General features: G+C 63.0%; 50 protein-coding genes. 33 read left to right on the top strand and 17 right to left on the bottom strand.

Features of this window, described 5'->3' with window-relative positions; translation table 11 throughout:
- Positions 1–117 precede the first annotated feature (117 nt).
- The 8 genes from NKJ11_RS29770 (at position 118) to NKJ11_RS29735 (ending at position 6,780) form a co-directional block, all read left to right on the top strand.
- Positions 118–1,203, top strand: coding sequence for an ABC transporter ATP-binding protein (locus tag NKJ11_RS29770; protein WP_352722611.1), 1,086 nt, complete (start codon positions 118–120; stop codon positions 1,201–1,203).
- Between the two features lie 37 nt (positions 1,204–1,240).
- Positions 1,241–2,566 (top strand): ABC transporter substrate-binding protein, encoded by a 1,326-nt coding sequence (locus NKJ11_RS29765; protein ID WP_352775058.1) that lies wholly within the window; start codon positions 1,241–1,243, stop codon positions 2,564–2,566.
- 193 nt (positions 2,567–2,759) lie between these two features.
- Positions 2,760–3,611, top strand: coding sequence for a carbohydrate ABC transporter permease (locus NKJ11_RS29760; RefSeq protein WP_372337954.1), 852 nt, complete (start codon positions 2,760–2,762; stop codon positions 3,609–3,611).
- 1 nt (position 3,612) lies between these two features.
- Entirely contained in the window at positions 3,613–4,506 is an 894-nt protein-coding gene (locus tag NKJ11_RS29755) for a carbohydrate ABC transporter permease (protein ID WP_023810030.1), read from the top strand.
- Positions 4,507–4,635: 129 nt separating this feature from the next.
- Positions 4,636–5,247, top strand: a complete 612-nt coding sequence (locus NKJ11_RS29750; RefSeq protein WP_352441887.1) for a rod-binding protein — start codon at positions 4,636–4,638, stop codon at positions 5,245–5,247.
- Positions 5,248–5,259: 12 nt separating this feature from the next.
- Positions 5,260–5,685, top strand: a complete 426-nt coding sequence (locus NKJ11_RS29745) for a hypothetical protein (RefSeq protein WP_127290460.1) — start codon at positions 5,260–5,262, stop codon at positions 5,683–5,685.
- Positions 5,686–5,782: 97 nt separating this feature from the next.
- Positions 5,783–6,298 (top strand): hypothetical protein, encoded by a 516-nt coding sequence (locus NKJ11_RS29740; RefSeq protein WP_023810033.1) that lies wholly within the window; start codon positions 5,783–5,785, stop codon positions 6,296–6,298.
- Between the two features lie 197 nt (positions 6,299–6,495).
- A complete protein-coding gene (locus NKJ11_RS29735; protein ID WP_013529756.1) occupies positions 6,496–6,780 on the top strand; it encodes an SCP2 sterol-binding domain-containing protein in 285 nt (94 codons plus the stop codon).
- Between the two features lie 96 nt (positions 6,781–6,876).
- On the opposite strand, the gene NKJ11_RS29730 is transcribed toward NKJ11_RS29735, so the two are convergent.
- Positions 6,877–7,446 carry a GNAT family N-acetyltransferase gene (locus tag NKJ11_RS29730; protein ID WP_352554065.1) on the bottom strand — a complete coding sequence of 190 codons (570 nt, stop codon included), beginning with the start codon at positions 7,444–7,446 and terminating at the stop codon, positions 6,877–6,879.
- 171 nt (positions 7,447–7,617) lie between these two features.
- Positions 7,618–8,751, bottom strand: coding sequence for an ornithine/lysine decarboxylase (gene odc2 / locus NKJ11_RS29725; protein ID WP_023810036.1), 1,134 nt, complete (start codon positions 8,749–8,751; stop codon positions 7,618–7,620).
- A 540-nt stretch (positions 8,752–9,291) separates the two neighbouring features.
- Here odc2 and NKJ11_RS29720 point away from each other — a divergent pair.
- From NKJ11_RS29720 to NKJ11_RS29705, 4 genes are all read left to right on the top strand, one after another.
- Positions 9,292–10,488: an amidase gene (locus tag NKJ11_RS29720; protein WP_023810037.1), complete on the top strand. Its 1,197-nt coding sequence runs from the start codon at positions 9,292–9,294 to the stop codon at positions 10,486–10,488.
- A 2-nt stretch (positions 10,489–10,490) separates the two neighbouring features.
- Complete coding sequence (locus tag NKJ11_RS29715; protein WP_023810038.1) at positions 10,491–11,390, top strand: LysR family transcriptional regulator; 900 nt, start codon at positions 10,491–10,493, stop codon at positions 11,388–11,390.
- A gap of 82 nt (positions 11,391–11,472) precedes the next feature.
- Complete coding sequence (locus tag NKJ11_RS29710; protein ID WP_127320170.1) at positions 11,473–12,141, top strand: DUF1007 family protein; 669 nt, start codon at positions 11,473–11,475, stop codon at positions 12,139–12,141.
- A complete protein-coding gene (locus NKJ11_RS29705) occupies positions 12,138–13,316 on the top strand; it encodes a nickel/cobalt transporter (protein ID WP_128303099.1) in 1,179 nt (392 codons plus the stop codon). The genes NKJ11_RS29710 and NKJ11_RS29705 overlap by 4 nt, the downstream gene beginning before the upstream one ends.
- A gap of 25 nt (positions 13,317–13,341) precedes the next feature.
- Here NKJ11_RS29705 and denD read toward each other — a convergent pair whose 3' ends face one another.
- The 4 genes from denD to NKJ11_RS29685 all read right to left on the bottom strand — a co-directional run bounded on the left by denD (position 13,342) and on the right by NKJ11_RS29685 (position 16,318).
- Positions 13,342–14,319: a D-erythronate dehydrogenase gene (denD, locus tag NKJ11_RS29700; RefSeq protein ID WP_352610360.1), complete on the bottom strand. Its 978-nt coding sequence runs from the start codon at positions 14,317–14,319 to the stop codon at positions 13,342–13,344.
- 16 nt (positions 14,320–14,335) lie between these two features.
- The gene (locus NKJ11_RS29695; RefSeq protein WP_126071175.1) at positions 14,336–14,548 is read right to left on the bottom strand and encodes a hypothetical protein; all 213 of its coding nucleotides are present in this window, start codon (positions 14,546–14,548) and stop codon (positions 14,336–14,338) included.
- Between the two features lie 89 nt (positions 14,549–14,637).
- Positions 14,638–15,621 carry a cation diffusion facilitator family transporter gene (locus NKJ11_RS29690; RefSeq protein WP_352610358.1) on the bottom strand — a complete coding sequence of 328 codons (984 nt, stop codon included), beginning with the start codon at positions 15,619–15,621 and terminating at the stop codon, positions 14,638–14,640.
- A 10-nt stretch (positions 15,622–15,631) separates the two neighbouring features.
- Positions 15,632–16,318 (bottom strand): GNAT family N-acetyltransferase, encoded by a 687-nt coding sequence (locus NKJ11_RS29685; RefSeq protein ID WP_352794854.1) that lies wholly within the window; start codon positions 16,316–16,318, stop codon positions 15,632–15,634.
- Between the two features lie 83 nt (positions 16,319–16,401).
- Here NKJ11_RS29685 and NKJ11_RS29680 point away from each other — a divergent pair, with 83 nt between their 5' ends.
- Positions 16,402–17,586, top strand: coding sequence for a pyridoxal phosphate-dependent aminotransferase (locus NKJ11_RS29680; protein ID WP_023810044.1), 1,185 nt, complete (start codon positions 16,402–16,404; stop codon positions 17,584–17,586).
- Positions 17,587–17,737: 151 nt separating this feature from the next.
- Positions 17,738–18,103: a YciI family protein gene (locus tag NKJ11_RS29675; protein ID WP_128303104.1), complete on the top strand. Its 366-nt coding sequence runs from the start codon at positions 17,738–17,740 to the stop codon at positions 18,101–18,103.
- Here NKJ11_RS29675 and NKJ11_RS29670 read toward each other — a convergent pair whose 3' ends face one another.
- From NKJ11_RS29670 to trhO, 3 genes are all read right to left on the bottom strand, one after another.
- On the bottom strand, positions 18,104–18,859 hold the full coding sequence (locus NKJ11_RS29670) for an SDR family oxidoreductase (protein ID WP_023810046.1): 756 nt from the start codon (positions 18,857–18,859) through the stop codon (positions 18,104–18,106). It lies immediately after the preceding gene.
- Positions 18,860–19,117: 258 nt separating this feature from the next.
- On the bottom strand, positions 19,118–19,855 hold the full coding sequence (locus tag NKJ11_RS29665; protein WP_127809400.1) for a tellurite resistance TerB family protein: 738 nt from the start codon (positions 19,853–19,855) through the stop codon (positions 19,118–19,120).
- Positions 19,856–19,971: 116 nt separating this feature from the next.
- Positions 19,972–20,892, bottom strand: coding sequence for an oxygen-dependent tRNA uridine(34) hydroxylase TrhO (gene trhO, locus NKJ11_RS29660; protein ID WP_352632076.1), 921 nt, complete (start codon positions 20,890–20,892; stop codon positions 19,972–19,974).
- A 259-nt stretch (positions 20,893–21,151) separates the two neighbouring features.
- Here trhO and NKJ11_RS29655 point away from each other — a divergent pair, with 259 nt between their 5' ends.
- A complete protein-coding gene (locus NKJ11_RS29655; RefSeq protein ID WP_352632073.1) occupies positions 21,152–21,790 on the top strand; it encodes a 2-dehydro-3-deoxy-phosphogluconate aldolase in 639 nt (212 codons plus the stop codon).
- Positions 21,791–21,999: 209 nt separating this feature from the next.
- A complete protein-coding gene (locus tag NKJ11_RS29650) occupies positions 22,000–22,215 on the top strand; it encodes a hypothetical protein (protein WP_352632072.1) in 216 nt (71 codons plus the stop codon).
- A gap of 8 nt (positions 22,216–22,223) precedes the next feature.
- On the opposite strand, the gene NKJ11_RS29645 is transcribed toward NKJ11_RS29650, so the two are convergent.
- Both NKJ11_RS29645 and NKJ11_RS29640 read right to left on the bottom strand, forming a co-directional pair.
- Positions 22,224–24,047, bottom strand: a complete 1,824-nt coding sequence (locus NKJ11_RS29645; protein ID WP_352794853.1) for a peptidoglycan L,D-endopeptidase MepK — start codon at positions 24,045–24,047, stop codon at positions 22,224–22,226.
- Positions 24,048–24,453: 406 nt separating this feature from the next.
- Positions 24,454–25,989: a sigma-54-dependent transcriptional regulator gene (locus NKJ11_RS29640; protein WP_352794852.1), complete on the bottom strand. Its 1,536-nt coding sequence runs from the start codon at positions 25,987–25,989 to the stop codon at positions 24,454–24,456.
- 175 nt (positions 25,990–26,164) lie between these two features.
- On the opposite strand from NKJ11_RS29640, the gene NKJ11_RS29635 reads away from it, so the two are divergent.
- The 5 genes from NKJ11_RS29635 (at position 26,165) to NKJ11_RS29615 (ending at position 31,994) form a co-directional block, all read left to right on the top strand.
- The gene (locus tag NKJ11_RS29635; protein WP_352794857.1) at positions 26,165–27,997 is read left to right on the top strand and encodes a M3 family oligoendopeptidase; all 1,833 of its coding nucleotides are present in this window, start codon (positions 26,165–26,167) and stop codon (positions 27,995–27,997) included.
- 363 nt (positions 27,998–28,360) lie between these two features.
- A complete protein-coding gene (locus NKJ11_RS29630; protein ID WP_352632066.1) occupies positions 28,361–29,101 on the top strand; it encodes a helix-hairpin-helix domain-containing protein in 741 nt (246 codons plus the stop codon).
- A 182-nt stretch (positions 29,102–29,283) separates the two neighbouring features.
- On the top strand, positions 29,284–30,429 hold the full coding sequence (locus tag NKJ11_RS29625) for an aminodeoxychorismate synthase component I (RefSeq protein WP_352632064.1): 1,146 nt from the start codon (positions 29,284–29,286) through the stop codon (positions 30,427–30,429).
- Entirely contained in the window at positions 30,378–31,040 is a 663-nt protein-coding gene (locus NKJ11_RS29620; RefSeq protein ID WP_352751639.1) for an aminotransferase class IV family protein, read from the top strand. The genes NKJ11_RS29625 and NKJ11_RS29620 overlap by 52 nt, the downstream gene beginning before the upstream one ends.
- A 3-nt stretch (positions 31,041–31,043) precedes the next feature.
- Positions 31,044–31,994, top strand: coding sequence for a heme-dependent oxidative N-demethylase family protein (locus NKJ11_RS29615; protein WP_352794851.1), 951 nt, complete (start codon positions 31,044–31,046; stop codon positions 31,992–31,994).
- On the opposite strand, the gene NKJ11_RS29610 is transcribed toward NKJ11_RS29615, so the two are convergent.
- Together NKJ11_RS29610 and NKJ11_RS29605 are read right to left on the bottom strand one after the other, a co-directional pair.
- Positions 31,991–32,434: a hypothetical protein gene (locus tag NKJ11_RS29610; RefSeq protein ID WP_128303114.1), complete on the bottom strand. Its 444-nt coding sequence runs from the start codon at positions 32,432–32,434 to the stop codon at positions 31,991–31,993. The genes NKJ11_RS29615 and NKJ11_RS29610 overlap by 4 nt on opposite strands.
- Positions 32,435–32,529: 95 nt before the next feature.
- Positions 32,530–32,859 (bottom strand): MoaF-related domain-containing protein, encoded by a 330-nt coding sequence (locus tag NKJ11_RS29605; RefSeq protein ID WP_023810059.1) that lies wholly within the window; start codon positions 32,857–32,859, stop codon positions 32,530–32,532.
- A gap of 214 nt (positions 32,860–33,073) precedes the next feature.
- Between NKJ11_RS29605 and NKJ11_RS29600 the strand changes: the two genes are divergently transcribed.
- The 8 genes from NKJ11_RS29600 (at position 33,074) to NKJ11_RS29565 (ending at position 42,656) form a co-directional block, all read left to right on the top strand.
- Positions 33,074–34,105, top strand: a complete 1,032-nt coding sequence (locus tag NKJ11_RS29600) for a LacI family DNA-binding transcriptional regulator (protein ID WP_164892874.1) — start codon at positions 33,074–33,076, stop codon at positions 34,103–34,105.
- A 219-nt stretch (positions 34,106–34,324) separates the two neighbouring features.
- Entirely contained in the window at positions 34,325–35,770 is a 1,446-nt protein-coding gene (locus NKJ11_RS29595) for a homospermidine synthase (RefSeq protein ID WP_128303116.1), read from the top strand.
- A gap of 183 nt (positions 35,771–35,953) precedes the next feature.
- Entirely contained in the window at positions 35,954–36,331 is a 378-nt protein-coding gene (gene omp10 / locus NKJ11_RS29590; protein WP_127259982.1) for an outer membrane lipoprotein Omp10, read from the top strand.
- 187 nt (positions 36,332–36,518) lie between these two features.
- A complete protein-coding gene (locus tag NKJ11_RS29585) occupies positions 36,519–38,543 on the top strand; it encodes a bifunctional metallophosphatase/5'-nucleotidase (protein ID WP_128303117.1) in 2,025 nt (674 codons plus the stop codon).
- A 237-nt stretch (positions 38,544–38,780) separates the two neighbouring features.
- Entirely contained in the window at positions 38,781–39,845 is a 1,065-nt protein-coding gene (hemH, locus tag NKJ11_RS29580) for a ferrochelatase (RefSeq protein WP_023810064.1), read from the top strand.
- A 51-nt stretch (positions 39,846–39,896) separates the two neighbouring features.
- Positions 39,897–41,108: an NAD(P)/FAD-dependent oxidoreductase gene (locus NKJ11_RS29575; RefSeq protein ID WP_128303118.1), complete on the top strand. Its 1,212-nt coding sequence runs from the start codon at positions 39,897–39,899 to the stop codon at positions 41,106–41,108.
- Positions 41,109–41,229: 121 nt separating this feature from the next.
- Positions 41,230–42,180, top strand: a complete 951-nt coding sequence (locus NKJ11_RS29570) for an SPFH domain-containing protein (RefSeq protein WP_128303119.1) — start codon at positions 41,230–41,232, stop codon at positions 42,178–42,180.
- An 11-nt stretch (positions 42,181–42,191) separates the two neighbouring features.
- Positions 42,192–42,656 carry an NfeD family protein gene (locus NKJ11_RS29565; RefSeq protein WP_023810067.1) on the top strand — a complete coding sequence of 155 codons (465 nt, stop codon included), beginning with the start codon at positions 42,192–42,194 and terminating at the stop codon, positions 42,654–42,656.
- 52 nt (positions 42,657–42,708) lie between these two features.
- On the opposite strand, the gene NKJ11_RS29560 is transcribed toward NKJ11_RS29565, so the two are convergent.
- Entirely contained in the window at positions 42,709–43,710 is a 1,002-nt protein-coding gene (locus NKJ11_RS29560) for a KpsF/GutQ family sugar-phosphate isomerase (protein WP_128303120.1), read from the bottom strand.
- A 250-nt stretch (positions 43,711–43,960) separates the two neighbouring features.
- Between NKJ11_RS29560 and NKJ11_RS29555 the strand changes: the two genes are divergently transcribed.
- Positions 43,961–45,751, top strand: a complete 1,791-nt coding sequence (locus NKJ11_RS29555) for an outer membrane beta-barrel protein (protein WP_164892875.1) — start codon at positions 43,961–43,963, stop codon at positions 45,749–45,751.
- Positions 45,752–45,791: 40 nt separating this feature from the next.
- On the opposite strand, the gene galU is transcribed toward NKJ11_RS29555, so the two are convergent.
- Positions 45,792–46,697, bottom strand: coding sequence for a UTP--glucose-1-phosphate uridylyltransferase GalU (gene galU, locus NKJ11_RS29550; protein WP_352610320.1), 906 nt, complete (start codon positions 46,695–46,697; stop codon positions 45,792–45,794).
- Positions 46,698–46,906: 209 nt separating this feature from the next.
- On the opposite strand from galU, the gene NKJ11_RS29545 reads away from it, so the two are divergent.
- Both NKJ11_RS29545 and NKJ11_RS29540 read left to right on the top strand, forming a co-directional pair.
- The gene (locus NKJ11_RS29545) at positions 46,907–48,127 is read left to right on the top strand and encodes a lytic murein transglycosylase (protein WP_352794850.1); all 1,221 of its coding nucleotides are present in this window, start codon (positions 46,907–46,909) and stop codon (positions 48,125–48,127) included.
- A 126-nt stretch (positions 48,128–48,253) separates the two neighbouring features.
- A complete protein-coding gene (locus NKJ11_RS29540) occupies positions 48,254–49,468 on the top strand; it encodes an SGNH/GDSL hydrolase family protein (RefSeq protein WP_352794849.1) in 1,215 nt (404 codons plus the stop codon).
- A 156-nt stretch (positions 49,469–49,624) separates the two neighbouring features.
- On the opposite strand, the gene NKJ11_RS29535 is transcribed toward NKJ11_RS29540, so the two are convergent.
- Entirely contained in the window at positions 49,625–51,079 is a 1,455-nt protein-coding gene (locus tag NKJ11_RS29535) for a glutamate synthase subunit beta (RefSeq protein ID WP_352632041.1), read from the bottom strand.
- 141 nt (positions 51,080–51,220) lie between these two features.
- Complete coding sequence (gene gltB / locus NKJ11_RS29530; RefSeq protein WP_352794848.1) at positions 51,221–55,957, bottom strand: glutamate synthase large subunit; 4,737 nt, start codon at positions 55,955–55,957, stop codon at positions 51,221–51,223.
- Positions 55,958–56,466: 509 nt separating this feature from the next.
- On the opposite strand from gltB, the gene NKJ11_RS29525 reads away from it, so the two are divergent.
- Positions 56,467–57,516 (top strand): threonine aldolase family protein, encoded by a 1,050-nt coding sequence (locus NKJ11_RS29525; protein ID WP_128303127.1) that lies wholly within the window; start codon positions 56,467–56,469, stop codon positions 57,514–57,516.
- The last annotated feature ends 155 nt before the right edge of the window (positions 57,517–57,671 follow it).

The raw sequence follows: 57,671 nt of genomic DNA, 5'->3' as shown, positions 1-57,671 counted from the left end.
CAGCCCGGTTTGGTAGCGCTACCGTTTGGCCTAGCGTGAGCCTGGGAGGAGCCAGGGCTGTCGCTGGCGGAAGCGTTTGTTCCTTCGACGACGTCGCAGGAATTGTTGGGAGGACCGATGGCGTCTGTCGCAATTGGCGAAGTCTATAAATCATTCGGCGCTGTCGAGATCCTGCACGGGGTCAGCGTGAACATCGAGGACGGCGAGTTCGTCACTCTGGTCGGACCGTCGGGCTGCGGAAAATCAACCCTTCTCAGAATGATCGCCGGCCTGGAAAAGATTTCACGCGGCCAGATCGCGATTGGCGAACGTGTCGTCAACAACGTTGCGCCCAAGGAGCGCGACGTCGCCATGGTCTTCCAGAACTATGCGCTCTATCCACACATGACCGTCGCCGAGAACATGGCGTTCTCGCTGATGCTCAAAGGAGTTTCCAAGCCGGAGAGCGATGCCGGCGTGCGCCGCGCAGCCGAAATCCTTGGGCTGGTGCCGTTGCTGGCGCGCTATCCTCGGCAGCTTTCCGGCGGCCAGCGCCAGCGCGTCGCAATGGGCCGCGCGATCGTGCGTGATCCGGCGGTGTTTCTCTTCGACGAACCGCTGTCCAATCTCGACGCCAAACTCAGGGTGCAGATGCGCGCCGAGATCAAGGAACTGCACCAGCGCCTCAAGACCACGACAGTCTACGTCACTCACGATCAGATCGAAGCCATGACTATGGCTGACAAGATCGTGGTCATGCATGACGGCATCGTCGAGCAGATAGGGCCGCCGCTGGAACTTTATGACCGGCCGAACAATCTTTTTGTCGCCAGCTTTATCGGCTCGCCGGCCATGAATTTGCTGAGGGGCGAGATCGCTTCCGACGGCTCACCCTCGTTCCGCGGCGCCGGGGGGATTTCAGTGCCGTTGGCCTCGGCACTTTCCATCCGCAACGGCGAGCCTGTGGTGCTGGGAATAAGGCCCGAGCATTTGCGGCTGTCCGACGAGCAGGGCATTCCGGTCACCGTCGCGGTGGTTGAACCAACCGGGTCCGAAGTGCAGCTCATCGGCAGGACAGCCGGCGGCGAAGAGATCGTCGCGAATTTCCGGGAACGACATTCCTTCACGCCGGGCGAAACCATCCGGCTTACGGCCGAGCCCAGCCTCATTCATCTCTTTCACGCAGAAACCGGACAGAGATTCCAAACACGTACCGATCAGTAGGACCATAGGCAAGGACAACAAACAGGAGGAAACGAGCATGAAGTTCACCAGACGCGACGTGATCCGCACCACCGCCGGCGCGGCGGCGGGTGCCTTGGGAAGTCGGTTCATCAGCTCTCCGGCCCTTGCCCAGGACGGACTGAAATACAAACCCGAGGATGGCGCCAAGCTTAGACTGCTGCGCTGGTCGCCTTTCGTCCACGGCGACGAGGACCAATGGCTGGCCAACACCAAGCGCTTCATCGAAGCGACCGGTGTCGAGGTTCGCGTCGACAAGGAAAGCTGGGAGGACATTCGTCCCAAGGCGGCGGTCGCCGCCAATGTCGGGTCCGGCCCCGACCTGATGTTCGTCTGGTTCGATGACCCGCACCAATATCCCGACAAGCTGCACGACGTGAGCGAACTGGGTGAGTATCTAGGCGCGAAATACGGTGGCTGGCACGAGGGACCTAAGCAATATGCGACACGCGCCGGGAAGTTCGTCGGCCTGCCCCTGGCCACGATCGGCAATGCCATCGTCTATCGGGAAAGCTGGGTGAAAGAGGCCGGCTTTTCGGAGTTTCCCAAGGATACGAAAGGCTTCCTGGAACTTTGCAAGGCCTTGCAAGCGAAGGGACATCCGGCCGGCTTCACGCATGGCCATGGCGTCGGCGACGGCAACAACTATGCTCATTGGCTGCTGTGGAGCCATGGCGGCCAGATGGTCGACGAGAGTGGCAAGGTAACGATCAACAGCCCCGAGACCCTCAAGGCGATCGAATACGCGCAGGAGCTCTACAAGACCTTCATTCCAGGCACCGAAAGCTGGCTCGACGTCAACAACAACCGCGCCTTCCTGGCCGGCGAACTGGGGGTGATCGCCAATGGAATTTCCGCCTACAACACGGCCAAGATCAACAAGGACAAAGATCCAAAGCTGGCTGAAATCGCCAAGGACATACGCACGACCAACCTGCCCATCGGTCCTGTCGGCAAATCCGTCGAATTGTTCCAGGTGACCACGGCTGTCATCTTCAATTACACGCCCTACCCCAACGCGGCTAAGGCGTATTTGCAGTTCATGTTCGAGGAACCGCAAATGAAGGACTGGATCACCTCCTCGGCCGGATATTGCTGCCAGACACTGAAGGCATTCGACAACAACCCCGTATGGACCGCCGATCCCAACAACGCCGCTTACGCCAAGGCTTCGGCTACTCTGCGGCCTAACGGCTATGCCGGGCCGCTCGGCTATGCCTCGGCGGCAACCATGGCCGACTACGTGCTGGTCGACATGTTCGCCAAAGCGGTGACCGGCCAGGCGACGCCGCAAGAGGCAATGGAAGAGGCCGAGAAGCGGGCAAATCGCTATTATCGCGTTTGAGCCGGCTCAGCCGGGCAGCGCGGCTGCCCGGCTGGCTTCGGATTGCGTCGCGGCCGATCCGGCCTATCAATGAGACCTCAGCAGGAGCCAACCCATGGCCGTGCCGTCAGCTGCCATCCAGCCGCGACCTTCGATCTTCTCACGGATTCTGTCGCGCTGGAGCGAAAGCCGGAACGCACTTGGCTTCGGCTTCATGCTTCCGGCGGCTGCACTGCTGCTTGTCTTCCTGACCTATCCGCTGGGGCTCGGCGTCTGGCTCGGCTTCACCGATGCCCGCATCGGCCGCCCCGGCATCTTCATCGGCATCGAAAACTATGAATATCTGTGGAGCGACGCCGTCTTCTGGCTCTCCGTCTTCAACACCTTGCTCTATACGATCAGCGCTTCGATCCTGAAATTCGCGCTCGGCCTCTGGCTAGCGCTCCTCCTCAACCAGAACCTTCCCTTCAAATCGTTCTTCCGCGCGATTGTCCTGCTGCCGTGGGTGGTGCCGACGGTGCTCTCGGCCATCGCCTTCTGGTGGATCTACGATTCGCAGTTCTCCATCCTGTCGTGGGCGCTTATGGAAATGGGACTGATCGATCACCGCATCAATTTCCTTGGCGATCCGGAGAACGCACGCGCCTCGGTGATCGCTGCCAATGTCTGGCGCGGCATTCCTTTCGTGGCCATCACGCTGCTGGCCGGCCTGCAGACGATTCCCCAATCGCTTTACGAGGCCGCGACGCTCGACGGCGCCAGCCGTTGGCAGTTGTTCCGCTATGTGACGCTGCCGCTGCTGACGCCGATCATCGCCATCACCATGACCTTTTCGGTCCTGTTCACCTTCACCGATTTCCAGCTGATCTATGTGCTGACTCGCGGCGGGCCGGTGAATGCCACCCATCTGATGGCGACGCTCTCGTTCCAGCGCGGCATTTCCGGCGGCCAGCTTGGCGAGGGAGCCGCAATCGCGGTGGCGATGATCCCATTCCTGCTAGCGGCGATCCTTTTCAGCTATTTCGGCTTGCAACGTCGTAAATGGCAGCAGGGCGGTGGAGACTGACATGGCCGCGATCGAAACGAACAATCGTCCGAACACGGATGAAGGCGGCATGGGCTATCTCCAGAGCCTGCCCCGGCGCGTGGTGACCGTTTATCTGCCGCTCCTGATCTTCGTCATCGTGCTGCTGTTCCCGTTCTACTGGATGACGATCACGGCGGTGAAACCCAATCTCGAGATGACGGATTATGCCAATTTCAATCCGTTCTGGGTCGTCCATCCGACACTCGAGCATATTCGGTATCTGCTCTTCGACACATCCTATCCGGGCTGGCTTCTCAACACGATCATCATCTCGACCGCCGCAACTTTCCTGTCGCTGCTGGCGGCGGTTTTCGCTGCCTATGCGATCGAACGCTTGAGGTTTTCCGGGGCGCGGCAGGTCGGCTTGGCGATCTTCCTGGCCTATCTCGTGCCGCCCTCGATTCTGTTCATTCCCCTGTCGGTGATGGTTTTCAACCTCGGCCTTTACGATACGCCGTTCGCGCTGATCCTCACCTATCCGACGTTCCTCATTCCATTCTGCACGTGGCTCTTGATGGGCTACTTCCGCTCGATCCCTTTCGAACTGGAAGAATGCGCGCTGATCGACGGCGCCAGCCGCTGGCAAATCCTGACCAAGATAGTTCTGCCGCTGTCGGTGCCTGGCCTGATTTCCGCCGGCATCTTCGCTTTCACCCTGTCATGGAACGAATTCATCTACGCTTTGACTTTTATCCAGTCGTCCGAAAACAAGACCGTGCCGGTCGGCGTGCTTACCGAGCTCGTACGTTCGGACGTCTATGAATGGGGAGCCCTGATGGCAGGCGCGCTGATCGGCTCCCTGCCGGTGGTGGTGCTCTATTCATTCTTTGTCGAGCACTACGTCTCCTCGATGACGGGCGCGGTCAAGGAGTGAAGCTGAGGCGGAAATCGACGATGGAAAAAACTGCCCGACAACGCATGGCGCCAAGCCGGCAGCTTCGATCCGATCCCCGCACTTCCGCTCCCTCTCCTTCCCGCAAGCCTGCCACAAGCTTGTTGAGGCATGGTCTGGCTAAGGAAAACCGGTAAAAGGCGGACTTTCTTGGCGATTTCTCCACCCAGCGACATCGTTATGGATGTGGCCCGAGCCGTCGACCCGGCGGATATCGAGACCGCCCGCGCCGCGCTGGCAAAGCGGGCCGGCGGCGCTGCGGGCACGTTTTCACTCGACACCGCCGCTTCGGTCGATGCCGGCTCGATCCTGTCGCGCGCCACCGCCGACAAGGCCGCCGCTGCAACCGACCCGGCCAACAAATTCAAGAAGTTCGAGGCGATGGTGCTGCAGACCTTCATCCAGAACATGCTGCCAAAGGATACCGAGGGCGTCTACGGCAAGGGCCTGGCCGGCGACATGTGGAAATCGCAGCTTGCCGAGCGGGTCGCGGACGTGATGGCCGAACGCGGTGGCATCGGCATCGCCAAGTCGATGCTTGCCGACCACTATCTCGAAGGCAAGCGCGTGGTTCCGGTCGGTCCGGTTTCGGGCGGGTTGGAAAAGACCGAGATCGACCAGCAAAACAGCCTGTCGACCTCGCTGGTCCACCAATTGCAGCGCAAGGCTGCGGGGTCGATGACCGGTGACGAGACGACCATAAAAACAAATATCAAGATCTAAACGGGAAACGCCATGGCCGACTTTTCGGAATCCACCTCCAACCTGCCAGCACGCACGACCGCGTCGGAAGCGCCGATCCCGTTCGCGCGGCCTGGCAACCTCGCCGCCATCATCGGTCGCATCGAGGAAGTGGTCGAGGAAGAGACCGCCGGCATCCGCAACGCGACCAACTATGATCTCAAGGCATCGAACGCCCGCAAGAGCCGCTACCTCTACGAGTTGACCCGCGCCATGAAGGGCGGCAGCGAAGCCGAATTCCTCGAACAGCACCGCGAGGGCCTGACCCGGCTGCGCCAGAAGCTGGCGAAGAACGAAGCGGCGATCCTCGCGCATCTCAGCGCGGTCAACGAAGTCGCCAGCCTGCTGCGGCATGCCATCCAGCGCGCCGAGACCGACGGCACCTACTCCGCCGGCGAGTTCGGCTGGATGAAGGCATGATGCCGAACACGAGCGACACTTCGGAGATCCTGCCGAAGCAACGGCGCAGTGCCGCGTCGCCTTCGCAAGGGACTGATCAAGGGACTGACAAGAGTCGATGATCAAGGTCATCGCCATCGCCGTCTGGATTTGCGCCGCAACCCTCGGCGCCGTGTTCTATTCGTTTCAGGCGGCCGGCGAGCGCGGTGTCGGCGAAACGCCGAAGCCGATGCTGGGCGGTCTCGACTACGTCAAGACCGACATCATTTCGGTGCCGCTGATCCGCGATTCTGAGATCGGCGGCTATTTCCTGACCAAGCTCGTCTACACCGTCGAACCCGAGCAGATAAAGAAGCTGTCCATTCCGGCCGAAGCGCTGATCACCGACCAGGTCTATTCCTACCTCTATTCCAATCCGCAGATCGACTTCACCAACAAGGCGACCATCGATCTCGATGCCTTCCGCGCCGCAATCCGCGATACCGTCAACGCGCGTGTCGGCGCGCCTTTGGTGCATGAAGTTCTGATCGACCAGGTCAATTTCCTGTCGAAGGACGAAATCCGCGACAACTGGCTGCGCCGCAAGAAAAGCGAAACGGCGACCGAAATGACCAAGGCGTTCAAGGAACACTGAGTTGCCCTGCTCACAGGCCCGGTCACATCGAGCCTCGCCTGCCGCAAGGGCAGGAACCAGCCACCCGAATCCGCGTTGACGTAAACGTCAACCCAAAGCTATATGCGGCAGCGACCGTGATCGCGAAACCGCGGCATGGGCTTCGGCTGGATCGAAGCGCCGTTGCGAGACAGATGCAACCAGACAAGGAGAACAGCGTGAGCGTTCAGGAGATTGCCGAGAAGATCAAGTCGCGGGTGGCCAGTAGCGGGTTCGATCGTTCCGTGAAATTCGACACCGGCAGCGACGGCGTCATCGTCATCGACGGCGCGACTGTTTCGAACACCGATGCACCCACCGACTGCACCATCAAGCTCTCGCTCGACGATCTGGATTCGCTGATCGCTGGCGACCTGAACCCGACAATGGCGTTCATGACCGGCAAGATAAAGGTCGAAGGCGACATGACCGTCGCTATGGCGCTCAGCCAGCTGATCGGCTGAAGGCATCCAGCCGCCCAGGCGGCGGCACCCACCAATTGCGAAAAAACGCCGCCTTTTTCGGGCGGCGTTTTTGCATGAAATGCTGGCGGCTTCGTGTCAGGCCGCCGATATCAATTCCTGCGCCTTCAGCTTGCGACCGGCCGCCTTCAGCGTGCCGTGCACGCCGTCAAGCGCGCCTTCCACCAGTTCCAGCGCCAGCAGGCGGTGCCGCTCATAGGGTCCTGGCATGGCAAGTGAACCGGTCTTCTCGGCCGAGAAGCCGAAGCGCGCGTAATAGGGCGCATCGCCGACCAAAAGGATAGCGGCATGGCCGAGACGCGCCGCTTCGGCGATGGCATGGCGCATCAGCGCCGAGCCGATGCCGGCATTCTTGAGCGACGGGTCGACGGCAAGCGGGCCAAGCAGCAGCGCGGCCGCACCGCCCTCGCCCAGCCTGACATCCCACAGCCGCACGGTGCCGGCCACGCCGCCCGAAGCATCGCGGGCGACGAAGGCCAGCCCTTCCGAGGGCCGCCGGCCACGCCGCAACTTCTCCGACGACTTTTTCCTGCGCTTCGGCCCCATGGCCCGATCGAGCAACGCCTCGCGCGCCGCAACATCGGCGGCGGTTTCGGCGACCATCCCAAAGGCCGGTGCGTGGCCCCCAATTTCAACTGGCATTTCCATTTCAAATGACATTTCCATTTCCGCAATCCCTGGCGAGCGGAGATCTGTTCCACAGGCGAGCCCGGGTGGACGACAGGCGCCCACCTGGGATGATCTGATCGGCTCTCTCAGCGCATTTTCAGGCGAAGTTGTGTCCGGTTCGCCGTCCGAAAATGCGCTGAGGAAGCGCCGTCAGATCACGTAGGATCGGAGAGGCTCGAAGCCGTTGAAGGCGACCGCCGAGTAGGTGGTCGTGTAGGCGCCGGTGCCTTCGATCAGCACCTCGTCGCCGATCGTCAGCGACAAAGGCAGCGGATAGGGCGTCTTCTCGTACATCACGTCGGCCGAATCGCAGGTCGGGCCGGCGAGCACGCAAGGTGCTGTCTCCGTGCCGTCATGCGCGGTGACGATCGGGTAGCGGATCGCCTCGTCCATCGTCTCGGCCAGGCCGCCGAACTTGCCGATGTCGAGGAACACCCAGCGCACATTGTCGTTGGCCGCTTTCTTCGAGATCAGCACGACTTCCGACTTGATGACGCCGGCATTGCCGACCATGCCACGGCCCGGCTCGATGATGGTCTCGGGAAGCGCGTTGCCGAAATGCTTGCGCAGCGCCGAGAAGATCGCCTGGCCATAGGCCTGGGCGGCCGGCACGTCACGCAGATAGCGCGTCGGGAAACCACCACCCATATTGACCATCTTCAAGACGATGCCTTCTTCGGCGAGCGTCGCGAACACCACCTTGGCGTCGGCCAGCGCACGGTCCCAGGCGGTCAGGTCGGTCTGCTGCGAGCCGACATGGAACGATACGCCATAGGCGTCGAGGCCGAGCCCCTTGGCATGGCGCAGCACGTCGACGGCCATCGCCGGCACGCAGCCGAACTTGCGCGACAGCGGCCATTCGGCGCCCTCGCCATCGGTCAGCACGCGGCAGAACACGCGCGCGCCTGGAGCGACGCGGGCGATCTTCTCGACCTCTTCGACGCAGTCGACCGCGAACAGGCGGATGCCGAGCTGGTAGGCGCGTGCGATGTCACGCTCCTTCTTGATGGTGTTGCCGAAGGAGATGCGGTCCGCCGGCGCACCAGCGTCCATCGCCATCTCGACTTCGGCAACGGAAGCGGTGTCGAAGGACGAGCCCATCGCAGCAAGCAGGCGCAGGATTTCCGGCGCCGGGTTTGCTTTCACAGCATAGTAGATCTTGGAATCAGGCAGCGCCTTCTCGAAGGCGCGGAAATTGTCGCGCACGACATCGAGGTCGACGACGAGGCAGGGGCCGGTCGGACGTCGGGTGGCGAGAAAGTCAAGAATGCGCTGGGTGGCCATCGGGGTCTCTCCATCAGCGCCTTTCGGCGCGCAATAAGGCTGCGGGACGCGGGCTGTCGGCCTCGCGAACTCGCGGTGGACAAAGGCGGGACGGAAATTCATGGAACCAGCCGGTGGAGACCCCGGAACCATGAAGCGCCGTCTCGCGGCGGTGAACCTTGGCCTTGCCCGGCCTCGGTTCGCTTTGTCTGCCTTGGCTTGGATGGGAGACCCGTCCGCACTGCCGGCAATGAAGGTGTGCCTCTTCAGTAACCCCGGTTTTTGGACAACCGGCAGAACACCAGAAAGGCCCGCACCGTCGTTGCTTCAAGGTGTCCTCGGGCTGGCGGTTGGCCGCTAGACCGACTGGAGGGGTTAGCTCCAGTTACCTTACCGATTTCCCTCACCATTCGAGGATCGGCGGACACCCACAGGCACGTGCGACTTTGGGCAAGCGCGATATAAGGGCGAAGACTTTCACAATCAATAAAAATCGTATCGCAGGTTGTAAAATTTCTGGCGTCGAACAATGTTGCGGCAACCGTATCCGGATATCGAACGATGACAGGCACGCACGGCCCTCTCAACGCCTTTCTCGATCTTCGCCAGATGCCAGTGGCACATGCCCAGCTAGGCCCGCTGGCCGGCCTGCGGCTGGCCGTCAAGGACATCTACGACGTCGCCGGCTACCGCACCGGTTGCGGCAATTTGCAAAAATTCGCCGAAAGCCACGCAGCCTCGCGCACCGCACCCGCCGTGCAGATGATCCTCGATGCCGGCGCACGCTTCGTCGGCAAGACGCAGACCGACGAGCTTGCCTTCGCGCTGTTCGGCCAGAATGCGCATTTCTCGTTTCCGGTGAACCCGGCGGCACCCGACCGCGTCACAGGCGGCTCCTCATCGGGATCGGCGGCGGCGGTGGCGGGCAGGCTGGCCGATATCGCCACCGGCTCCGACACCGGCGGCTCGATCCGCGCCCCGGCGAGCTTTTGCGGACTGATCGGGCTGCGCACCACGCATGGCCGCATTCCGCTCGACGGCACCATGAAGCTGGCGCCGAGCCTCGACACGTTCGGCTGGTTCGCCGACGACATCGAGACCTACGAAACCGTCGGCAAGCTGCTGCTCGGCCGCGATCCGCACCAGCATGTGTTGGACCGGCCGCTGGCACTGGATTGGCTGGATGGATTGGTCGCCCGCCCGGCGCTTGCCGAATATGGTGAAATGAAGGGGCTGGCGGGCAAGGTCTTCGGCGCGCCGATGACGCCGGGAGTGCGCTTCTCCTCATCTCCCGATGAACTCTACTGGTGCTTTCGCCGGCTGCAGGCCAGGGAGGCCTGGGCGGTGCATGGCGAATGGATCACCAGCGGCGAGCGCGGCCTTGGCCCCGGCGTCGAGGAGCGTTTCGGCTTTGGCCGCGCCGTCGACGACAAGACAGCCCAGGCCGAGAAGGTGCGACGTCTGACCTTTCGCGGCGAACTGAGCGCCCTGCTCGGCAAGAACGGCTTCCTTGTCCTGCCGACGGTGCCTGGTCCGGCACCTTACGTGGACAGCACGCCGGAGCAGTTCCAGGCCTATCGCGAACGGGCGCTCCAACTTCTGTGCCTGGCCGGCCTGTCCGGTTTTCCACAGATCACACTGCCCGTCGGCTCGGTCGCCGGCGCCCCGTTCGGCCTGTCGCTGCTTGGCCCTTCCGGCAGCGACATTGCCCTGATACGGCTCGGCCGGAAACTTCTCGACGCGGCACGAAAGGCCTGACCATGGACACACTGACGCGCATGCGTGCCTTCATCGACGTGGTCGAGGCCGAGGGCTTTTCGGCGGCGGCGCGCAAGATCGGCCGCTCCAAGGCCCTGCTGTCGAAATATGTGCGCGAGCTGGAGGACGAACTCGGCGCTTTGCTGCTCAACCGCACCACGCGCCAGTTCTCGATGACAGAGGCCGGCCACACCTATTACCGGCGCGCCTCGGAGATCGTGCGCGAGGTCGACAGCCTGGCCGACGCGGTGCGTGAATCCTCCGGTGACGTGCGCGGCCGGATCAAGCTGTCGGCGCCGCGCACCTTCGCCGATGCGCCGATCGGCCAGTCCCTGATCGACTTCGCCAAGCAGCATCCCGACATCGTCCTCGACATCCAGCTCGACGACCGCTTCGTCGATCTGGTCGAGGAGGGCTTCGATCTTGCGGTGCGCATCTCGCGGCTGGAGAACTCGTCGCTGATCGCCAGGCGGCTGGCGCCGTTTTCGATAAAGCTCTGCGCCTCCCCCGAACTGATCGCCAAGCATGGCATGCCGACAAGGCCGCAGGATCTCAGCCGCATGCCTTGCATCGTCGACACCAATGGCCGCGGACTGAACAACTGGCCGTTCAAGGGCGACAATGGCGATCCGGTGAGCGTTTCGGTGTCCGGTCCGGTCGAGGTCAACAGCCCGATGACGGCGAGAGCCGCGGCCGTGGCGGGTCTCGGATTTACCGTCCTGCCGGATTTCATCGCCGCGCCCGACCTCGCGAGCGGCCGGCTGGTGGCGGTGATGGATGACCGTATCCTGTCGGGCGGCGGCATCTTCGCCGTCTACCCGCACCGTCGCTATCTGCCGGCGAAAGTCCGCGTCTTCGTCGACTTTTTGGTGCAGTGGTTCAGGACGCGCGAGGCTGGCTGACCGGCGTCAATAGTCTCGTGGTCCCAATTTCGCCCCCTTTCTGGTAACTCTCGGCAACTCTTCCGAGGCCTATGGACCGAGAATGAATCTGAAACGGCACGCAATCATGCTGGCTTCGGCCTTGGCGGCTAACTTTGCCGCCACTGGACCGGCTTACGTGCATCCGCATGTCTTCGCCGAGGCCCGCCTCGATGTGATTCTCTCCCCGGATCACCAAAGCGTGAAGGCTCTGCGTCATCTCTGGCGCTTCGACGATCTGTTTTCCTCGACCGTGATGATGGAGTTCGACAAGAACTCCGACCTGAAGCTCGACGACAAGGAGCTGAAGGAAGTCGCCGACACCGTTCATGCCTCGCTGGCCGAGTTCAATTACTTCCAGCTCGTCACCGTCGACGGCAAGGACGTGGCGATGACGCCGCCGCCGCATCTGATGGCCAATTTCGACAACGATCAGCTGATCATCCTTTTCGAGTCCGAACCTAAGGTGCCGATCAAGCTCCACGGCAAGATCGATATCGGCGTCTACGATCCGACATTCTACACGGCGATCGACTTCACCGAGGACTCCAACATCACGGTTGAAGGCCTGCCCTCGAACTGCACCAGCAAGGTGGTCCGTCCGGACCCGGACGAGGCTATCAAGGAAAACCAGAAGACCCTCACCGATGCCTTTTTCAACGATCCGACCGGCACCGATATGAGCAAGATCTTCGCCACCAAGCTCGAACTGACCTGTCAGCCAGAAGGATGAAGCCGGTGACGAAACCGTCCCTGCGTTTGGCGTTCGGCCTGTTGGCCCTCACTGTCGCCATGATGCATTTCGCCGACGCCGCTCATGCCCAGAGTTCGCTCGGCATCGGCGTCAATGACGGCATGGCGCCCACCACCGGCCCGTTCGCCCACATCCTGATGTGGATCAATCTCAGGCAGCAGGAATTCTACCGCGCGCTGGCGACGGCGATGAAGGCGATGCGCCAGGACGGCAGCAAGATCTGGGTACTCGTCGGCCTGTCCTTCGCCTACGGTATTTTCCATGCGGCCGGCCCCGGCCACGGCAAGGCGGTGATCTCGTCCTACATGGTGGCCAATGAGGTGGCGTTGCGGCGCGGCATCCTCTTGTCCTTCGTCTCGGCGCTGCTGCAGGGCCTGACCGCGGTCGCGGTGATGGGAGTCGCCTACTTCGTCCTGCGCGGCACCTCCGTCTCGATGACGGACGCAGCCTGGTTCATGGAGATCATGAGCTTTGTCTTCGTCACCCTGTTCGGCGCCTGGCTCCTGTGGCGCAAGCTCGGCCCTTCCATCCTGCGCCTGTTTGGCAGAGGACCGGCCTACAGCCTGTCGGCGGCTCACGCCGGCCATTCTCACGCCGGTCATTCTCATGGGGGTCATTCGCATGCCGGTCACTCCCATGCAGCTCACAGCCATTCGGCGCATGCTCATGCGCACGCGCTACACGCGCATGACCATGTGCACGGCCCTTCGCACGATCATCACGATCATGCCGAACACGATCATGAACACCACGATCACGCGGCGGGCGAAGTCTGCGACACCTGCGGCCATTCGCACGCACCCGATCCGGCGCTGCTGTCGGGCGATCGCTTCGACTGGCGCACGGCGTGGACGGCGGTGGCGGCGGTCGGCATCCGCCCCTGCTCCGGCGCGCTGATCGTGCTCAGCTTCGCCCTGCTCAACGGGCTCTGGCTCGGCGGTTTGCTGTCGGTGCTGGCGATGTCGCTGGGAACGGCGATCACCGTATCGGCACTGGCGACACTGGCGGTGACCGCCAAGAACTGGGCGGTCTATTTCGCCGGCGACGGCCGCATGGGCAACCGCATCCACTCGATCGTCGAGATCGGCGGCGCAGCCTTCGTGTTCCTGTTCGGACTGCTGCTGCTGTCGGCGAGCCTGGCGGCAGGCGGATGATGCCCGACGCAGCGAGGCTCGGAGTTTAACCCGCGATCTTGCCGCCGAGCTCATCTTCGATATGAGCGCGGATGATCTCGTCAAAGCTCCTTTCGGCGCTGAAGCCCAGTTCCCTTGACCGCCGCGCCTCGAACCGTGTTGGCCAGCCCTTGACGATCGCCCAGATCGTGTCATCCGGCTCCTCGCGGATCAGGCTTACCGCCTTCGGCCCGGCGATGCGTTCCAGCGCCTCGATCTGCTCGCCGACGGTGACGGCGACGCCAGGCATCGTCAGGTTGCGGCGTGGCCCGACGGCGCTGCTGTCGATCCCTGCCGCATGGATCAGGAAGTTGACCGCCGAGCGCGGGCTGGCATGCGTGTGCACGACCGAGCGCGGCACCGGCAGGATCGCCTCCTGGCCGCTCAACGGCTCGCGGATGATGCCTGAGAAGAAGCCGGACGCCGCCTTGTTCGGCTTGCCCGGCCGCACGCAGATGGTCGGCAGCCTGATGCCGATGCCGTCGAAGAAACCGCGCCTGGAATAGTCGGCCAGCAGCGCTTCGCTCATCTGCTTCTGGGTGCCGTAGGAGGTCAGCGGCGTCGGATGGAAGTCATCGGGAATGACATCCGGGAACGGCGCGCCGAACACCGCGATCGACGAGGTGAAGACGACGCGCGGCGCAAAGCCCGCCAGCCGGATGGCATCGAACAGGGCCCGCGTGCCATCGAGATTGACGCGGTAGCCGAGATCGAAATTCGCTTCCGCCTCGCCCGACACGATGCCGGCAAGATGGAACACGACGTCGGGGCGCGATGCGACCAGGCGCTCAGTGGCCCCCGCTTCGGCGAGATCGCCGGTGTGCAGCGTGACGCTGACGCCATCCAGGCTCGGTGCCTGCGGCGGCACGATATCGTGTAAATCGAGCGCGGTGATCTTGCCGCCGCGCAGCGTGCCGTCCTTGGCCAGCCGGGCGATGAGCTTGCGGCCGACCATACCCGCGGCGCCAGTGATCAGAATGCGCATATCGAAAATCCCTTGCCTATTTACCCTGGTTTTTGCGCTGGTTGCGGGCCCGCAGCCAGAACACCGAGAAGAACGCCAGCACGAAGACGATGCCAAAGGCGCCGGCCAGCACGGTCGAAAGGCTGCCGAGTGCCAGCATCACGGTCGGCAGATAGTAGGCGCCGATACCGAACAGAAGCATGATCCACACTGCAGCGATAAGAGCATTCCTGGTGTCACGATCCATCACGCCGCACCAGGGCAGCGGGTGTTCATCAAGCTGGTTTTCAAGGTTTCGCAACTCCTGAGGCAGGACAATCGACATCGATCGATCCGGTCCTAGTGATGGTGGTCGTGATAGGCTGCCGCTTCATGCTCGTGCCCATGCTCGTGCTCGTCGCCGTCGTCGGCGCACTGGCCGAATTCCGGTTCCACGGTGGCATGGCTGATGCCGTGCTCGCTGGCAAGCCGCTTCTTGACGGCACTCACTGCCTGATGCGCATCGACGCCCTCGTCGAGACAGGCATGCAGTGTCGCCATGTTGCTGGTCCCGTCGAGCGACCAGACATGCATGTGGTGCACTTCGCGCACGCCCTGGATCGTCGCCTCGATATCCCTGGCGATCAGATCGCGGTCGAGGCTTGGCGGCACGCCCTCGAGCAGCACATGGGCGGCTTCACGCATCAGCGACCACGCCGTGTAGAGGATCAGCAGCGAGACCAGGACCGACAGGATCGGGTCGACCGGCGTCCAACCGGTCGCCAGGATGACCAGCGCCGCCGCTATGGCCGCCGCCGAGCCGAGCAGGTCGCCAAGCACATGCAGGATGGCGCCGCGCATGTTCAGGCTCTCGCGGTCGCCGCCATGCAGCACGACGAACGAGCCGATGTTCACCAGCAGGCCAAGGATCGCCACCACCAGCATTGGCCCGCCAAGCACCGGTGCCGGCGCCTGCAGGCGCTCCCAGGCTTCGTAGACGATCCACAGGGCGATGACGAAGATGGCGATGCCGTTGGTATAGGCCACCAGCGTTTTGACCCGCCCGAAGCCATAGGTGAGACGAACGGTCGCCGGGCGGCTAGCCAGATGGAAGGCATACCAGGCAAGGCCGAGCGCGATCGAGTCGGCGAGCATGTGGCCGGCATCGGCCAGCAGCGCCAGCGATCCGGTGAGGATGCCGCCAAGCGCTTCGGCGACCATGAAGCCGCCGGTCAGGCAGGCTGCGATCAGAACGCGTTTCTTGTCGGTCGAGCCATGCACATGACCGGGGCTGTGATCATGCCCAGTGTGATCATGCCGGCTGTGATCGTTTGTATGTGCCAATGGCGAACTCCTAAGCGCCGAATTCCGCGCGACAATCCTCGAGCCGTCGCTTCTGCTGGCCGTCGCCATCGAAATTGGCCGGATCGAGCCACGCCTCATAGGCACTGCGCAGAGCCGGCCACTCCTTGTCGATGATCGAATACCACGCGGTGTCGCGGTTTTCACCCTTGACGATCAGATGCTGGCGGAAAATGCCTTCGAACTTGAAGCCGAACCGTTCGGCCGCCCGCTTCGATGGCTCGTTGCGGTTGTTGCACTTCCATTCGTAGCGGCGGTAGCCGAGTTCGTCGAAGATGTATTTCATGAACAGGAACTGCGCTTCGGTTGCTCCCGGCTTGCGCGAGATGAGCGGTCCCCAATAGATGTTGCCGATCTCGATGACGCCGTACGCCGGATCGATGCGCATCAGTGTCTGGCGTCCGGCGACCTTGCCGCTGGCCTTGTCGATGACGGTGAAGAACAGCGGATCCTCGCTGGCCTCGACCTTGTCCAGCCATGGCTGGAAGGCGGCGCGGGTCTCCGGCGGATAGTCCGGCAGCCAGGCGAAGCGGCCGCCGATGTCGGACACGGAGGACGCTTCATAGAGGCCATCGCCGTGTTTTGCAGCACTCAGCGGCTCAAGCCGGACAGTGCTTCCGTCGATGGTCTTGCGTTCAGGCCGCGGGCGCGGTTGCCAATCCCTGAGATTTTCCGACACCGAAAGCTCCAATCCGTTTGACTTTTGCCAGCCGAAGCTCACAAAAACGCGACCCAACAGCAAGAACCACACGGACGGGAAAAATGCTCCACACGATTTCGGCCTTCGACCGTCTCGGCGAGGAAAATGCATTCGCGGTGCTGGCGCGGGCGACAGCCCTTGCAAGCCAAGGTCGGGACATCGTCAATCTCGGCATCGGCCAGCCGGACTTCAAGACGCCGCAGCACATCGTCGAGGCGGCGATCAAGGCGTTGCGCGACGGTCACCACGGCTACACGCCGGCCAACGGCTTGCTGGCGACGCGCGAGGCAGTGGTGCGGCGCACGCTGACCACCACCGGTGTCGAAGTATCGCCCGAAACGGTGATGATCCTGCCCGGCGGCAAGCCGACCATGTTCGCGGCGATCCTGATGTTCGGCGAACCTGGCGCCGAAATCCTCTATCCCGATCCGGGCTTCCCCATCTATCGCTCGATGATCGAGTTCACCGGTGCGGCGCCTATTCCGGTGCCGATGCGCGAGGAGAACGGCTTTGCCTTCTCCGCCGAGGAGACGCTGGCCTTGATCACCTCGAAGACCAGGCTGCTGATCCTCAACTCACCCGCAAATCCGACCGGCGGCGTCACGCCGCGTGCCGAGATCGAGAAACTGGTCAAGGGGCTGGAGGCGCATCCGCACGTCGCCATCCTCTCCGACGAGATCTACGACGTCATGACCTATGATGGCGAGACGCATTGCTCGCTGCTCGGCTTTCCCGAGATCCGCGACCGGCTGATCGTGCTCAATGGCTGGTCGAAAACCTGGGCGATGACCGGCTGGCGCATGGGCTGGTCGATCTGGCCGAATGGCGACAAGGGCGCCCATCTCTACGACAAGGTGCGCAAGCTGGCTGTCAACTGCTGGTCCTGCGTCAACGCGCCGAGCCAATTCGCCGGCATCGCGGCAATCGACGGCCCGCAGGACGATGTCGCCAATATGATGCGCGCCTTCGACCGCCGCCGGAAGATCGTCGTCGAGGGACTGAACGCCCTGCCTGACATTTCCTGCATCACGCCCAAGGGCGCGTTCTACGCTTTCCCCAACGTCTCGAAGACCGGCTGGAAGGCCAAGAAGCTGGCCTCGGCGCTGCTCGACGATGCCGGCGTGGCGCTGATCGGCGGTCCCGATTTCGGCATTCTCGGCGAAGGCTATATCAGGCTCTCCTACGCCAATTCCGAGGAGAACATCTTGCGGGCGCTGGAACGGATCGGGGCCTTCCTGGCGAAGTAAGCTTGAAAGCGGCCCGCTGTCCTCTTCCGGACAATTTGCGGCTGTGGCATGACGGTGTCATGAGCCGTCCGGAGGCGCGCGGCCAAGACTGGGCGTGCATGTCGAGAACGGCTACGGTCCTCGGATCAGGATCGAAGTGGGGTGACATCGGATGTTCTATGCAATCCTTGCCTATCATGTGGAAGACGCAATCAAAGCGCTGACGCCGCAGGAAGATACGGCGCTGATGGCTGACTTGCTCAAGATCCATGAAGGGCTCTATGCCGACGGCAGCCTTGGCCCGTCGGCGCGGCTTGACGCGACACAATCGGCCTGCACCTTGCGCGACGGCATGATCGTCGACGGCCCCTTCGCCGAAACCAAGGAACAGCTTCTCGGCCTCTATGTCGTCGACTGCCCGACGCGGGACGATGCCATCGCTATCGCGCGCGAGTTTCGTCGCGTCAATCCGACCGCCGTCTACGAGATCCGTCCTATCGCGCTCTATCTACCCGGCGCAGAGCTACCGGGAGAATAACTACCCACGCCCGACAAACGGCATCTTGGTCGCCATGACGGTCATGAACAGCACGTTGGCCTCGAGCGGCAGGCTGGCCATATGGACGACGGCGTCGGCGACGCGCTGAACATCCATCACCGCTTCGGCTGATATCGAGCCGTTGGCCTGCGGCACGCCGACCGTCATCGGCTGCGCCATATCGGTCAGCGCATTGCCGATGTCGATCTGGCCGCAGGCGATGTCATAAGGCCGGCCGTCGAGCGCCAGCGTCTTGGTCAGCCCGGTGATGGCATGCTTGGTCGCCGTGTAGGGCACCGAGCCCGGGCGCGGCGCATAGGCCGACACCGAACCGTTGTTGATGATGCGGCCACCCATCGGCTTCTGCTTGCGCATGGCGCCAAAGGCGGCACGGGCACACAGGAACGAACCGGTGAGATTGACGCCGACGATATCGTTCCACACTTCGACCGGTATCTCGTCGATCGGCGCCGATTTGTAGCCCATGCCGGCATTGTTGAAGAGCAGGTCGACACGGCCGAAGGCCGCCGCCACGGTCTCGAACAGATCGTCGACCTCGCCTGCCTTGCTGATATCGCAGGCTACCGCCAAGGCCTTGGCGTCGGTGCGGCCGGCCTCGGCGACCGCAGCGTCCAGCACCGACTTGCGGCGCCCGCAAAATACCGTGTTCCAGCCGTTCTTGAGCAGCGCCGTGGCGACGCTCTTGCCGATGCCCGTGCCGGCCCCGGTGACGATGGCGGTTCTTTGCTCGGTCATGGCTGTTGTCCTCCGGCAGAGCTGCGCTTGCTCGACTGATTTTCGGGTTTTGGCTCGAAAAAGGAAGGCATCGCAAATGACGGCGGCGATGGCAAGCGTGTCCATCCGATCGGGCCGACAAAAAGGGCGGCCATTGGCGACCGCCCCTGATCTGAACCGGGCTTGGGAGGAGGAAAAGCCGATCCGACTGTGTTGAATGATGCGCTTGCTGGGTTAACGAGAGGTTAACCCGGAAAGTGCCTCCTGTGCCGTTTTGGCCTACCAGCGCGGATTGGGTGATGTCCCTGCCTTGGCCGGCACCTTGGCCGCCGAAACCGTTGCCTCGACATGGTCGACCAGCGCGTCCGGCAGGCCGAGCCGGCCTGCAAGCAGGTCGAGATAGCCACGCTCGGCGCGGGTGTCGGGATCGATGGTCAGGCGCGATGCCGTGTAGAGTTCGAGCTTCTGCGCGTCGGTCTTGGCGCCGGCCACCAGCGTGTCGAGGTCGAGCGGGCTTGCCAGCTCCGCCATCAGGAACTTTTCGGCATCGGAGTCTATGCCGGCCAGGCTGAGCTTGCCGGCGATCTTCTGGCGCTCTTCATCGTCGATATGGCCATCGGCCTTCGCCGCCGAGATCATCGCCCGTATCAGGGTCAGCGTGAATTCGTCCTCGCCTTGCGGCGCCTGCGACGGGTGGAAGGCGGTGTCCTTGGGCGGCGGCAGCAATTCCGGTTCGCCGGCCGCCGGTGCTTCGGCGGGTGCGTTGCCGGCCTTGTAGTTCTGGTAGGCCTTGTAGGCGAGACCGCCGATGGCAGCCAGTCCGCCAAGCTTCACCGCGGCGCCCGTTACGTTACGACCGGCACCAGTTCCAAGTAGCACGGCGGCCAGTGCGCCGGCGGCCAGCGGATTGTCCTTGGCCATCTGCACGGCCTGCCCCGCCTTGTCGCGAACGGTGCCGCTGGTGCCGGGGATTTGCGAGCCGAGCAGATCGTCGAGAAGCTTCTTGGGATCGAACATTCAGTGCCTCCAGGATTTGCCCGGCCGAACGGGCAGGTTTCGAACGTCGAAGACGTAAGTCCCGAAACTTGACATTGCAATGACAGCGGCCGCTTTGCAGCAGCTCGATGCCTGGATCAGGAGCCGATATGCGGCTCTCTGCCCCGCGCCTGCGCAAGCTCGACCTGGCGCTGGCGCTCGGCATAACGCTGGCGGTCCTCGTCCGAACGCGCATCGAAGCAATGCGGGCAGGAAATACCGGCGGCGAATTTGGGCGACGTCAGGTCGCCCGGCGTCAGCGGGCGGCGGCAGGCCCGGCACAGTTCCGCTTCGCCCTCGGCGAGGCCGTGCGACACCGAAACGCGCTCGTCGAAGACGAAGCACTCGCCTTGCCAGAGGCTCTGTTCGGAGGGAACCTCTTCCAGATATTTTAGGATGCCGCCCTTGAGGTGGAACACGTCCTCGAAGCCGAGCGACTTGACGTAGGCGGTCGCCTTTTCGCAGCGTATGCCGCCGGTGCAGAACATCGCGACCTTGCGGCCCTCGAGCTCCGCCCGGTGCGCTTCCACCCAGGCCGGGAACTCGCGAAAGCTTGACGTGGCTGGATCGACCGCGCCCTTGAAGGTGCCGATCGACACCTCATAGGCGTTGCGCGTGTCGATGATAACAGTATCGGGCTCGGAAATCAGCGCGTTCCAGTCGGCCGCCGCGACATAGGTGCCGGCGCTTTTCGAAGGGTCGATATCATCGACACCCATGGTGACGATCTCGCGCTTCAGCCGCACCTTCATGCGATGGAACGGCATGTCCGCGGCCACGCTGTACTTGACCTCGAGGCCGGCGAGCCCTTCGATGGCTTCGAGATACTCGATCAGTTCGGCAATCGCCGTTTCGCTGCCGGCGACAGTACCGTTGATGCCTTCATGCGCCAGAAGCAGCGTGCCCTTGATGCCGCGCCCGCAACAGAAGGCAGCGAGCGGCGCGCGCAGCTCCTCGAAGGCGTCGAGCCGGGCAAACCGGTAGAGCGCGGCCACGCGAAGGGGCAGAAGTGATGTCATTGCCAAAGCCACTAAACGCTCACGCAAGCCGATTCAAGGCAGAGCCGGAATCCCGGCAAGCATCGACGGCGCGTGACATCGCGACACGCTTCGTTTCATGGACAGAAAAACACCCGTCTGCTAATCGGTTGAATTGTCCTAAAGCGCGTCGCGCCGAAACGAATTCATGTGACGCGCTTTAGGTCTTTGTTTTATGCATGTCGTCTTCCCAAAACCAGGGGCACTTTTGGGCGACATGCACTAGGATATGGAGAGACAGATGCCCAGCAAGACCGAAAACCTCCTGTCGCTCCTCAACGGCCAGCCGGTCATCCCGGTGCTGAAGATCGCCAATGTCGCTGACGCCGTGCCGCTGGCCCGCGCCCTGGCGCGTGGCGGCCTGCCGGCGATCGAGATCACGCTGAGGACCGCCGACGCGCTGGAGGCGATCCGGCGTGTGGCTGGTGAGGTCGAGGAAGCCATCGTCGGCGCCGGCACCATTCTCGATATCAGGCAGTTCGAAAAGGCAGCGAGCGCAGGCTCGCGATTCATCGTCAGCCCGGGCATCACCCGCGAGCTTCTGGCGGCAGCCGCCGACAGCGATGTTCCGCTGCTGCCCGGCGCCATCACGCCCGGCGAGATCATGGCCGCGCGCGAAGCCGGCTTGCGCTTCCTGAAATTCTTCCCGGCCGAGCAGTCGGGCGGCATCGCTTCGCTGAAGGCCTTCGCCTCACCGCTCGCCGATGTGAAATTCTGCCCGACCGGCGGGATCTCGGCCAAGAACGCGGCCGACTATCTAAGCCTGCCCAACGTGGTCTGCGTCGGCGGTTCCTGGGTGGCGCCCGACGACCTCGTCAAGGCCGGCAAGTGGGACGAGATCGAAGCCCTGGCGCGCGCGGCGAGCAAGCTTGCGAAATAAGGCTTCGGCCACGGCATGAAAAAACCCGGCCGACTCGCGTCGACCGGGTTTGCCAAATCGGCTCCGAACCGGATCAGCTGCAGACCCGAACCTTTTCAACCACCCTGTGGTGATGCTTCCAGCTTGTGACCACCTTGGTCCGGCAGTGCTTCTTCATGTGCATATGGTCATGAGTCTTGACGACAATGGTCTCGGCCTGCGTAGGGGCGATGGCCGCCGAAGCGGTTGCCAATGCGATGACCGATGCCAATAGGATGTTCTTCATGGATCTCCCCGGGTTTGAACGAACACCGGAGAAACCTTTGAAAAGCCGGGCAGTTCCACGATCACGGCAATGTCAGGCCGGCGTGATTGGACCAGCGGCGAGCAATGCGGCCGCGCAACAAAAAGCCGCGCGGGTTACCCGGCGCGGCTTTGTCGATTGATTGTCGCTTTACTTGGTCTGGAAGCGGGCGACCGACATGAACTTGACGGCGTTGCCGGTGAAGCGATTGGCATCGGCCACCTGGCTGCTCGGCTGGAAGCCGGCCGTGTAGACCTCGCTCGGCGGCGTGTGCACGATGCTGTAGGCGTAGCCAGGCGCCGTCGTCGCGCTTGAAACGGCGGCGACATGCTCGCCGCTGGTCAATGCCCAGCGGGCCGCCTGCGGTGCGGCTGCAACCACCATGGCCTTGGGGCCTGGCTTCAGGTCGCGGGCGGTGGCTCTCGATTCCTTGCGGGTTGTCTTGACGCCGGCGCCGATCGCGGCGGCCGGATCGGAACCGGCCGGACGGGCAACGACAGCATCGCGCGGCGATGCGGCGTTGGTGCCCGGATCGTTGAACGCCGAACGCGGCTCGGATCCGGACAAGGAAGCAAGCTGGTAATCGGCCGCACCGACCTGTGCATTGGCCTCGTCGAGCACGGCCTTGACCGCATCCGGCCTGGCCATCTCGGGCCGCGCCGTCGGCAGCACCGAGAACGCATCGGTCGCGGTCTTGCCTTGATCAGCCGTCTCGGCCAGCGCCATCAGCACATCCTTGCTGGGCGGCGCAGCCAGAGCGGCCGGCAGCGAATTGTCGGGACGCCATGTCGGCAACGGTATGTTGTTGACCGCGACCTGGGCCGGATTAGCCGAAGCCGTTGCATCGGCCAAGCCGAAAGGAACGCTCGCCGGCGCATGCGCGGTCGCCACAGCCTGCTCGGTGGTGGCTGTCGCCTCCGCCATCGCAAAAGGAACGTTCTCAGGCTGCTGAGCGCCGACATCGGCTTTCGGCCGCGGTGCGAAATCCGGCAGCGGAATGCTTCGGGCCGGCAATGCCGCGATGATCGTCTCCGGCGTGTCCTCTTCCGGCTCCGGAGCCTGCTGCTCGGTCACCTGCGGAATCTCGGCGCGCCGCGCATTCTCCGGCGCCACGATGGCAATGCCCGGGAGGTTGCTGGTCTTGGCTGCTGCTGCCGGCTTCAGGTTTCTCGCCTTGGGCGGGGGGGCGGCCGAAGCGGTCTGGACATCGGCGCTGTCTTCGGCCTCGTCGTCGCCGCCGCCGAAGAATGCCGACAGGAACCCGCCTGACTTCTTGCCGCTGCCACCGGCACTGGCCATTTCGATCGCCGGCGAGCCTGAACCCTTGCGCGCCTTGTAGGAGGCGAGCGCCTGCTCAAAGCCGGGCAGCGGCCTGCCGTCGCTCGGCACATGCAGCGTCTTGCCATTGGGGAACAGGCTGACCAGTTCCTGCCGGCTGATACCCGGCCAATGGCGCACATTGCCGACATCCATGTGGACGAACGGCGAACCGGATGACGGATAGTAGCCGACGCCGCCGCCCTGCATCTTGAGACCGATGTTACGCAGCTTCTTCAGCGGCACGCCGGGGATGTAAAAATCCATCGCCTTGCCGAGCATGTGCTGGCTCTTCTCGGCGACGCCCCTGCTGCGGCCGCGCAGCATCGAGTTCGTCGACGGCGAGCGATAGCCGCAGATGACCTGGATGTAGTCCGTGGCACCTGCTTCCCGATACGCTTCCCAGACCAGATCCAGCAGACGCGGATCCATCTTGGTCGGCTCGTTGCGACGCCAGTCGCGCAAAATGATGTTGATCTTCCTGAGACCCTCGGGAACGTAGCGGCCGTTGCGCTTGTAGACGATCTCGGCCTTCTCATGGGTGTGGAGATGATAAAGCTTCAGCGACCGTGTTTCGGCGCTGGCTCCGCTCGCAGCCGCGGCAACAAAACCAAAAGCGACAACCAACACTGCCAGCCACTTCGGCCAGACGCTCAAATGATGGTGCCGCCTGTTTGTGTGTCGTTCGATTCTGTTCAAATCAAAAGGCCTTGCAGGCTGCCGTTTGTCCCCGGATTTGTCCAAACGGATGTGGCATTAGCACACCCGAATATCGATCCTAATGGTTAATCATCGCTTATTGAAGCCGAAATGCGGTAACACCGTGGCGATATCCCGTCAAAAATTGTTCACAAGGTTTCTTGGTAAACCGCTGGTTTAGATCAGATTTTCGCCTTCGGCCCGAACACGATCTGTTACCGTTAGCCTTAATGCGTGAACAGGGCTGTCCATGACACAGCCACAATGCCGCTGAAACGGCGACACAAGGGCTGTTATGGCATTGCAGCTGGCGCCGGTCTTGTGGCAAAGCCGGATTCGGGCCGAAGCTCAGCCCGGCATCGCCCTAGGAGGCGAGTCGGTCCACGCGGCCTGTCTCCGGATCGATGCCGTGTTCCTTGAGCTTGCGATAGAGCGTCGAGCGACCGATGCCGAGTCGGCGGGCGACTTCGCTCATCTGTCCGTTGTAGTGATCGATGGCAAGCTTGATCATCTCGAGTTCGACATCGGCAAGTGCCCGCACATTGCCGCGCTCGTCGAGCGCCCGCAACGTGCCGAAGCGAGGCTGCAGCCTTGCCGGCGGATCGAACGCGATTGCCGGGCCGCCCTCGCCGGGAAAGGCTTCGTCATCGCGCCCCTCCAAAGACAGGGACGGCGACGACGCGTCGCCATCCAAATCGAGGTTGACGGTGCCTTCCACTTGCGCCCGTATCTGCGGGAAGTCCTCGGCGGAAAGCACATCGCCTTCGCAAAGCACGGAGGCCCGGAAGACGGCATTTTCGAGCTGCCGGATGTTTCCGGGCCAGTCATAGGCCTGCAGCACGGCGAGCGCTGCCGCCGAAATACCTTGCAGGCGACGGTGCGGGTCGGCCGGCGCCACCTTCTCCATGAAATGGGTGACCAGATACGGGATGTCGTCGCGGCGGTCGCGCAGCGGCGGCACGAAGATCGGATAGACGTTCAGCCGATAGAACAGATCCTCGCGGAACTTGCCGTCCTTGACCTGCTGCAGGAGGTTGCGGTGCGTCGCCGAAATCAGCCTGATGTCGACCCTGACGGTCGAGCGGCCGCCGACCGGGTCGACCTCGCCGTCCTGGACCGCGCGCAACAGCTTGACCTGCACGTCGAGCGGCAGGTCGCCGATCTCGTCGAGGAACAGTGTGCCCGAATGCGCTTCGACGAACTTGCCCGTGTGCTTGTCGGTGGCGCCGGTGAACGAGCCCTTCTCATGGCCGAACAGGATCGATTCGACCAGATTGTCGGGGATGGCGCCGCAATTGACCGTGACGAAGGGTTTCGAACGGCGGTCGCCACTGCCCTGGATGGCGCGCGCCACCAGTTCCTTGCCGACGCCGGACTCGCCCTCGATCAGGATCGGGATGTTGGATGCCGCCGCTTTCTGGCCAAGGCGGATCACCCTGTCCATGGCCGGGCTGTGCGTGATCATGTCCTTGAAGGTCAGGAGGCCGCCGCGCCGGCGCGACGTGCGCTTGACCTCGCCCTCGACGGCCTCGACCTTGAGCGCATTGCCGATCGACGCCTGCAGCCTGTCGGGAGACGCCGGCTTGACGACGAAATCGAAGGCGCCATGACGCATCGCCGAAACCACGGTCTCGATGCCGCCCTGCGCGGTCTGCACGATGGTCGGCACGTTGATGTCGCGTTCGCGCATCGCCTTCAGCACGCCGATACCGTCGAGACCGGGCATGACCAGATCGAGGATGACCACCGACACCTCGCGGGCGCCGGGTCCATCGAGGATATCGAGAGCGGCCGCGCCGCCGTCGACGACGATTGCGCTGTAGCCGAACCGCGTCACCGCCGCTTCGAGCAGCCGGCGTTGCACCGGATCGTCATCGACTATGAGTATGGAACCTGTCATGACTGGTATGACTGCCCGCCCGAGGAATTCTGCCCTGTGGACCATCTTGGCACAGGGTTCTAAATAAGGTTTCAAAAAACCAGGTGAATGAATTCCTTAGGATTTGACCGGCTTCTCGTTTCCCCTCGAGCCTTGGCCACGGAAGGTGTCGGCAATGCATAAGGATTCTGGCAACATGGTCTCTGCTCGGCGGCTTGCGGCGCCGGCGTCCGGTCAGGGCGCGGCCGAGCTGGGCGACCTGCCGGAATGGAACCTTGCCGATCTCTATGCCGGCATGGATGCGCCGGAGCTGAAGCGCGACATCGCCAAGGCCGCCACTGATGCGGTCAGCTTCGAGAACCGCTGGAAGGGCACGCTGGCCGCCGAGGCCGAGCGCGGCAGCGCCGGCAGGCTGGGCGAGGCGCTTGTCGCCTACGAGGCGCTGGAGGAACTGATCGGCCGCATCGTCTCCTATGCGGGACTGGTTTATGCCGGAAACACCGCTGATCCCCAGCGCGCCAAGCTCTATGGTGACGTCCAGGAGAAGATGACCGACGCCAGCGCGCACCTTCTGTTCTTCGCGCTCGAACTCAACCTGATCGACGATGCGTCGATCGAAGGCGCGCTCGTCGGCGATCCCGCCTTCGGTCACTACCGGCCGTGGGTGCTCGATCTGCGCAAGGACAAGCCCTACCAGCTCGAGGACCGCGTCGAGCAGCTCTTCCACGAAAAGTCGATCACCGGACGCGGCGCCTGGAACCGCCTGTTCGACGAGACGATGACCGACCTTCGCTTCGACATCGACGGCGAGGAACTGACGCTGGAGCCGGCGCTGAACCGTTTGCAGGACGCCGACGGCGGGGTGCGCCGCCGGGCGTCCGAGGCGCTGGCCACGACCTTCCGCAAAAATTTGCGCACCTTCACGCTGATCACCAACACGCTGGCCAAGGACAAGGAAATATCCGACCGCTGGCGCGGCTTCGAGGACATCGCCGATTCACGCCATCTCGCCAACCGCGTCGAGCGCAGCGTGGTGGACGCCCTGGCTTCCGCCGTTCGCGATGCCTATCCGCGCCTGTCGCACCGCTATTACGCGATGAAGGCACGCTGGCTGGGCATGGAGGTGATGAACCACTGGGACCGCAACGCGCCGTTGCCGGATACGCCCCAGGCGATCATCGGCTGGGACGAGGCCAGGAACACGGTGCTGTCCGCCTATCAGCGCTTTTCGCCCGACATGGCCGAGATCGCGCGAACCTTCTTCGACCGCAACTGGATCGACGCGCCGGTGCGGCCCGGCAAGTCGCCTGGCGCCTTCGCCCATCCGACCGTACCGTCGGCGCATCCCTATGTCCTGCTCAACTACATGGGCAAGCCGCGCGATGTGATGACGCTGGCGCACGAGCTTGGCCATGGGGTGCATCAGGTGCTGGCCGGCGGCCAGGGCGCACTGATGGCCTCGACGCCGCTGACGCTGGCCGAGACGGCATCGGTCTTCGGCGAGATGCTGACCTTCCGCTCGCTGCTCGACCAGACCACCGACCGGCGCGAGCGCAAGGCCATGCTCGCCCAGAAGGTCGAGGACATGATCAACACGGTCGTGCGCCAGATCGCCTTCTATGAATTCGAGCGCAAGGTGCATGCCGAACGCAAGAACGGCGAACTGACCTCCGACAGGCTCGGTCAGTTCTGGCTCGAAGTGCAGGCCGAAAGTCTGGGTCCCGCCATCAAGCTGCGCGAAGGCTACGAGGTGTTCTGGACCTACATCCCGCACTTCATCCATTCGCCCTTCTATGTCTATGCCTATGCTTTCGGTGACTGCCTGGTGAACTCGCTCTACGCGGTCTACCAGAACGCCGAGCGCGGCTTTCAGGACAAGTATTTCGAAATGCTGCGCGCCGGGGGCACCAAGCATCATTCCGAGCTTCTGGCGCCCTTCGGGCTCGACGCCACCGATCCCGCCTTCTGGCAGATCGGACTTGGCGTCATCAGTGGCCTGATCGACGAGCTGGAAGCGCTCGACACTTGAAACGCATCCCTCAGGCGTCGCTCTGACAGTTTAGCCGGAATGCATGTTGGGACAGCTCTACTATCGCCCTAAATATCTGTTCTTGAAGTACTCTCCACCGAAGTTTTCCGATAGCTTTCCACAAGCTCTATGATAGCCTTCGCTCCAAGCTCAGCCGGAGCGCATGCGGATCGGCGAGGAGAAATCTCAGCCGGCCGTGGCGCTCAGGCGAACGCGACAACGGCCGTTGACCATGGGCAAGCAAAAGCCGATCGCCGACAGCTCGAACGGAAGCCGGCTGTTCTGCTTACCGCGGAACCACCAAGAGTAGTCCTTCGCCGAAGGTCATGACCCACGGCAGACGGATCTGACTGGAGAGAGACAATGGGCACTTTTTTCTACGTGGTCCTGGCGTTCCTGATAGGCGTGTTGGTCGGTTGGTTCCTTTGGGGGCGCCTGCGCGGTGAACTCGACAGCTTGCGCGGCGACCTCGACCGTACACGCAGCGAACGCGACAGGCTTCGCACCGACAGCGACCGCCTGACCGGCGAACTCGATGCATGCGGCAAGACCCGCGCCGACCTCGAGCGCCGGCTGCGCGACGCGCCGGCCGCGCCTGCCGCCGGAAGCAGCGCGGCAAAGCCGGCAAGCCAGGCGCCGGCGGCCCTGATGTCGACCCCAGCGACGGCCAAATCCGCCGCCACAAAGCCCGCGCCGGCCAAGCCGGCCGCGGCAAAAGCAGTCTCTGCCAAGGCGGTCTCTGCCAAGGCGGCGGCGAAACCCGCCGCCACCAAAGCCTCGGCTCCAGCCAAATCCGCGACGAGCAAGCCTGCAACAACAGCCAAGCCAGCAGCCGGCCCAACATCCAGCAAGCCCGACAATCTGCGCCGGCTGATCGGTATCGGTCCGGTCAACGAGAAGTTGCTCAAGGCGCAAGGCGTCACCAGCTTCGCCCAGATCGCGTCCTGGACAGCGGCCGATGTCAAACGGATCGAGGACGTCATGAATTTCGACGGCCGCATCGCGCGCGAACGCTGGATCGAGCAGGCCAAGCTGCTCGCCGCCGGCAACGAGAAGGAATTCGCCAAGCAGTTTCCAACAGCCGGAACCTCCAGCAACAGCTGATCGCCAGGCGAGTACTGAAGATTGCAAACGGCGGCGCCATATCGGCGTCGCCGTTTACTCTTGGTTCCTGAGTTGGCCCAAAGGTCGGCTTTAAGAGGCAGCGTGCCGTTCCCTCGATTGCGCGCGGGCGGCACCCCATATAGAGCGGTTGATGGCTTCATTGACCCCAGCATTCGGTGCCCATGTCCCTGCCCGCCGCAATTTTTCGCAATGACAAAAGCGCGCGCCAGCTCGTTTTCGACCAGCCGGCCGATATCATCGTGGCGCACGAAGCAGGGGATTTCGGGCCGGCTCTGGAAGCAGCACAAGCCGCGCATGATGCAGGTAAATGGCTTGCCGGCTATTTCTCGTATGAGGCGGGCTACCTGCTCGAACCCAAGCTCGTTCCCCTGCTGCCTCACGGACGCCGCTCCCCGCTCGTGTGCCTTGGGGTTTTCGATGCCCCGGTCGAAGAGGCGGTGCCGCCGCGCAACACCACGGCGACCAACGGCCCGATATTCGACGCCCGTGCGACGTGGTCGCCCGAGGATTATGAAAAACGCTTCTCGCGACTGCACCAGCACATCCGGCAAGGTGATTGCTACCAGGGCAATTTGACCTTTCCCGTGCATGCGCAGTGGTCGGGCGAGCCGCTGGCCGCCTTCAATGCATTGACCGAACGTCAACCGGTGAAATATGGCGCGCTGATCGCGCTCGGTGAACCCATCGTGCTGTCGCGCTCGCCTGAACTGTTCTTCGAGATCGACGCCGAGGGCATGATCGAGACGCATCCGATGAAGGGAACGGCACCGCGCGGCGCCACCAAAGCCGAGGACGAACGGCAGAAGATCTTCCTGCGCAATGACGAGAAGAACCAGGCCGAAAACCGGATGATCGTCGATCTTCTGCGCAACGATATCTCGCTGATCAGCGAGGTGGGCACGCTGGACGTGCCGGCGCTGTTCCGCATCGAGACCTACCCGACCGTGCATCAGATGGTAAGCGACGTCAGGGCCAAACTGCTGCCGGGTCTCTCTATCCGCCAGATTTTCGCGGCGCTGTTTCCTTGCGGTTCGATTACCGGCGCGCCTAAGATCCGTGCCATGGAGATCCTGCGCGATCTGGAAGGCACGCCCCGCGATGCCTATTGCGGCGCCATAGGCTGGATCGCGCCCGGCGGCCCGATGCGCTTTTCCGTGGCGATCCGCACCATCTCGCTCTTTTCGGGCGGCGAGGCCGTCTACAATGTCGGAGGCGGCGTCGTCTTCGATTCGACGGCGCAGGAGGAGTATCAGGAGTGTCTGCTGAAAGCGCGCTTCGCGACGGGAACACCGCCGACTTTCAGTTGATCGAGACCATGCGCTGGGAACCCGGCTCGGGCTTCCTGCGCTTCGATCGTCATCTTGCGCGCCTCTATGGCTCGGCGGCGGAGCTCGGCTTCCACTGTGATCCAGGCACGGTCGGCGAGGCGCTGAGCAGCGCGGCCGGCGGTTCCGGCGTTGCCATGCGCACGCGGCTTGTCCTGTCGCACGATGGTGAGGTGACGGCCTCGGCGCAACCTTATGAACCGCTCGCCGCCGACAAGGTATGGATACTGCGGCTGGCGCGGACGAGTCTCGATTCGAACGACACGCTGCTGCGCCACAAGACCAGCCGACGACAGCTCTACACGCATGCCCGCGCCGAATATCTCGTCACCCAGGCCGACGAGGTGCTTATGGCCAACGAGCGCGGCGAGATCTGTGAAGGCACGATCACCAATGTCTTTGCCGATCTCGGCGACGGCGTGCTGGTCACACCCCGGCTAGACTGCGGCCTGCTGCCTGGTGTATTGCGCGCGCAGCTTCTGGATGAAGGCCGCGCCCGCGAAGCAATCTACAGCTTGGACGATCTGAAATCCGCCAAGTCCCTGTTCGTCGGCAATTCGCTGCGCGGACTAATCCCCGCAAGACTGACCTGAAACATGACGACTGTGCCCACTCACACACCCCCAGAGCATACGCCGCCCACCCACACGCCCTATGACGGCTCGTCGAAACTGTTCAGTATCGGGCTGAAGCCGCTCGACCCGGCGGACTGGATCGAGGTCGACGCCCATCTGCTGCCGTATCTCGCCGAAAAGCGCCGGCTCTATGCCGAAACCCCAGAGCGCGTTTTCGTCGAGGAAAACGGCACGCGGGACGCCCAGCAGGAAGTGCTCGACTTGCTCGCTGCGCATCTCTTGGAGAGGTTCCCCGAACCCCATCGGCTCGGCGGATCAGGCGTCGAGGTGGCGGGCGCGGCGAACCGTCTGCCTGCTTCCCTTGCCGATGCGCCGCTGGCCAAGGCCTCACAGCTCGTCCAGGAAGACCTCATCCTGATGCGCAGCAGTGACAGCGGCTGGCGGCTGGTTGCCGGCTCGCTTTGCTTTCCCTCGTCCTGGTCGCTCCTGGAAAAATTTGGCAAGCCGCTGCAGGACATCCACGCGCCGGTGCCGGGTTTCGGCCCGGGCACGCGTCCGGCGGAACTCATCAACCGGATGTTCGATGGCCTCCAGGGGCAGGCCGTCGAGCGCTACAACTGGTCGATCCAGTCCGATAACGCGCTCTACCATCCGCTTTCCGACCTGCAGCGCATCGACCGCGCTACAAATCGGCCGTCGCGCTTTCCCGATGGCGACATCGACGCCCATGCCTTCATCCGCGTCGAGCGGCAAACCCTGCGCAAACTGCCTGTTTCACGCGATATCCTGTTCACCATCCGCATCCATCTCGACCCGCTCGCCGTGCTGGCCAGGCACCCTGATCGGGCGAAGCTCGCGGCGTCTTTCGCCGCCCAGCTCAAGGCGCTCGATCTCGCGCAGCTCGACTACAAGGGCCTGACATCAGACCGCGATCGGCTAGTCGACCGGCTCGGGGCGCTGGCGCTGTCCTAAATCGCGGCTAGGCCCAGCAGCAGGATCGCGGACATCGCGCTAAAGACGGTGACGTTGACATCCCACCGCCAACCCGCCGGTCCGAACGGCGGTCGGAATGGCAGATAGCCGTTCTCGTCGTAGAGCACGCCGCCATAAATCGGTCGTGAGACCATTGCCACGAAGAACGCTCCGTACATAGCGACGCCCAATCCCCCTGCGAGATAGAGCCGCTCGGCTTCGAGTGGCCCCTCGATCCAGATAAGCCCCAGCGCAATCAGCGCAACTCCGGTGTAGCTCAGCACCTGCCAAACGACGTGAAACCGGGCGTGCGGGGTCCACAGCGGATTGGTGGCGTGGGTGGCGTTGAGGTCGGCTTTGATCGTCACCACACCGTAGCCCACGGTCGCGACGCTCAACAGAATTCGGGCAAGCAGATGACTGTCGTAAGCGAGTTCCATCGCACTTTCCTCCTCCATTAGGGAAATCGATGACAGGCACTTCAGCAGATCGGAGTCCGGCCGCACGCGGTCGGCCGGGCCAAGACGCGGCAGTGTCACGCCACCGCAACGGATTGAATGGCACCTTGGGCACAGAAGAGCTGCCCATCGGCCAGACGCGCATAATTATGGACGATCCCGTTTTCATGATCCTGCAACTGCACGATGAAGTTGCCGCTCTGCTCCGTCCAGCTCATGAGAACGAGGTTCGGGCGTACGCTGGTCATGTCGATCTTGACCATCTCGTCAATTTCGGTGGCACCGATCGACGCCTGCACATGCAATTCCTCCGGCGAGAAAAACGTCAGCCGGGGTACGAACGGGCCGAAAACGCAGTCGAAAGACTTACCGACAAGCGAGGCTGGAAAAACATTGGTTTCTGCCATGACTCTCTCCTTGGGCATGGCCGCCGCTGTGACCAAGCCTTTTGACAATCTCCGTTGTTTCAGACGCGAAATATACCAGATATGTTTACTTGGAGCGCTCCAAGTGATACGATCCGCCTTTTTCACTTTCGAGTCAACGAAATTCTTGGAGCGCTCCAAAAAAATGGTCTAACTGAAGGGAAATGGGTGAATCACAATGCCAACGCTAGCCGATGTGGGCAAGGCTGCCGGTGTCTCCCGGGGCACTGTTTCCAACGTCTTCAACCGGCCGGAACTGGTCAGGCCTGAATTGCGCCAACGTGTTGAAGCGGCCGCGAGAGCGCTCGGATTTGGCGGCCCCGACCCGAAAGGACGATTGCTGCGGGATGGCAAGTTCAATGCCATCGGGTTCATGCCACCTGGCGCCTACGCCATCGCCGAGGTGATGAGAAGCCCCTATGGCCGCGAGTTGGTGCTGGGCGTTTCGCTCGCCTGCGACGAGGCCGGAACGACGCTCAGCCTTGTAAACGGCACCGACAATACCCGCTTCGCCAGCATCCGCGAGGCCCTCGTTGACGGCTTCATCCTTGGTCACAGCGGGGACATCGGTCTCATAACATCGGCACAACGACGGCGCCTGCCCTTCGTCATTCTCGAAAATGACGCAGGTCCCGACATCAATTCGATAAAGATCGACGGCAGAAGTGGCGCGGTCGCCGCCGTCCGGCATCTGACCGGGTTAGGGCACCGGCATTTTGCCATCCTTTCCATACGGAGGACTCCAGGCCCTCCGATCGTGCACATGCCCGGACAGGCAGAGCGCCCGCTTCTAGCCGGCTTCTCACTCGACGACGAAAGGCTCGACGGTTTCAAACAGGGTTTGGCGGAGGCGAACTTGTCGATCGACGATGTTCCGATCATCGAGACGACGCCGGGCGATCCATCTGCTGGGGCGGTGGTATTCGACAATGTGCCCGAAGCAACCGCAATCCTGACCATGTCGGATTGGCAAGCGATCACAATACTCGACGAGGCGGTTCGTCGTGGCATAGAGGTGCCGCGCCATGTGTCGGTTATCGGCTTCGATGGCACTGCCGAATCCGCACGCACCACGCCTCCGTTGACGACTGTCGCGCAAGACGTGATCGGAAAAGGCAGGCTCGCCGCCCGCATGGTTCTTGACAATCAACCGCCCCGCCAAGTCGTTCTGCCCGTGGAACTGGTGGTTCGGGCGTCCACAGCCGCGCCGAGGGCAAAAATCCGTTAAACCGGTGCGCTTGGCGAATGGGCAAGCTCAGGCTCGGATAGAGCCACTCATCCACGGTTTCGGCCTTAACCACGTAGCCAACGCAGCGTAGCCGCTGGTTGGCGCTTTTCGCTGGTTTGTGACAATGATCTATGATGTAGCGCATGGCCGCCGGGCAGAAATTCCCGGTTTTGCGCGTGTTTTCCCAGTTTCCTGGGTTTTGAAGGAGTGCTCGATAAAATGGCGAATGAAAACTGGCCCGTTTACGGTGAGATCAGCGGCCCCGTCGTGATGATCGGCTTCGGCTCGATCGGCCGGGGAACGCTGCCGCTGATCGAACGCCATTTCAAGTTCGACAAGTCGCGCATGACGGTCATCGACCCGCGCGACACCGACCGCAAGCTGCTCGACGAGCGCGGCATCGCCTTCGTCCAGGAAGCGGTGACCGAGAAGAACTACAAAAAGCTCTTGACCCCGCTTCTGACCAATGGCGGCGGCCAGGGCTTTTGCATCAACCTGTCGGTCGATACCGGCTCGGTGGATCTGATGCGGCTCTGCCGCAAGCTCGGTGTGCTCTACATCGACACCGTCGTCGAGCCGTGGCTCGGCTTCTATTTCGACGCCAAGGCGGACAACGCCAGCCGCACCAATTACACGCTGCGCGAGTCGCTGCTCAAGGAAAAGCACGACAAGCCCGGCGGCGCCACGGCGGTCTCCACCTGCGGCGCCAATCCAGGCATGGTCTCGTGGTTCGTCAAGCAGGCGTTGGTCAATCTCGCCACCGATCTTGGCCTGGAATTCTCGGAGCCCGCGCAGGACGACCGCGAGGGCTGGGCCAAGCTGATGAAGAAGGCCGGCGTCAAGGGCATCCACATCGCCGAACGCGACACCCAGCGCACCAAGAAGCCGAAGCCGATGAATGTGTTCTGGAACACCTGGTCGGTCGAAGGCTTCATCTCCGAGGGCCTGCAGCCCGCGGAACTTGGCTGGGGCACACATGAGACATGGATGCCGAAGAACGCCAAGAAGCACAAGCACGGCTCGAAGGCAGCTATCTATCTGGAGCAGCCGGGCGCCAACACGCGCGTGCGCTCGTGGTGCCCGACGCCCGGCGCGCAATACGGCCTGCTGGTGACGCACAATGAGGCGATCTCGATCGCCGATTTCTTCACCGTGCGTTCGAAGAAGGGCAAGGTGCATTACCGCCCGACCTGCCACTATGCCTACCATCCCTGCAACGACGCGATGCTGTCGCTTGACGAGATGTTCGGCGCCGCCGGCAAGCCTCAGCCGGTGCATCATGTGCTCGACGAGAACGAGTTGATCGACGGCGTCGACGAACTCGGCGTGCTGCTCTACGGCCACGACAAGAATGCCTACTGGTACGGCTCGCAGCTGTCGCTCGCCGAGGCCCGCAAGCTGGCGCCCTATCAGAACGCCACCGGCATGCAGGTCACCTCGGCAGTGCTCTCGGGCATGGTCTGGGCGCTGGAAAACCCCGAGGCTGGCATCGTCGAAGCCGACGAGATGGACTACAGGCGGTGCCTGGAAGTGCAGTCCCAGTATCTCGGACCGGTCAAGGGCTACTACACCGACTGGACGCCGCTCGATAACCGTCCCGGCCTGTTCCCGGAAGACCTCGACCGCAACGACCCGTGGCAGTTCCGCAACATCCTTGTGCGATAGCAGCACCGCCTACCTGCCTCACTGCCTTGCAATCGCCCGGAAATCGGGCGATTGAAGGGATGCGGACCACAGCGATACGTGTTCATCTGGACGCACGTCGCTCTGGAAACTTGGATGCACGCCTCGTGCCTGTCGAAAATCGATTCCGATTTTCGGGCCGATGCGAGAGGAGAGGATTTTCACATGATCATTGCGCGCAAAATTCTTTCGATGAGCGTGGCGGGTGCCATTGCGACGATGCTCGCCGCCTGTGCGACCAGCGGCCCCGATGAACCGCCGATGGCAGCGGCGCCGAAAGGCGTCGAGGGCTCGTGGATCGACGCCAAGGGCACCGGCCTGTCGACCTTTGCCGGCGGTACCTTCACGACCGTGGCCACCGACACCGGCCAGAAGCTTGCCGACGGCAGCTACACGATGACCGGCGCCACGTCGGTGCAGATCAACGGCACCTCGCTGATCCGCCAGACCGCGGTCAGCTTCAACTGCCTGATGGTGTCGACAAGCCAGCTCAACTGCACCAGCTCCAGCGGTCAGAATTTCGTGCTGACAAGGCGCGTCTGAACCCACGACTATTGGTTTTCCAAGGACGGCGGCCGGTTGGCCGCCGTCCTTTTTTATTCCGGCAAAGGGTTCCGGATTCCGCTTGCGTCATCCGGAACGCGATGGGAACATGGCCGAAGCGCCGGCTGTTATGTTCCAGTCAAGCAACGGCGCTAATGGCCTCTGATCAGCTTTCCGGGAGACGAAGATGAAGAAGCTTGCCGCCATTGCAGCCCTGTCAGCCTCAGTACTCGGCCTGTCGGCCGGCGCGTCCTTTGCCGACTACACGCTGAACATCCTGCATATCAACGACTGGCACAGCCGCATCGAAGGCAACAACAAGTATGAATCGACCTGCTCGGCGGACGAGGAGACCAAGGGCGAGTGCATCGGTGGCGCGGGCCGGCTGATCACCGCGATCGCCCAGGAGCGCAAGAAGCTGGAAGGCCAGAACGTGCTGCTGCTCAGCGCCGGGGACAATTTCCAGGGATCGCTGTTCTACACGACCTACAAGGGCAAGGTCGAAGGCGAATTCCTCAACGACATGAAGTTCGATGCCATGGCCCTCGGCAACCATGAATTCGACGACGGCGAGGCGGCCCTGGCGCCGTTCCTCGACATGATCAAGTTCCCGGTGCTGGGCGCCAATGTGAAGGCCAACGCGCAATCCAAGCTCGGCGACCGCGTCAAGCCATCGATCGTCGTCGAGGTCGACGGCCAGAAGATCGGCATCATCGGCGCGATCACCAACGACACGCCGGACCTCGCCTCCCCCGGACCCAACGTCGCAATAGAGGACGACGTCAAGTCGATCACCGCCGAAGTCGAAAAGCTCAAGGGCGAAGGCGTCAACAAGATCATCGCCGTGACCCATATCGGCTACAGGCGCGAGCGCGACGTGATTGCCAAGATCCCGGGCGTCGATGTCGTCGTCGGCGGCCACAGCCATTCCCTGCTGTCGAACACCGATCCGAAGGCGGAAGGCCCTTACCCGACGATGGTCGACAATCCGGACGGCTACAAGGTGCCGGTGGTGCAGGCGGCGTCCTACTCGAAATATCTCGGCGAGTTCAAGGTGGTGTTCGACGACAATGGCGTCGTCAAATCGGCCAGCGGCGACCCGATCTATCTCGACAAGTCGATCACCCCCGACCCGGCCGTGCTCGCCCGTATCAAGGAGCTTGGAGCGCCGATCGAGGCGTTGAAGAACAAGGAAGTGGCGGAAACCACCGACGTCATCGACGGCAGTCGTGAGAGCTGCCGCACCCGTGAATGCGCGATGGGCAATCTCGTCTCCGACGCCATCCTCGACCGCGTCAAGGGACAGGGCGTCGAGATCGTCATCTCCAATGGCGGCGGCCTGCGCGCCTCGATCGACAAGGGCACCGTCACCATGGGCGAGGTGCTGACCGTGCTGCCGTTCCAGAACACGCTGGCGACCTTCCAGATTTCCGGCAAGGACCTGGTGGCTGGCCTCGAGGGCGGCCTCAGCCAGGTCGAGGACGGCGCCGGGCGCTTCCCGCAGGTCGCCGGCCTGAAATATTCCTTCGACAAATCCGTCGCGCCCAATGCCGGCCGCGTCAAGTCGGTGGAAGTCATGGAAGGCGGCGCCTGGACGCCGATCAAGCCGGACAAGGACTATCTGGTCGCAACCAACAACTATGTCCGCCAGGGCGGCGACGGCTACAAGGTCTTCGCCGACAAGGCCAAGAATGCCTACGATTACGGCCCCGGCCTCGAACAGGTGGTTGCCGACTATCTCGGTGCCCACCGACCCTACACGCCGGAGCTCGACGGCCGCATCACCGAAATAGCCGCGACCGTCGCTGCGGCGCCTGCGGCCCCGGCAACCGATCCGGCTGAAGCCGCCAAGCCTGCTGAAGCGGCACCTGCAATGCCTGAATTGCCGGCCAACTCGGGCGATATCGCCAACACACCACCGGCCGTATCGACCGAGGGAGCGCCTCCCCCACCAGCGCCACCGGCTTTGCCGGCAACGGCCGAGCCAGCAAAGCCCGCTGAAGCAGCTCCCGCACCTGCAGAACCGGCAAAGCCCGCGGAGGCCACGCCGGCCGAAGCCAGCCATGTCATCGTTGCCGGCGACACCTATTGGGATCTGGCCAAGAAGGCCTATGGCGACGGCGCCAAATGGAAGGTCATTTCGGGCGCCAACAAGGGCTATGAGCCGCGCCGGCTTCCGGTCGGCGCAACGCTGACCATCCCGCCGAAATAGCCTCGCTTAGATGCCTGAATGACGCCGCCCCCCCCGAAAACCGGACGGGCGTCCTGTTTTCGGGCTAATGCATGTCGCCCAAAAGTGAACTCGGTTTTGGGAGAACGACATGCATAAAAACAAAGACTTAAAGCGGGTCGTCTGAATCCATTCAGACAATCCGCTTTAAGGTGCGGCCAGACGCTGCATTGAATGCGCGCGCAAGATGGTTAGGTTCGCGTCTTCCGGAGAACCCTTATGACGCTTCCCACCCCTGCCGAACCCAAGGCCGCAAAGGCGCTCGGCCCGTTGCCCGCTGGGCATCCGCCGGTCAAGGCGGGCAGGATAGGCGTCATGCTGGTCAATCTGGGTACGCCCGACGGCACCGATTTCAAGCCGATGTGGCGGTATCTCCGTGAATTCCTGTCCGACCCGCGCGTCATCGAGCTCAACAGGGCAATCTGGTATCCGATCCTCTATGGCCTTGTGCTCACCACGCGGCCCAAGAAGTCGGGCGCCAACTACGCACGGATCTGGAACCGGGAAAAGAACGAGTCGCCGCTGCGCACCTATACCCGCGCCCAGGCCGAAAAGCTGGCCGAAGCGCTGAGCGACCTGCCTGATGTCGTCGTCGACTGGGCGATGCGCTACGGCAACCCTTCAACCGCCAGCATTGCCCAGCGTCTGGTCGACCAGGGCTGCGACCGCATTCTTTCCTTCCCGCTCTATCCGCAATATTCAGCGACGACCACGGCAACAGCCAACGACCAGCTGTTTCGCGCGCTGATGAAAATGCGCCGCGCACCGGCCGTCCGCAGCGTGCCGCCCTACTATGACGAACCGGTCTACATCGAAGCGCTGGCGCGCTCGATTGAACGGCATCTGGCGACGCTGGACTTCGAGCCGGAGGTGGTCATCACCTCCTATCACGGCATTCCAAAACCCTATTTCGAGAAGGGCGACCCCTATCATTGCCATTGCCAGAAGACGACGCGGCTGCTGCGCGAACGGCTTGGCTGGGATGACAAGAAACTGATCATCACCTTCCAGTCGCGCTTCGGGGCGCAGGAATGGCTGCAGCCCTATACCGACAAGACGGTCGAGAAACTCGCGCAGGACGGCGTCAAGTCGATCGCCATCGTCAATCCCGGCTTTTCCGTCGACTGCATCGAGACGCTGGACGAGATCGGCCGCGAGGCGGCCGAAACCTTCCACCATGCCGGCGGCAAGAATTTCGCCCATATCCCTTGCCTCAACGATAGCGCGGAAGGGATGGCGGTGATCGAGGCGATGGTGCGGCGCGAACTGTCCGGCTGGGTCTGAACCGGAACACGCCTGCTCCGAGGCGTTAAGGCGCGCCCTCCGGAGAATTCGATGTCCCGCAAACTCGACCTCAGTAGTGGCCGGCCCGTCTGGTCCGCCTATCGGGCGCCTGCGGTGCCGACGGACAGTCTGACCCGAGATGTCAAGACGGATGTGCTGATCGTCGGCATGGGCATCAGCGGCGCCATGATGGCCGAGGCGCTGACGGCCGATGGCCATCGGGTGATCTGCATCGACCGGCGCGGCCCGCTGAAGGGCTCGACGGCCGCAACCACCGCACTGGTGGCATTCGAAATAGACCAGCCTCTCTCCACGCTCGCGAAGATGGTTGGCAGAGCCTCGGCCCAGCAGGCCTGGCGACGCTCGCGGCTCGCCGTTTCCAATCTCGCCGGACGGATTGCCGAACTCGGCATCAACTGTGGCCTGAGCCGCATGCCATCACTCTATCTGGCCGGCACGATGCTTGGTCCGTCGGAACTGCGCGACGAGGCCGAGGCACGTCGGCTAGCCGGCATCGGCGCCATCTGCTTAACCCGACAACAGCTAGCCGAGAAATTCGGCATCGACCGCGAAGGCGCCATTCTCGGCCACGGCAACATCGCGCTCGACCCGCGCAAGCTGACGGCTGGGCTGCTGCTGAAATCCCTGGAGCGCAAGGCACGCTTCTATGCCCCCGTCGAAGCCACAATGATCGAGGACAGCGCCGAAGCTGTTGTCGTCGCGACCAGGGATGGCCCGACCATAACCGCACGACATGTTGTTCTGGCCACCGGCTACGAACTTGTAGACATCGTGCCGGCCGCGGCCCACCGGATCATCTCGACATGGGCGATTGCGACACGCCCGCAACCGCGAAAGCTCTGGCCGGACGCAGCGTTCATCTGGGAAGCGTCGGAGCCGTATCTGTATATGCGCACGACGGTCGACGGCCGGGTCATATGCGGCGGCGAGGACGAGGATTTTATCGACGAAGCGCGGCGCGACGAGCTGATCGCCGACAAGAGCACACGCATCGCCGAGAAGCTCGGCCTGATATTTCCGCATCTCGACACCAGACCCGATTTTGCCTGGACCGGCTCGTTCGGCACCACGACCACCGGCCTGCCTTATATCGGCGCCATTCCCCGCCACCCGCGCATCCATGCGGTGCTGGGCTACGGCGGCAACGGCATCACCTTCTCGCAGATCGCTTCCGAGATTGTCCCGGCTTCGATCAACGGGCTGGATGACACGGATGCCAGGTTGTTTGCCTTCAACCGCTGAGTGCAACCCTATAAACAATCCATCATCACCTGATTGTAACGCATCTGAAATACACTTAAGTCTTTGGTGAAGTCGGCTGCGCGAGAATGGCTTGAGCGGCCTTCGTCTGAGGGAGAGCCAAATGGATTTCAGTGGTTTCGATATTGCGGTTGGTGCACTTGCACTTCTGGTATTGGTGCTGCTGATCAAAGGCATCAGGACAATCCCGCAAGGTTACAATTATACGGTGGAGCGTTTTGGCCGTTACACCAAGACACTGAGCCCGGGTCTCAATTTCATTTACCCGTTCATCGACCGCATCGGCGCCAAGATGAACATGATGGAGCAGGTGCTCGACGTCCCGAGCCAGGAAATCATCACCCGGGACAACGCCATCGTCGGTGTCGACGGCATTGCCTTTTTCCAGATCCTCAACGCAGCGCAGGCCGCCTACCAGGTTGCCGGCCTGCAGAACGCTATCCTCAACCTGACGATGACCAACATCCGTACCGTCATGGGTTCGATGGACCTCGATGAACTCCTGTCGAACCGCGACGCCATCAACGAGCGCCTGCTGCGCGTCGTCGATGAAGCGGCCCATCCGTGGGGCATCAAGATCACCCGCGTCGAAATCAAGGACATCAACCCGCCGGCCAACCTTATCGAATCGATGGGCCGGCAAATGACGGCGGAACGCAACAAGCGCGCGCAGATCCTTGCCGCCGAAGGTCTCAAGCAGTCGCAGATCCTCGAGGCCGAGGGCCGCAAGGAAGCCGCCTTCCGCGATGCCGAGGCGCGCGAACGTTCGGCCGAGGCGGAAGCCCGCGCCACCCAGGTCGTGTCGGAAGCGATCTCCAAAGGCGATGTGCAGGCGCTGAACTATTTCGTAGCGCTGAAATACACTGAAGCGCTTGGCAGGATCGGCACGGCGACCAACAGCAAGATCGTGCTGATGCCCTTCGAGGCGTCGTCGCTGATCGGCTCGCTCGGCGGCATCGGCGAGATCGCCAAGGAAGTCTTCCGCAGCGAAGGCACGACCGGCTCGCAAAGGCAGGCCGCGCGCCCGCCGGTCGTTCGCCCAACCGACAACTGAGGTCGAAACCAATGATCGACCGCATCGTTTCCGAACTCGGCCCGTGGAACTGGATGGTACTCGGTTTCGTCCTGCTGGTGATGGAAATCATCGCACCGGGTATCTTCATGCTGTGGATCGGCATCGCCGCGCTGATCATCGGCGCCGTGTCGCTGCTGATCTGGGACGCCGGCTTCTGGACCTGGCAGGTTCAGGTCCTCGCCTTCCTGGCGCTGTCGCTGGTCTCGGCCTATGTCGGCAAAAAGCTGGTCGGCAGCCGCAACGACCCGACCGACCAGCCGCTGCTCAACCGGCGCGGCGCGCAAATGGTCGGCAGGATGGCGACACTTGCCGAGCCGATCCGGGACGGACGCGGCCGCATCAAGCTGGGCGATACGCTGTGGCGTGTCTCCGGGCCGGATTTGCCGGCCGGCACGCAAGTGCGCGTAACGGGTGCGGCCGATACGGATCTGGAACTGACCGTCGAGGCGGTCTGAACGAGCGCGCAGATTCAGGTCAGGCCGGCATCACCTGAATATCAGCACACCCTTAGGCGGCGCCGATGCGCAGCAGGTCGTGCAGGTGGATGAGGCCGACTGGTTTCCGGCCCTCCACCACCATCAGGCTGGTGATGGCTGAATTGTTGATCGTTTGCAGCGCCGTTGCCACCAGCGTGTCCGGCGTCGCGGTCTTCGGGCCTTTTGTCATCACCTGATCCACCGTCATCGCCAGCAGATTGCTGCCGATGTGACGGCGGATGTCGCCATCGGTGATGATGCCGACCAGCGCACCGTCTGCGTCGCTGATCGCGACGCAGCCAAATCCCTTGCGCGACAATTCCAGGATCGCGTCATGCATGCCGGTGCCCGCAACCACCAGCGGCAGCCTGTCGCCGACATGCATGATCTCGCGGATCTGCGTCAGGTTGGCGCCGAGCTGGCCGCCCGGGTGAAAGGTGCGGAAATGATCCGGCGTGAAGCCGCGTGCTTCGAGCAGCGCGATCGCCAGCGCGTCGCCCATCACCAGTTGCAGCAGCGTCGATGTCGTTGGCGCCAGGCCGTGCGGGCAGGCTTCCGGAGCGCGCGGCAAAAGCAGCACCACGTCCGCCGCCCGCGCCAGCGCCGATGTCTCTCCGGCTGTGATGGCGATCAGCGGAATGGAAAAGCGCCTGGAATAGGCGACGATGCCCATCAGTTCCTTGCTCTCGCCCGACCACGACATGGCGATGATGGCGTCGTCCCTGGCGATCATGCCGAGATCGCCGTGGTTGGCTTCTGCGGGATGGACAAAGAAAGCCGGCGTGCCGGTGGAGGCCAGCGTCGCCGCGATCTTCGAACCGATATGGCCGCTTTTGCCGACACCGGTGACGATGAGCCGGCCTTCAATCCCAGAGATCATCTCGACCGCCTGCGCGAAAGGCGCGGCCAATCCGTTCTCCAAGGCCTCGGCAAGGGCTGCAACCCCAGCCTGTTCTGTCGCCACCGTCCTCAGCGCCGAAGCGATCGAGGCTTGCCTGTCCGAAGGTTTCTTATCCATGGATCCCGCATGCATGGCTGATGCGATTAGCGCTTTGCCGGCGCGCTGTCCAACAGAAATGGCCCAAGGCATGTTGCCCGAACGTGTGCGGTGGTTTTTGACGACGGTAGAGGCGAAAACCAAAAGCTTGACGCACGCGGTATGATTCCCTTTGGAAATCAGCGCTTCAGGCGGCTGACGGGCCGCCGCCTCAACTCTCCGTTAACCATCCCCATTTACGGTTCGGTAAGTATGGCGCGCGTGCGCCGCGCAAGCAGTGGTGGCGATGTCCGGGGCCCAGCCAGAAAATTCGACAGGACGTGGGGGCAAGGCGGTCTGCGCCTTGCTGCTGGCAACCAGCATGTTTGCCTTGCTGCGCCCGGCGGCGCTCCATGCTCAGGAAACCGAACTGCGCGGCGAGGTTTCGGAATCGGCGATCCTGTCCGACCAGCAGCGCAAGGCGAGACAGCTGGCCCTGGCAGCGCAGGGTCAACAGCCGGCCAATGCAGCGCAGGCCAATGCGCCGGCCCGCACCTATCTGCCGGCCAGCGCCGGTGCCGTGCCTGACGACGCCGACACTGGCGACGCCAACGCGACCGGCAGCCTCTTCGACCCGGCGTCAGCCACCGACGACACGGCCGCCGACACTGCGGCGCCGCCCAAGCCTCGCCGCCGCTCATCGACCGTCAGGCAGAATGCGGCTGACCAGGCCAAGGACAAGGCTGCCGACAAATCGAAAAAGAAGAAGAAATCGACGGCCGGCGCCTCCGACATCACCGCTTCCACGACGGCCTCCACGACGGACGCTGCCGATGGTGAAGAGACCGATGCGGGCACGGCCAACCGCCGCGCCCTCACCATCGACAGTGCCGACAGGCAGAAGCTCGACCCAGGCGCGGAGCGCACGGACGCCATCGAAGGCCAGAAGAAAAAACCGGAGGATGATCCGTTTGCTGCCACCGGCGTCAAATGGGGTTCCTTCGTCATCCGGCCGACGATCGAACAGGGCCTGACCGCCACATCGAACGGCGATTCGAGCAGTGCCGGCAAGTCGGCGCTGCTGTCCGAGACGGCGCTGCGCTTTTCCGCCGCCTCCGACTGGCGCGAGAACTCAGCCACGATCGACGGCTATGGCCTTTTTCGCGAGACTGTCTCGGGTTACCCGGTTCACGACGAGCAAGGGCGCATCGAAGGCCAGCTCAATGTCGACCTCGACAATGAGTTGCGCGCCATCGCCAAGCTCGGCTACGAGGCCGTGCCGGAATCGGCATCATCGCCGGACGCCATCGCGGGCGTCAGCAAGCAGCCGCTGCGGCAGACCATCGATGGCAGCCTCGCCGTCGAAAAGCATCTCGGCAAGATGCAGTACACGTTGACCGGCGCGGTCTCGCATGACTTCTACGGCGACGCCAAGCTCTCGGACGGCACCTCGCTGTCGCAGAAGGATCAGGACTCCACGCTCTACACGGCGACGTTGCGCACCGGCTACGAGATCTCCCCTGCCCTGACCCCTTTCACCGAAATCGAGGTCGGCCGCCGGACTTATGATCAACGCATCGACAATGAAGGCTTCGAGCGCTCGTCGACGCGGCTCGGCGCCCGCGCTGGCCTTGCACTCGATATGGGTGAGAAGCTGTCGGGTGAATTCTCGGCCGGCTGGCTCAGGGAAGCGATCGACGACAAAAACCTTGATGCGATCTCTGGTGCCACCGTCAACGCCGACCTCAAATGGTCACCCGAGCGCGGCACAACGATCGGCCTGACCGGGCGGACCACCGTCGAGCCCACGACCACATCGGGCGAAAGCGGCGACATCCTCTATTCCGGTCGCCTGACCGGCGAGCGCCAGATTCGCGCCAACCTCACCGCCAATGCGGCTCTGGGCCTCGACTGGCGTGATTACATCGGCATCGACGGCCATGACAGGGTGTTGAGCGCCGAGGCCGGACTGACCTGGTGGTTGAACCGCTACGCCGGCCTGACCACAAGAGTGAGGACCGAGAAGCTGACCAGCAATCTGCCGGGCCGGGACTACACCGCCAACAGCATCTTCCTCGGCGTGAAGGTGCAGCGCTGAACGGCCGCACCAACGACATCCGGCCGCTCGCTATAATACCTTAAAACGCAGCGCCGCGGCGCTCAGACGGCTTCAGCTCGTCGAGAAGCGTGCGGATGACGCCAGCCATGTTCTCGTTCATGTCGCTGCGCCACAGCGCGAAGGCGACGTTGGCCTCGACGAAGCCTTCCGGCGATCCGCAGTCGAACGTGCGGCCCCGATAGTGGTAGCCGTAGAAAGGCTGCTGCTTTTCCAGCTTCAGCATGGCGTCGGTGAGCTGGATCTCGTTGCCGGCGCCTTTTTCCTGGCCTTCGAGGATCTTGAATATCTCCGGCTGCAAGATGTAGCGGCCGTTGATGTAAAGGTTGGACGGCGCGGTGCCGGCCTTCGGCTTTTCCACCATCTCGGTGATGCGGAAACCGTGATGCGTGTCCTCGCCACGGCCGACGATGCCGTATTTGTGGGTTTCGGCGGGAGCGCATTCCTGCACCGCGATGATGTTGTTGCCGGTCTCCTCGTAGAGCTCGACCATTGCCTTCGTGCAGCTCTTCTCCGACTGCATGATCATGTCGGGCAGCAAAAGCGCGAAGGGCTCGTCGCCGACGAGCTCGCGGGCGCACCAGACGGCGTGACCAAGTCCCATCGGTACCTGCTGGCGTGTGAAACTGGTCTGCCCCGGCGCCGGCTGCAGCCGTTGCAGGCGGGCGAGCTGGTCGTCTTTGCCGCGCTGGGCCAGCGTGTCATAGAGTTCGAACTGGATGTCGAAATGGTCCTCGATGACGGCCTTGTTGCGGCCGGTGACGAAGATGAAATGCTCGATGCCGGCCTCGCGCGCCTCATCCACCACATACTGGATCACCGGCCGGTCGACGACGGTCAGCATTTCCTTGGGGACAGCCTTGGTGGCCGGGAGAAACCGTGTGCCGAGACCGGCGACCGGGAAGACTGCCTTGCGAACTCTCTTCATGCTTTCAATTATCCGTTTGAGGGCCAGCTCCGCAATCCCCGTTCCAAGACATTTTCACGCCGGAATTGGGGACTACTGGGCAACTAAGAGGAATGTCCACCGGTAAAGCTTCGAAGCGTCTTTTCGTTCCCGGTGGCGCCTATGGTAAACTAATTCCTAACCTGGTTCGGCGATGAATGGTCTTTCCTGAGACAGAGAAGGAGGAAAAGATGTCCGTTCGCAATGCCGCAAAACGTTTTACCAGCGTCATAGCGGCAGCCAGCCTATCGCTCGCTCTGCTGATGCCTGGCCCCGCTTTCGCCGATGCCGGTTTCCGGCAGTGGGTCGCCGGCTTCCGCGCCACCGCCGTGCAGAGCGGCGTTTCCGGCGCCCTCTACGACCAGGCCTTCAGGAACATCAGGGATATAGATCCGGTGGTGCTGGAAAAGGCGCGTACGCAGCCTGAATTCACGGCCCCTGCCTGGGACTATTTCGACAACCGCGTCCATGACCAGTCGGTCGCCGTCGGCCAGCAGATGGCCAGGAAATGGAAGCCGTGGCTGGACCGGATCGAGGCCAGGTTCGGTGTCAACCGCTACATCCTGCTGGCCATCTGGTCGATGGAATCGAACTATGGCGAGATCCTCAAGCGCGACGACATCATGCGCAACGTCGTGCGCTCGCTGGCGACCTTAGCCTATGCCGATCCCAAGCGGGCGAAATTCGCCCGCACCCAGCTGATCGCCGCGCTGAAGATCCTGCAGACCGGCGATATCGACGAAAGCCATCTGAGCGGATCCTGGGCCGGCGCCATGGGCCATACCCAGTTCATCCCGACCAGCTATCTCCACTATGCCGTCGACATAGACGGCAACGGCAAACGCGACATCTGGAATTCGATTCCCGATGCGCTGGCGACATCAGCCAATCTGTTGAAGAAGAATGGCTGGCAGGCCGGCAAAACCTGGGGCTACGAGGTTGCCTTGCCGGCCGGCAAACTTCCCGGCGGTTCCAAGACGCTGTCGCAGTGGCAGGCGCTCGGCGTGGTCAGGGCCAATGGCAAGCCGTTCAAGAACGGCTCCGACAAGGCGACGCTGAAGGTGCCGGACGGCCGCAACGGGCCGGCCTTCCTGATGATCAAGAATTTCACGGTCATCAAAGCCTACAATAACGCCGACAAATATGCGCTGGCCGTCGGCCTTCTTGCCGACGAAATCGCCGGCTCCAGCGGTCTCGTGCAGGACTGGAAGCGGCCTTTCACCAAGCTCACTTTCGAGGAAAGGCAGGAGCTGCAGCAGCGGCTTTCCCAACATGGCCTTTATGACGGCAAGTTCGACGGCAAGATCGGCGACGGCTCGAAATCAGCCATCTTGGCCTTCCAGGCCAAGGCCGGCTTGACCCAGGACGGTTACCCGAGCATGGAAGTGCTGAAGTGGCTCCGGCAGAAATAGAGCCGCCTGCGGTGCCGCGCGGCCTTCCGGCCGCGCAAAGGACGCTGTAGCAATCTGGTTGGCGCAAAGTCCGTTTGAAACGTACGACTTTTCAAAAAGGGCTGCGCCAAGGGATGGAGGAAACGATTGGCTTCGGCTGCGCGCATCGCAGGGCTTGTTCGTCGCATGCCGGTGCTCATCCTGGCCGTGATCGTGCTCACCGTCGGTGTGGCTGGCGCCTTTCATGCGCCCGCCATGGCGCAGGAGCAGCAAAACCGCGGCTGGTCGTTGCGCGACCTTCTGTTTCCGCGCCGCAGCGAGCGCATCGAGCCGCCGCAGGACATCCAGAAGCCGAGGCCCAGGCCCAAGGCGAAAAAACCCCGCGCCCCTCGCCCGCCCGCGGAACCGGAAATCCCGGTGGTCGACAAGGCACCGGACGCCCGCACCGTCCTGGTGGTCGGCGACTTCATGGCGGCCGGCCTCGCCGAAGGCCTCGACACCGCCTTTGCCGAGAATACCGGCGTCAGGATCGTCGTTCGCAGCAATGGCTCGTCCGGCTTCGTACGCGACGACTTCTACAACTGGCCCGAACAGATCAAATCGCTGATCGAGACCGAAAAACCTGCCGCCGTGATCGTCATGCTGGGTTCCAACGACCGCCAGCAGATGAAGGTGGGTGACGTGCGCGAACAACCCCGCTCTGAAACCTGGACCAAGGAATATGAGCGCCGGACCGAGGCGTTCGGCAAAGCTATGGCGGAGGCAAAGGTACCTTTCCTATGGGTCGGCATGCCGGCGTTCCGGGTGCCGAAGATGACCTCCGACATGCTGGCCTTCAACGACATCTACCATCAGGCCGCTGAAAGCCATGGCGGTGAATTCGTCGACGTCTGGGACGGCTTCGTCGATGAGAACGGTGCTTTCGTCACCAGCGGCCCCGACATCAACGGCCAGCCGGTGCGGCTGCGCGCCGATGACGGCATCAACGTCTCGAGGGCGGGCAAGCGCAAGCTCGCCTTCTACACCGAAAAACCGCTGCTGAAGATCCTCGGCCTGACCGCGCCTGGAAGCGTGGTTACGCCGTCCGCTCCGGCGGGCGCCCCTGTCGAGGCGCCGGCGCCGGCCGCGGCCCCCATCGTCATCGACCGCACCGCGCCGATGCTGCTCAGCGATCCGGCACTCGACGGTGGCTCCGAACTGCTGGGCGCGGCACCGCCGGCGAAGGCAAATCCGGACCTGCCCGGTGAAAAGCTTGTGGTCGAGGGCAAGGCACCGATTGCATCGCCCGGCCGCGCCGACGATTTCTCATGGCCGCCGAAAGCCGCGGCCGCAACCGACACCACGACCGCGATCAATCGTTAGTATCGCAGAGCTACTCCAAGGCCGTTTCGAAACTCGCTCCTGCGAGTCATATGATGGTGTTTGCGAGAACCGGAGCGGAGCGTACATTTGAGTACGCAAGCACCGGAAGCGCAGAAAACGCCTTCAGATGGCCGCAGGAGTAGAGTTTCCAAAGGCTCAGCGCGGGAGGACGCTCGACCCCACCAACGCCTCGTCGATCGAGCGTGCCGCCTGGCGGCCCTCGCGGATTGCCCAGACGACCAGCGACTGGCCACGACGCACGTCGCCGGCCGCATAGAGCCTGTCCACGCTGGTCCTGTAGTCGCGGTCATTGGCCTCGACATTCCTGGAACGGCGGCTGTCGGTGGCGATCTTCATCTGCCCGTCCAATTCCCTCGCCACACCGGCCGCGGCCGGCCCGGCAAAGCCGATGGCGATGAAAGCGAGATCGGCACGAATGACGAATTCGGTACCGGCGATCGGCTTGCGCTTGTCATCGACCTCGCAGCACTTGACGCCGGTCAGCTGGCCTTCCTCGCCGATGAATTCGAGCGTCGCCACCTGGAATTCGCGCTCCGCGCCTTCGGCCTGCGAGGACGAGGTGCGCATCTTGGTCGCCCAGTAGGGCCAGACCGAAAGTTTGTCTTCCTTCTCCGGCGGCTGCGGGCGGATGTCGAGCTGGGTGACACGCACGGCGCCCTGGCGGAAGGCCGTGCCGACACAGTCGGACGCTGTATCGCCGCCGCCGACGACGACCACATGCTGGCCGCCGGCGATGATCGGATGCGACGGCCACGCCACCGACTGAATCGGTTCGCCGCCGACTCGCCTGTTCTGCTGCACCAGATAGGGCATCGCGTCATGCACGCCGCCGAGATCGTCGCCGGGAATGCCGGCCGCGCGCGGCGTTTCCGAGCCGCCGCAATAGAGCACGGCATCATGTTCGGCGAGCAGCTCGGCAACCGACTTGTCGACGCCGACATTGACGCCGCAATGGAATGTCACGCCCTCACCCTGCATCTGCTCGATGCGCCGGTCGATGTAGTGCTTCTCGATCTTGAAGTCGGGAATGCCGTAGCGCATCAGCCCGCCGGGCCGGCTCTCGCGCTCATACACGTGGACGTCATGGCCGGCGCGGCCAAGCTGCTGGGCAGCCGCCATACCGGCCGGACCGGAACCGATGACGGCGACGCGCTTGCCGGTCTTCTTCTCCGGCGGATAAGGCCTGATATGGCCGGTTTCATAGGCCTTGTCGGCGATCGCCTGCTCGACCGTCTTGATGGCGACGGGAATGTCCTCGAGGTTCAGCGTGCAGGCTTCCTCGCAGGGCGCGGGGCAGATGCGGCCGGTGAACTCCGGGAAATTGTTGGTCGAATGCAGGTTGCGGATCGCGTTGTCCCAGTCGCCATTGTAGACGAGGTCGTTCCAGTCTGGGATCTGGTTGTGGATGGGGCAGCCGGTCGGCCCGTGGCAGAACGGAATGCCACAATCCATGCAGCGCGCGGCCTGTTTCTCGACCTCCTTGTCCGACATCGGCAGCGTGAATTCGCGGAAATGCCGGATGCGATCGGAGGCCGGCTGGTACTTGTGCACCTGCCGGTCGATTTCGAGAAAGCCTGTTACCTTGCCCATAGTCCAGTTCCTGCTGTCCAGATGGTACGGTTTTCGCCGCACCCGTTAACCCCTTGAGGCAGCCATGGCAACCTTTCGCACGAGGTCAAACTATCGATGAAGATGGGCCGGGAAACCTGGGCCTCCCGGCAAATTCCAAATCTATTCCGCCGCCACGCCCATGCGCATGCGTTCCATCTCGATCAGCGCGCGGCGGTATTCGACCGGCATGATCTTGCGGAATTTCGGCCGGAATGTCGTCCAGTCGTCAAGGATCTCGCGACCACGCACCGAGCCGGTGTAGTGCACATGGTTCGAGATCAGCTGGTAGAGCCGCTCCTCGTCATGGCTGGTCATGTCGCCGGAGACGTCGACGCGGCCCTTGTGATCGAGGTCGCCGCCATGGTGCAGCAGCCTTTCCATCAGATCGTCTTCTTCCGGAACCGGCTCCAGCTCGACCATCGCCATGTTGCAGCGCTCGGCGAAATCACCCGCCTCATCGAGCACATAGGCGACGCCGCCAGACATGCCGGCGGCGAAGTTGCGGCCGGTCTGGCCGATGACGACGACGATGCCGCCGGTCATGTACTCGCAGCCATGGTCGCCGACGCCTTCGACGACGGCGGCGACGCCCGAATTGCGCACGGCGAAACGCTCGCCTGCGACGCCGGCGAAGTAGGCCTCGCCCTCGGTCGCGCCATAGAGCACGGTATTGCCGACGATGATGGATTCGGCCGCGACGATCTTGGCCTCTTCGGGCGGCCGGATGATGATGCGTCCGCCCGACAGGCCCTTGCCGACATAGTCGTTGCCGGCGCCGACAAGCTCGAACGAGATGCCGCGCGCCAGGAAGGCGCCGAAGGACTGGCCGGCGGTGCCGGTCAGCTTCACCTGGATCGTATCCTCGCGCAGGCCTTTGTGCTTGAAGCGCTTGGCCACTTCACCCGACAGCATGGCGCCCGTCGAGCGGTCGACATTGCGGATGTCGACCTCGATCTTGACCGGCAGCTTGCTCTCAAGCGCCGGCTTGGCCAACTCGATCAGCTTGCGGTCGAGCACGTCGTCGATCGGGTGCTTCTGCCGCTCGGTCCAGTGCACCGCCTCATGCGGCGCATCCGGCTTGAAGAACATCTTCGAGAAATCGAGCCCGCGTGCCTTCCAGTGCACGATCAGGTCGCGCTTCTCCAGAAGATCGGTGTCGCCGATGATCTGGTCGAGATGGGTGTAGCCCATCTCGGCGAGCAGCTCCCTCACCTCTTCCGCGACATAGAAGAAGAAGTTGATGACATGCTCGGGCGTGCCCTTGAAGCGCTTGCGCAGCACCGGATCCTGCGTCGCGACGCCGACCGGGCAGGTGTTGAGATGGCACTTGCGCATCATGATGCAGCCGGCCGCGATCAACGGCGCGGTCGAGAAGCCGAATTCATCGGCGCCGAGCAGCGCGCCGATGATCACGTCGCGCCCGGTGCGCAAGCCGCCGTCGACCTGCAGCGCGACGCGCGACCGCAAGCCGTTCAGCACCAGCGTCTGGTGCGTCTCGGCAAGGCCCATTTCCCAAGGGCTGCCGGCATGCTTGAGCGAGGTCAGCGGCGAGGCGCCCGTGCCGCCGTCATAGCCCGAAATGGTGATGTGGTCGGCGCGTGCCTTGGCAACGCCCGCCGCAACCGTGCCGACGCCGACTTCCGACACCAGCTTGACCGACACGTCGGCCGCCGGATTGACGTTCTTCAGATCGTAGATCAGCTGTGCCAGATCCTCGATCGAATAAATGTCGTGATGCGGCGGCGGCGAGATCAGGCCGACGCCCGGCGTCGAATGCCGGACCTTGGCGATGGTCGCGTCGACCTTGTGGCCGGGCAACTGGCCGCCCTCGCCGGGCTTGGCGCCCTGCGCCACCTTGATCTGCATCATGTCGGAATTGACGAGGTATTCGGCCGTGACGCCGAAACGCCCCGAGGCGATCTGCTTGATCGCCGAGCGTTCGGGGTTCTTGCCGCCGCCGGGCAGCGGCAGATAGCGGTCGGCCTCTTCGCCGCCCTCGCCGGTGTTCGACTTGCCGCCGATCTGGTTCATCGCGCGCGCCAGCGTCGTGTGCGCTTCGCGCGAGATCGAACCGAACGACATCGCCCCGGTCGAGAACCGCTTGACGATGTCGGCCGCTGACATGACGTCGTCGAGCGCCGCTTTCTTGCGGCCGGTTTCTCCGGCCAGCTTGATCTTGAACAGGCCGCGAATGGTCTGGGCGCGGGCCGTCTCGCTGTCGATCTGGGCGGAATAGTCCTTGAACGTTTCCCACGATCCCTGGCGCACGGCGTGCTGCAAGGTGGCGACAGCGTCGGGCGACCAGATATGGGCCTCGCCGCGCATGCGGTACATGTACTCGCCGCCGACCTCGAGGCTGTTGCGCAGCACGGGGTCGTTGCCGAAACCGTCATTGTGGCGGCTTAGCGTCTCGGCCGCGATCTCGTCCAGCCCGACGCCTTCGATCAGCGTCGCGGTGCCGGTGAAATATTGCTGCACGAAATCGGTCTTCAGGCCGATGGCGTCGAAAATCTGCGCGCCGCAATAGGACTGGTAGGTCGAGATGCCCATCTTGGACATCACCTTGAGGATGCCCTTGCCGATCGACTTGATGTAGCGCGTGACGACTTCGTAGGCGTCCACCTCCTTCGGCAGTTCCCCGCGCTTGTGCATGTCGAGCAGCGTGTCGAAGGCAAGGTAAGGGTTGATCGCCTCGGCGCCATAGCCGGCAAGGCAGCAGAAATGATGCACTTCGCGCGGCTCGCCGGATTCGACGACGAGCCCGACCGAGGTGCGCAGCCCCTTGCGGATGAGGTGATGATGGACCGCAGCCGTAGCCAGCAGCGCCGGTATGGCGATGCGGTCCGGCCCGACCTGGCGGTCGGACAGGATGATGATGTTGTAGCCGCCGGCGACCGCCGCCTCCGCCCGCTCGCACAACCGGTCGATGGCGCCCTGCATGCCCGCGGCCCCTTCGGCCGAGCCATAGGTGATGTCGATCGTCTTGGTGTCGAAGCGGTCCTCGGTGTGGCCGATGGAACGGATTTTTTCGAGATCGCCATTGGTCAGGATCGGCTGGCGCACCTCAAGCCGCTTGCGGCGCGAATTGCCGACCAGGTCGAAGATGTTGGGCCGTGGCCCGATGAAGGACACCAGGCTCATCACCAGCTCCTCGCGGATCGGGTCGATCGGCGGATTGGTGACCTGGGCGAAATTCTGCTTGAAATAGGTGTAGAGCAGCTTCGACTTGTCCGACATCGCCGAGATCGGCGTGTCGGTGCCCATCGAGCCCACCGCCTCCTGGCCTGTTGTCGCCATCGGCGACATCAAAAGCTTGGTGTCTTCCTGGCTGTAGCCGAACGCCTGCTGGCGATCGAGCAGGCTGACATCCTTGCGCAGCGCGCGCGGCTCGACCGGCTTCAAATCTTCGAGGATGAGCTGTGTGTTGGCGAGCCAGGTCTTGTAGGGATGCTTGGTCGCGATCTCCGACTTGAGCTCCTCGTCGGAGACGATACGCCCCTTCTCCAGGTCGATCAGCAGCATCCGGCCTGGCTGCAGCCGCCACTTCTTGACGATCTTCTCCTCGGGCACCGGCAGCACGCCGGCTTCCGAGGCCATGATGACGCGGTCGTCGTCGGTGACGATGTAGCGTGCCGGGCGCAGGCCATTGCGGTCGAGCGTGGCGCCGATCTGGCGTCCATCGGTGAAAACCACCGCCGCCGGCCCGTCCCACGGCTCCATCAGTGCCGCATGGTATTCGTAGAAGGCCTTGCGATCGGCATCCATGAGCTTGTTGCCGGCCCAGGCTTCCGGGATCAGCATCATCATGGCGTGGCTGAGCCTGTACCCGCCCTGGAACAGGAACTCGAGCGCATTGTCGAAGCAGGCGGTGTCGGACTGGCCGTCATAGGAAATCGGCCACAGCTTCGAGATGTTGTTGCCGAACAGTTCGGAATCGACCGACGCCTGGCGCGCAGCCATCCAGTTGTTGTTGCCGCGCACGGTGTTGATCTCGCCATTGTGGGCGACCATGCGGTAGGGATGCGCCAGCTTCCAAGACGGGAAGGTGTTGGTCGAGAAGCGCTGGTGGACGAGGATCAGCGCGGTCTCGAAGCGCGGATCGATCAGGTCCTTGTAATAGGCGCCGACCTGGTAGGCCAGGAACATGCCCTTGTAGACGATGGTGCGCGCCGACAGCGACACGCAATAGGCGCCGATGTCCTTGTTGTCGTTCTCGGCGTAGATGCGGCCCGATATCACCTTGCGCAACAGATAGAGCCTGGCCTCGTATTCCTCGTCATCGGGAATGTCTGGCGTGCGGCCGATGAATATCTGCCGATGGAACGGCTCGGATGCCACGATGTCAGGCGCCTTCGACAGCGACGAATTGTCGACGGGCACGTCACGGAAACCGATGAGCGGAAGCCCCTCGGATTGCGCCGATTCGGCAATGATGTCCTCGATATGGGCGCGAAGGGCCACGTCTTGCGGCATGAACCAGTGTCCAACGCCGTACTGGCCGGCCGGCGGCAGGTCGATGCCCTGGGCCGCCATCTCCTCACGGAAGAATTGGTCGGGAAGCTGCACCAGCACGCCGGCGCCATCGCCGACCAGCGGATCGGCGCCAACGGCGCCGCGATGCGTCAGGTTTTCGAGCACAGCCAGCCCGTCCTTGACGATCTGGTGCGACTTCACCCCCTTCATATTGACGATGAAGCCGACGCCGCAGGCGTCATGCTCGTTGCGAGGATCGTAAAGGCCCTGGGCGGAAAGGCCGTTGGCGGTTCGGCCAATATCGGTCCGGGACATGGTTTTGACGGTTGCCGCTTTCGTCTGCGCGGCCTGGCCGTTCGTCGCAGAGTGCGTCATGTCCGTCATCTCCTGTCCTCCATTCCCAGCCATTCAGGCGCTGGTTTTCCTCGGCAAGCGCTTGGCTCACCCTGATCCTTGTGGCACGTCTTGCGAAATCCTTGCCGAACCAGGCGGCTTTCCGCATGGAACGCATCTGGTAATCGTACAGGCCAGAGTCTGGCTGTCCACCTGTCGCTCGCGGCAACAGCCGGAGAGGCCCAAATGATACGCCAATCCAGCTCGTTTTGTGCGACAAAATAAGACAGCACTACTGTCCTAAATTTTTATGGCAGAAATCCCGGGCGCGCACAAGACCGATTCACAAAAAACTTGGGTTTTGGGCGACAGAAAATGTCGTGAAGTCCGGGAAAAACGTAAGCTTCAGTCGTCGGCCTGGGCTTTGCCGTTGGCTGGCTTTACTGTTTTTCCGGCGCCTGGCCTCTTGCGGTCCGCTCGCGAAACCGGTCAACTTCAGGCTGATTTCCCCAAAACCCCGATCTCCCCAACCCCCGACCTCCCAAGACATAGGCAGATGCATGTTCTTCGCTTCCGACAATTGGGCAGGCGCCCATCCCAATATTGCCGCCGGCCTGTCGGCCAATGCCGGCGGCTTTTCCACCGCCTATGGCGACGGTGCGCTCGACCGGGCAGTCTACCAGCGCTTCAGCGAGATTTTCGAACGCGAGGTCGCGGTGTTCTTCGTCGCCACCGGCACGGCCGCCAACTCGCTGGCGCTCACCGCTTACAACAAGCCGGGCGGCATTTCCTTTGCTCATCGCGAATCGCATGTCATCGAGGACGAATGCGGCGCGCCGGTGTATTTTTCCGGCGGCTCCCGCCTGCATGAGATCGATGGCGCGCTGGGCAAGATCGATCCGCACAATCTGGAAAGGACCATCGGCCGTTTCGCACCGGAAATCGTCCATTGGGGACGGCCGATGGCCGTTTCGATCACCCAGTCGACCGAGGTCGGCACCATCTACGGCCTGGATGAGATCGAGACGATCTCGGCCATCGCCAAACAATATTCGGTGCCCCTGCACATGGACGGCGCCCGCTTTGCCAATGCGCTGGTCGCACTCGACACGACACCGGCCGAAATGACCTGGAAACGCGGCGTCGACATCCTCTCCTTCGGTGGCACCAAGAACGGCTGCTGGTGCGCCGAGGCGATCGTGCTGTTCGATCTCGATCGTGCCAGGGAATTGGCGTTCCTGCGCAAGCGCGCCGCCCAGCTGTTTTCGAAATCGCGCTTCGTCGCAGCGCAGTTCGAAGCCTATTTCAAGGACGGATTGTGGCTGGACACCGCCCGCCACGCCAACGCTATGGCCGCACGCCTTGCCGCCGCGATCGAGGATTCGGCCACGGCCAAGCTGGCATGGCTGCCGCAGGCGAACGAGGTTTTCGCGGTGATCAAGAAAGCCGAGGCCGAGGGGCTGCAGGCCGCGGGGGCCGCCTTCTACGACTGGCACAAGCCGCATGGCTTTGACGGCCACATCGGCGAGGACGAGTTGCTCTACCGCTTCGTCACCAGCTTTGCGACGACAGCCGATGAAGTCGACCGTTTTGGCCAGCTGATCGCCTGATAACGGATATCCCGGACAACAAAAAAGCGGGGGGGGGGGGGGGCGGGGGCCGGGGGGGGGGGGGGGGGTGTTTTTGTGAGGGGGGGGGGAAGCAAGGGTTTTGGGTAGGTGGATAAAGCCGGAAAGGGGTTGTTGGGGGGGTGGCGAACGCGGGG

The sequence above is a fragment of the Mesorhizobium sp. M0243 genome (genome assembly GCF_040321775.1).
In the GTDB taxonomy this organism is placed as follows: domain Bacteria; phylum Pseudomonadota; class Alphaproteobacteria; order Rhizobiales; family Rhizobiaceae; genus Mesorhizobium.
The sequence above is the reverse complement of the archived record's forward strand: the minus strand, read 5'-3'. Positions and strand labels throughout refer to the sequence as shown.

What these genes read in the sequence shown, in the direction of transcription:
- NKJ11_RS29770 (WP_352722611.1), top strand. Translation starts at nt 118, where the DNA reads ATGGCGTCTGTCGCAATTGGCGAAGTCTATAAATCATTCGGCGCTGTC.
- NKJ11_RS29630 (WP_352632066.1), top strand. Translation starts at nt 28,361, where the DNA reads ATGGGCACTTTTTTCTACGTGGTCCTGGCGTTCCTGATAGGCGTGTTG.
- NKJ11_RS29760 (WP_372337954.1), top strand. Translation starts at nt 2,760, where the DNA reads ATGCTTCCGGCGGCTGCACTGCTGCTTGTCTTCCTGACCTATCCGCTG.
- NKJ11_RS29745 (WP_127290460.1), top strand. Translation starts at nt 5,260, where the DNA reads ATGGCCGACTTTTCGGAATCCACCTCCAACCTGCCAGCACGCACGACC.
- NKJ11_RS29610 (WP_128303114.1), bottom strand. Translation starts at nt 32,434, where the DNA reads ATGGAACTCGCTTACGACAGTCATCTGCTTGCCCGAATTCTGTTGAGC.
- NKJ11_RS29675 (WP_128303104.1), top strand. Translation starts at nt 17,738, where the DNA reads ATGTTCTATGCAATCCTTGCCTATCATGTGGAAGACGCAATCAAAGCG.
- NKJ11_RS29680 (WP_023810044.1), top strand. Translation starts at nt 16,402, where the DNA reads ATGCTCCACACGATTTCGGCCTTCGACCGTCTCGGCGAGGAAAATGCA.
- NKJ11_RS29765 (WP_352775058.1), top strand. Translation starts at nt 1,241, where the DNA reads ATGAAGTTCACCAGACGCGACGTGATCCGCACCACCGCCGGCGCGGCG.
- NKJ11_RS29605 (WP_023810059.1), bottom strand. Translation starts at nt 32,859, where the DNA reads ATGGCAGAAACCAATGTTTTTCCAGCCTCGCTTGTCGGTAAGTCTTTC.
- galU (WP_352610320.1), bottom strand. Translation starts at nt 46,697, where the DNA reads ATGAAGAGAGTTCGCAAGGCAGTCTTCCCGGTCGCCGGTCTCGGCACA.
- NKJ11_RS29560 (WP_128303120.1), bottom strand. Translation starts at nt 43,710, where the DNA reads ATGCATGCGGGATCCATGGATAAGAAACCTTCGGACAGGCAAGCCTCG.
- NKJ11_RS29635 (WP_352794857.1), top strand. Translation starts at nt 26,165, where the DNA reads ATGGTCTCTGCTCGGCGGCTTGCGGCGCCGGCGTCCGGTCAGGGCGCG.
- NKJ11_RS29740 (WP_023810033.1), top strand. Translation starts at nt 5,783, where the DNA reads ATGATCAAGGTCATCGCCATCGCCGTCTGGATTTGCGCCGCAACCCTC.
- NKJ11_RS29750 (WP_352441887.1), top strand. Translation starts at nt 4,636, where the DNA reads ATGGTCTGGCTAAGGAAAACCGGTAAAAGGCGGACTTTCTTGGCGATT.
- NKJ11_RS29640 (WP_352794852.1), bottom strand. Translation starts at nt 25,989, where the DNA reads ATGACAGGTTCCATACTCATAGTCGATGACGATCCGGTGCAACGCCGG.
- odc2 (WP_023810036.1), bottom strand. Translation starts at nt 8,751, where the DNA reads ATGGCCACCCAGCGCATTCTTGACTTTCTCGCCACCCGACGTCCGACC.
- omp10 (WP_127259982.1), top strand. Translation starts at nt 35,954, where the DNA reads ATGATCATTGCGCGCAAAATTCTTTCGATGAGCGTGGCGGGTGCCATT.
- NKJ11_RS29665 (WP_127809400.1), bottom strand. Translation starts at nt 19,855, where the DNA reads ATGTTCGATCCCAAGAAGCTTCTCGACGATCTGCTCGGCTCGCAAATC.
- gltB (WP_352794848.1), bottom strand. Translation starts at nt 55,957, where the DNA reads ATGACGGACATGACGCACTCTGCGACGAACGGCCAGGCCGCGCAGACG.
- denD (WP_352610360.1), bottom strand. Translation starts at nt 14,319, where the DNA reads ATGCGCATTCTGATCACTGGCGCCGCGGGTATGGTCGGCCGCAAGCTC.
- NKJ11_RS29655 (WP_352632073.1), top strand. Translation starts at nt 21,152, where the DNA reads ATGCCCAGCAAGACCGAAAACCTCCTGTCGCTCCTCAACGGCCAGCCG.
- NKJ11_RS29525 (WP_128303127.1), top strand. Translation starts at nt 56,467, where the DNA reads ATGTTCTTCGCTTCCGACAATTGGGCAGGCGCCCATCCCAATATTGCC.
- hemH (WP_023810064.1), top strand. Translation starts at nt 38,781, where the DNA reads ATGACGCTTCCCACCCCTGCCGAACCCAAGGCCGCAAAGGCGCTCGGC.
- NKJ11_RS29650 (WP_352632072.1), top strand. Translation starts at nt 22,000, where the DNA reads ATGGCCGCCGAAGCGGTTGCCAATGCGATGACCGATGCCAATAGGATG.
- NKJ11_RS29570 (WP_128303119.1), top strand. Translation starts at nt 41,230, where the DNA reads ATGGATTTCAGTGGTTTCGATATTGCGGTTGGTGCACTTGCACTTCTG.
- NKJ11_RS29535 (WP_352632041.1), bottom strand. Translation starts at nt 51,079, where the DNA reads ATGGGCAAGGTAACAGGCTTTCTCGAAATCGACCGGCAGGTGCACAAG.
- NKJ11_RS29615 (WP_352794851.1), top strand. Translation starts at nt 31,044, where the DNA reads ATGACGACTGTGCCCACTCACACACCCCCAGAGCATACGCCGCCCACC.
- NKJ11_RS29715 (WP_023810038.1), top strand. Translation starts at nt 10,491, where the DNA reads ATGGACACACTGACGCGCATGCGTGCCTTCATCGACGTGGTCGAGGCC.
- NKJ11_RS29625 (WP_352632064.1), top strand. Translation starts at nt 29,284, where the DNA reads ATGTCCCTGCCCGCCGCAATTTTTCGCAATGACAAAAGCGCGCGCCAG.
- NKJ11_RS29730 (WP_352554065.1), bottom strand. Translation starts at nt 7,446, where the DNA reads ATGGAAATGCCAGTTGAAATTGGGGGCCACGCACCGGCCTTTGGGATG.
- trhO (WP_352632076.1), bottom strand. Translation starts at nt 20,892, where the DNA reads ATGACATCACTTCTGCCCCTTCGCGTGGCCGCGCTCTACCGGTTTGCC.
- NKJ11_RS29555 (WP_164892875.1), top strand. Translation starts at nt 43,961, where the DNA reads ATGTCCGGGGCCCAGCCAGAAAATTCGACAGGACGTGGGGGCAAGGCG.
- NKJ11_RS29575 (WP_128303118.1), top strand. Translation starts at nt 39,897, where the DNA reads ATGTCCCGCAAACTCGACCTCAGTAGTGGCCGGCCCGTCTGGTCCGCC.
- NKJ11_RS29710 (WP_127320170.1), top strand. Translation starts at nt 11,473, where the DNA reads ATGAATCTGAAACGGCACGCAATCATGCTGGCTTCGGCCTTGGCGGCT.
- NKJ11_RS29755 (WP_023810030.1), top strand. Translation starts at nt 3,613, where the DNA reads ATGGCCGCGATCGAAACGAACAATCGTCCGAACACGGATGAAGGCGGC.
- NKJ11_RS29545 (WP_352794850.1), top strand. Translation starts at nt 46,907, where the DNA reads ATGTCCGTTCGCAATGCCGCAAAACGTTTTACCAGCGTCATAGCGGCA.
- NKJ11_RS29585 (WP_128303117.1), top strand. Translation starts at nt 36,519, where the DNA reads ATGAAGAAGCTTGCCGCCATTGCAGCCCTGTCAGCCTCAGTACTCGGC.
- NKJ11_RS29705 (WP_128303099.1), top strand. Translation starts at nt 12,138, where the DNA reads ATGAAGCCGGTGACGAAACCGTCCCTGCGTTTGGCGTTCGGCCTGTTG.
- NKJ11_RS29565 (WP_023810067.1), top strand. Translation starts at nt 42,192, where the DNA reads ATGATCGACCGCATCGTTTCCGAACTCGGCCCGTGGAACTGGATGGTA.
- NKJ11_RS29720 (WP_023810037.1), top strand. Translation starts at nt 9,292, where the DNA reads ATGACAGGCACGCACGGCCCTCTCAACGCCTTTCTCGATCTTCGCCAG.
- NKJ11_RS29670 (WP_023810046.1), bottom strand. Translation starts at nt 18,859, where the DNA reads ATGACCGAGCAAAGAACCGCCATCGTCACCGGGGCCGGCACGGGCATC.
- NKJ11_RS29595 (WP_128303116.1), top strand. Translation starts at nt 34,325, where the DNA reads ATGGCGAATGAAAACTGGCCCGTTTACGGTGAGATCAGCGGCCCCGTC.